At 64.3% G+C, this 55,064-nt stretch carries 62 protein-coding genes and 1 tRNA gene (2 of these 63 only partly in view); 13 read left to right on the forward strand and 50 right to left on the reverse strand.

From position 1 onward, the window contains the following. The 8 genes from ftsR to fdhD form a co-directional block, all read right to left on the reverse strand. Window positions 1-499: the 5' portion of a transcriptional regulator FtsR gene (gene ftsR, locus F562_RS0105125; protein WP_018155862.1), read on the reverse strand. Its footprint begins 143 nt before the window's first position; 499 of the gene's 642 nt are visible here — the first part of the coding sequence; the start codon lies at window positions 497-499; its stop codon lies off the left edge, out of view. A 41-nt stretch (window positions 500-540) separates the two neighbouring features. Then, on the reverse strand, window positions 541-990 hold the full coding sequence (locus tag F562_RS0105130) for an FHA domain-containing protein (protein ID WP_018155863.1): 450 nt from the start codon (window positions 988-990) through the stop codon (window positions 541-543). 83 nt (window positions 991-1,073) lie between these two features. Continuing rightward, a complete protein-coding gene (gene gcvH, locus F562_RS0105135; RefSeq protein ID WP_018155864.1) occupies window positions 1,074-1,463 on the reverse strand; it encodes a glycine cleavage system protein GcvH in 390 nt (129 codons plus the stop codon). 106 nt (window positions 1,464-1,569) lie between these two features. Then, a complete protein-coding gene (locus F562_RS18140) occupies window positions 1,570-2,307 on the reverse strand; it encodes a DUF881 domain-containing protein (RefSeq protein WP_018155865.1) in 738 nt (245 codons plus the stop codon). A 2-nt stretch (window positions 2,308-2,309) separates the two neighbouring features. Continuing rightward, window positions 2,310-2,642, reverse strand: a complete 333-nt coding sequence (locus F562_RS0105145) for a small basic family protein (protein WP_018155866.1) — start codon at window positions 2,640-2,642, stop codon at window positions 2,310-2,312. Then, complete coding sequence (locus F562_RS18145; RefSeq protein WP_018155867.1) at window positions 2,639-3,487, reverse strand: DUF881 domain-containing protein; 849 nt, start codon at window positions 3,485-3,487, stop codon at window positions 2,639-2,641. The genes F562_RS0105145 and F562_RS18145 overlap by 4 nt, the downstream gene beginning before the upstream one ends. Before the next feature lie 47 nt (window positions 3,488-3,534). Beyond that, a complete protein-coding gene (clsA, locus tag F562_RS0105155) occupies window positions 3,535-4,143 on the reverse strand; it encodes a cardiolipin synthase ClsA (RefSeq protein WP_040385464.1) in 609 nt (202 codons plus the stop codon). Between the two features lie 50 nt (window positions 4,144-4,193). Continuing rightward, window positions 4,194-5,030 carry a formate dehydrogenase accessory sulfurtransferase FdhD gene (gene fdhD, locus F562_RS0105160; RefSeq protein WP_018155869.1) on the reverse strand — a complete coding sequence of 279 codons (837 nt, stop codon included), beginning with the start codon at window positions 5,028-5,030 and terminating at the stop codon, window positions 4,194-4,196. A 49-nt stretch (window positions 5,031-5,079) separates the two neighbouring features. Here fdhD and F562_RS21020 point away from each other — a divergent pair, with 49 nt between their 5' ends. Beyond that, window positions 5,080-5,325, forward strand: a complete 246-nt coding sequence (locus tag F562_RS21020) for a DUF6457 domain-containing protein (protein ID WP_018155870.1) — start codon at window positions 5,080-5,082, stop codon at window positions 5,323-5,325. Here the strand turns inward: F562_RS21020 and mobA are convergent. Continuing rightward, the gene (mobA, locus tag F562_RS0105170) at window positions 5,311-5,895 is read right to left on the reverse strand and encodes a molybdenum cofactor guanylyltransferase (protein ID WP_018155871.1); all 585 of its coding nucleotides are present in this window, start codon (window positions 5,893-5,895) and stop codon (window positions 5,311-5,313) included. The two genes, F562_RS21020 and mobA, sit on opposite strands and share 15 nt — an antisense overlap. A 106-nt stretch (window positions 5,896-6,001) precedes the next feature. Between mobA and ald the strand changes: the two genes are divergently transcribed. Beyond that, window positions 6,002-7,120, forward strand: a complete 1,119-nt coding sequence (gene ald, locus F562_RS0105175) for an alanine dehydrogenase (RefSeq protein ID WP_018155872.1) — start codon at window positions 6,002-6,004, stop codon at window positions 7,118-7,120. On the opposite strand, the gene F562_RS0105180 is transcribed toward ald, so the two are convergent. Then, the gene (locus F562_RS0105180; RefSeq protein WP_018155873.1) at window positions 7,117-8,079 is read right to left on the reverse strand and encodes a helix-turn-helix transcriptional regulator; all 963 of its coding nucleotides are present in this window, start codon (window positions 8,077-8,079) and stop codon (window positions 7,117-7,119) included. The two genes, ald and F562_RS0105180, sit on opposite strands and share 4 nt — an antisense overlap. Window positions 8,080-8,168: 89 nt before the next feature. Between F562_RS0105180 and F562_RS0105185 the strand changes: the two genes are divergently transcribed. Then, the gene (locus F562_RS0105185; protein WP_018155874.1) at window positions 8,169-8,564 is read left to right on the forward strand and encodes a RidA family protein; all 396 of its coding nucleotides are present in this window, start codon (window positions 8,169-8,171) and stop codon (window positions 8,562-8,564) included. Window positions 8,565-8,602: 38 nt separating this feature from the next. Next, window positions 8,603-9,346 (forward strand): nucleotidyltransferase domain-containing protein, encoded by a 744-nt coding sequence (locus F562_RS0105190; protein ID WP_018155875.1) that lies wholly within the window; start codon window positions 8,603-8,605, stop codon window positions 9,344-9,346. 11 nt (window positions 9,347-9,357) lie between these two features. Here F562_RS0105190 and F562_RS0105195 read toward each other — a convergent pair whose 3' ends face one another. Next, entirely contained in the window at window positions 9,358-9,726 is a 369-nt protein-coding gene (locus tag F562_RS0105195) for a VOC family protein (RefSeq protein WP_018155876.1), read from the reverse strand. A gap of 59 nt (window positions 9,727-9,785) precedes the next feature. Here F562_RS0105195 and F562_RS0105200 point away from each other — a divergent pair, with 59 nt between their 5' ends. Beyond that, the gene (locus F562_RS0105200) at window positions 9,786-10,244 is read left to right on the forward strand and encodes a MarR family winged helix-turn-helix transcriptional regulator (RefSeq protein WP_018155877.1); all 459 of its coding nucleotides are present in this window, start codon (window positions 9,786-9,788) and stop codon (window positions 10,242-10,244) included. A gap of 28 nt (window positions 10,245-10,272) precedes the next feature. Here the strand turns inward: F562_RS0105200 and F562_RS0105205 are convergent, their stop codons facing one another. The 4 genes from F562_RS0105205 to der form a co-directional block, all read right to left on the reverse strand. Next, window positions 10,273-10,569 (reverse strand): putative quinol monooxygenase, encoded by a 297-nt coding sequence (locus F562_RS0105205; protein ID WP_018155878.1) that lies wholly within the window; start codon window positions 10,567-10,569, stop codon window positions 10,273-10,275. Window positions 10,570-10,717: 148 nt separating this feature from the next. Next, on the reverse strand, window positions 10,718-11,335 hold the full coding sequence (locus tag F562_RS0105210; protein ID WP_018155879.1) for a M23 family metallopeptidase: 618 nt from the start codon (window positions 11,333-11,335) through the stop codon (window positions 10,718-10,720). A 120-nt stretch (window positions 11,336-11,455) separates the two neighbouring features. Beyond that, window positions 11,456-11,529, reverse strand: a tRNA-Pro gene (locus F562_RS0105215). Window positions 11,530-11,605: 76 nt separating this feature from the next. Beyond that, window positions 11,606-13,084: a ribosome biogenesis GTPase Der gene (gene der, locus F562_RS0105220; protein ID WP_018155880.1), complete on the reverse strand. Its 1,479-nt coding sequence runs from the start codon at window positions 13,082-13,084 to the stop codon at window positions 11,606-11,608. 187 nt (window positions 13,085-13,271) lie between these two features. On the opposite strand from der, the gene F562_RS18150 reads away from it, so the two are divergent. Continuing rightward, entirely contained in the window at window positions 13,272-13,736 is a 465-nt protein-coding gene (locus tag F562_RS18150) for a hypothetical protein (protein ID WP_018155881.1), read from the forward strand. Window positions 13,737-13,945: 209 nt separating this feature from the next. Here the strand turns inward: F562_RS18150 and F562_RS0105230 are convergent, their stop codons facing one another. The 4 genes from F562_RS0105230 to F562_RS0105250 form a co-directional block, all read right to left on the reverse strand. Then, window positions 13,946-14,467 (reverse strand): AAA family ATPase, encoded by a 522-nt coding sequence (locus tag F562_RS0105230; protein WP_018155882.1) that lies wholly within the window; start codon window positions 14,465-14,467, stop codon window positions 13,946-13,948. 378 nt (window positions 14,468-14,845) lie between these two features. Beyond that, window positions 14,846-15,571 (reverse strand): class I SAM-dependent methyltransferase, encoded by a 726-nt coding sequence (locus tag F562_RS0105240; protein WP_018155884.1) that lies wholly within the window; start codon window positions 15,569-15,571, stop codon window positions 14,846-14,848. 144 nt (window positions 15,572-15,715) lie between these two features. Next, complete coding sequence (locus F562_RS0105245) at window positions 15,716-16,396, reverse strand: hypothetical protein (RefSeq protein WP_018155885.1); 681 nt, start codon at window positions 16,394-16,396, stop codon at window positions 15,716-15,718. 93 nt (window positions 16,397-16,489) lie between these two features. Next, complete coding sequence (locus tag F562_RS0105250; protein ID WP_040385249.1) at window positions 16,490-17,593, reverse strand: bifunctional NAD(P)H-dependent oxidoreductase/GNAT family N-acetyltransferase; 1,104 nt, start codon at window positions 17,591-17,593, stop codon at window positions 16,490-16,492. Window positions 17,594-17,652: 59 nt separating this feature from the next. On the opposite strand from F562_RS0105250, the gene F562_RS0105255 reads away from it, so the two are divergent. Continuing rightward, window positions 17,653-18,102 carry a MarR family winged helix-turn-helix transcriptional regulator gene (locus F562_RS0105255; protein ID WP_018155887.1) on the forward strand — a complete coding sequence of 150 codons (450 nt, stop codon included), beginning with the start codon at window positions 17,653-17,655 and terminating at the stop codon, window positions 18,100-18,102. A 107-nt stretch (window positions 18,103-18,209) separates the two neighbouring features. Here F562_RS0105255 and F562_RS0105260 read toward each other — a convergent pair whose 3' ends face one another. From F562_RS0105260 to F562_RS0105280, 5 genes are all read right to left on the reverse strand, one after another. Beyond that, complete coding sequence (locus F562_RS0105260) at window positions 18,210-18,785, reverse strand: Clp protease N-terminal domain-containing protein (RefSeq protein ID WP_026181022.1); 576 nt, start codon at window positions 18,783-18,785, stop codon at window positions 18,210-18,212. 19 nt (window positions 18,786-18,804) lie between these two features. Then, on the reverse strand, window positions 18,805-19,047 hold the full coding sequence (locus F562_RS0105265; RefSeq protein ID WP_018155889.1) for a hypothetical protein: 243 nt from the start codon (window positions 19,045-19,047) through the stop codon (window positions 18,805-18,807). 206 nt (window positions 19,048-19,253) lie between these two features. Further along, window positions 19,254-19,670 (reverse strand): DUF6262 family protein, encoded by a 417-nt coding sequence (locus tag F562_RS18160; RefSeq protein WP_018155890.1) that lies wholly within the window; start codon window positions 19,668-19,670, stop codon window positions 19,254-19,256. After that, a complete protein-coding gene (locus tag F562_RS18165; protein ID WP_051080150.1) occupies window positions 19,667-21,853 on the reverse strand; it encodes a tyrosine-type recombinase/integrase in 2,187 nt (728 codons plus the stop codon). The genes F562_RS18160 and F562_RS18165 overlap by 4 nt, the downstream gene beginning before the upstream one ends. Beyond that, window positions 21,846-23,018, reverse strand: coding sequence for a tyrosine-type recombinase/integrase (locus F562_RS0105280; protein WP_018155891.1), 1,173 nt, complete (start codon window positions 23,016-23,018; stop codon window positions 21,846-21,848). The genes F562_RS18165 and F562_RS0105280 overlap by 8 nt, the downstream gene beginning before the upstream one ends. Before the next feature lie 175 nt (window positions 23,019-23,193). On the opposite strand from F562_RS0105280, the gene F562_RS18170 reads away from it, so the two are divergent. Further along, window positions 23,194-23,463 (forward strand): GmrSD restriction endonuclease domain-containing protein, encoded by a 270-nt coding sequence (locus F562_RS18170; protein ID WP_018155892.1) that lies wholly within the window; start codon window positions 23,194-23,196, stop codon window positions 23,461-23,463. 26 nt (window positions 23,464-23,489) lie between these two features. Here F562_RS18170 and cmk read toward each other — a convergent pair whose 3' ends face one another. From cmk to F562_RS0105345, 12 genes are all read right to left on the reverse strand, one after another. Next, window positions 23,490-24,233 carry a (d)CMP kinase gene (gene cmk, locus F562_RS0105290; protein ID WP_018155893.1) on the reverse strand — a complete coding sequence of 248 codons (744 nt, stop codon included), beginning with the start codon at window positions 24,231-24,233 and terminating at the stop codon, window positions 23,490-23,492. Window positions 24,234-24,317: 84 nt separating this feature from the next. After that, entirely contained in the window at window positions 24,318-25,157 is an 840-nt protein-coding gene (locus F562_RS0105295; protein ID WP_018155894.1) for an ABC-2 transporter permease, read from the reverse strand. Further along, entirely contained in the window at window positions 25,154-26,065 is a 912-nt protein-coding gene (locus F562_RS0105300) for an ABC transporter ATP-binding protein (RefSeq protein WP_018155895.1), read from the reverse strand. The genes F562_RS0105295 and F562_RS0105300 overlap by 4 nt, the downstream gene beginning before the upstream one ends. A 64-nt stretch (window positions 26,066-26,129) precedes the next feature. After that, entirely contained in the window at window positions 26,130-27,326 is a 1,197-nt protein-coding gene (locus F562_RS0105305) for an ATP-binding protein (RefSeq protein ID WP_083915476.1), read from the reverse strand. Window positions 27,327-27,405: 79 nt separating this feature from the next. Then, the gene (locus F562_RS0105310; RefSeq protein WP_018155897.1) at window positions 27,406-28,491 is read right to left on the reverse strand and encodes a prephenate dehydrogenase; all 1,086 of its coding nucleotides are present in this window, start codon (window positions 28,489-28,491) and stop codon (window positions 27,406-27,408) included. Next, the gene (locus F562_RS0105315) at window positions 28,488-29,327 is read right to left on the reverse strand and encodes a pseudouridine synthase (RefSeq protein ID WP_018155898.1); all 840 of its coding nucleotides are present in this window, start codon (window positions 29,325-29,327) and stop codon (window positions 28,488-28,490) included. The genes F562_RS0105310 and F562_RS0105315 overlap by 4 nt, the downstream gene beginning before the upstream one ends. Window positions 29,328-29,376: 49 nt before the next feature. Continuing rightward, a complete protein-coding gene (scpB, locus tag F562_RS0105320; protein ID WP_018155899.1) occupies window positions 29,377-29,994 on the reverse strand; it encodes an SMC-Scp complex subunit ScpB in 618 nt (205 codons plus the stop codon). Beyond that, on the reverse strand, window positions 29,987-30,937 hold the full coding sequence (locus F562_RS0105325) for a segregation and condensation protein A (protein ID WP_018155900.1): 951 nt from the start codon (window positions 30,935-30,937) through the stop codon (window positions 29,987-29,989). The genes scpB and F562_RS0105325 overlap by 8 nt, the downstream gene beginning before the upstream one ends. Before the next feature lie 7 nt (window positions 30,938-30,944). Further along, complete coding sequence (locus F562_RS0105330) at window positions 30,945-31,781, reverse strand: ParA family protein (RefSeq protein ID WP_083915602.1); 837 nt, start codon at window positions 31,779-31,781, stop codon at window positions 30,945-30,947. A 138-nt stretch (window positions 31,782-31,919) separates the two neighbouring features. Next, window positions 31,920-32,846, reverse strand: coding sequence for a site-specific tyrosine recombinase XerD (gene xerD / locus F562_RS0105335; protein ID WP_018155902.1), 927 nt, complete (start codon window positions 32,844-32,846; stop codon window positions 31,920-31,922). Between the two features lie 12 nt (window positions 32,847-32,858). Then, a complete protein-coding gene (gene hisS / locus F562_RS0105340; RefSeq protein WP_018155903.1) occupies window positions 32,859-34,193 on the reverse strand; it encodes a histidine--tRNA ligase in 1,335 nt (444 codons plus the stop codon). A gap of 22 nt (window positions 34,194-34,215) precedes the next feature. Then, complete coding sequence (locus F562_RS0105345; RefSeq protein ID WP_018155904.1) at window positions 34,216-34,911, reverse strand: MBL fold metallo-hydrolase; 696 nt, start codon at window positions 34,909-34,911, stop codon at window positions 34,216-34,218. 131 nt (window positions 34,912-35,042) lie between these two features. On the opposite strand from F562_RS0105345, the gene F562_RS18175 reads away from it, so the two are divergent. The 4 genes from F562_RS18175 (at window position 35,043) to F562_RS0105365 (ending at window position 39,064) form a co-directional block, all read left to right on the forward strand. Beyond that, window positions 35,043-35,744 carry a peptidylprolyl isomerase gene (locus F562_RS18175; protein ID WP_018155905.1) on the forward strand — a complete coding sequence of 234 codons (702 nt, stop codon included), beginning with the start codon at window positions 35,043-35,045 and terminating at the stop codon, window positions 35,742-35,744. Window positions 35,745-35,881: 137 nt separating this feature from the next. Beyond that, complete coding sequence (locus F562_RS18180; protein WP_018155906.1) at window positions 35,882-37,150, forward strand: DUF349 domain-containing protein; 1,269 nt, start codon at window positions 35,882-35,884, stop codon at window positions 37,148-37,150. A 1-nt stretch (window position 37,151) separates the two neighbouring features. Next, window positions 37,152-38,492, forward strand: a complete 1,341-nt coding sequence (locus tag F562_RS0105360) for a M18 family aminopeptidase (RefSeq protein ID WP_018155907.1) — start codon at window positions 37,152-37,154, stop codon at window positions 38,490-38,492. Continuing rightward, on the forward strand, window positions 38,489-39,064 hold the full coding sequence (locus F562_RS0105365) for a peroxidase-related enzyme (protein ID WP_018155908.1): 576 nt from the start codon (window positions 38,489-38,491) through the stop codon (window positions 39,062-39,064). Before F562_RS0105360 ends, F562_RS0105365 begins: the two co-directional genes overlap by 4 nt. A 10-nt stretch (window positions 39,065-39,074) precedes the next feature. Here F562_RS0105365 and F562_RS0105370 read toward each other — a convergent pair whose 3' ends face one another. From F562_RS0105370 to eat, 5 genes are read right to left on the reverse strand one after another with little or no spacing between them, the layout of a single operon-like run. Beyond that, window positions 39,075-39,863, reverse strand: coding sequence for a 3-oxoacyl-ACP reductase (locus F562_RS0105370; protein WP_018155909.1), 789 nt, complete (start codon window positions 39,861-39,863; stop codon window positions 39,075-39,077). Between the two features lie 31 nt (window positions 39,864-39,894). Beyond that, window positions 39,895-41,253 carry an aldehyde dehydrogenase family protein gene (locus tag F562_RS0105375; protein WP_018155910.1) on the reverse strand — a complete coding sequence of 453 codons (1,359 nt, stop codon included), beginning with the start codon at window positions 41,251-41,253 and terminating at the stop codon, window positions 39,895-39,897. Continuing rightward, window positions 41,250-41,984 (reverse strand): gamma-glutamyl-gamma-aminobutyrate hydrolase family protein, encoded by a 735-nt coding sequence (locus F562_RS0105380; RefSeq protein WP_018155911.1) that lies wholly within the window; start codon window positions 41,982-41,984, stop codon window positions 41,250-41,252. Before F562_RS0105380 ends, F562_RS0105375 begins: the two co-directional genes overlap by 4 nt. Continuing rightward, entirely contained in the window at window positions 41,981-43,354 is a 1,374-nt protein-coding gene (locus F562_RS0105385; protein ID WP_018155912.1) for a glutamine synthetase family protein, read from the reverse strand. The genes F562_RS0105380 and F562_RS0105385 overlap by 4 nt, the downstream gene beginning before the upstream one ends. Continuing rightward, complete coding sequence (eat, locus tag F562_RS0105390; protein WP_026181024.1) at window positions 43,351-44,787, reverse strand: ethanolamine permease; 1,437 nt, start codon at window positions 44,785-44,787, stop codon at window positions 43,351-43,353. The genes F562_RS0105385 and eat overlap by 4 nt, the downstream gene beginning before the upstream one ends. Window positions 44,788-44,907: 120 nt before the next feature. On the opposite strand from eat, the gene F562_RS18185 reads away from it, so the two are divergent. Then, entirely contained in the window at window positions 44,908-45,657 is a 750-nt protein-coding gene (locus F562_RS18185) for a FadR/GntR family transcriptional regulator (RefSeq protein ID WP_245553614.1), read from the forward strand. A 19-nt stretch (window positions 45,658-45,676) separates the two neighbouring features. Here the strand turns inward: F562_RS18185 and F562_RS0105400 are convergent, their stop codons facing one another. The 9 genes from F562_RS0105400 to F562_RS0105440 all read right to left on the reverse strand — a co-directional run. Further along, entirely contained in the window at window positions 45,677-47,983 is a 2,307-nt protein-coding gene (locus tag F562_RS0105400; RefSeq protein ID WP_040385251.1) for a RelA/SpoT family protein, read from the reverse strand. A gap of 26 nt (window positions 47,984-48,009) precedes the next feature. Beyond that, the gene (locus F562_RS0105405; protein ID WP_018155917.1) at window positions 48,010-48,537 is read right to left on the reverse strand and encodes an adenine phosphoribosyltransferase; all 528 of its coding nucleotides are present in this window, start codon (window positions 48,535-48,537) and stop codon (window positions 48,010-48,012) included. Continuing rightward, on the reverse strand, window positions 48,537-49,691 hold the full coding sequence (gene secF / locus F562_RS0105410; protein ID WP_018155918.1) for a protein translocase subunit SecF: 1,155 nt from the start codon (window positions 49,689-49,691) through the stop codon (window positions 48,537-48,539). The genes F562_RS0105405 and secF overlap by 1 nt, the downstream gene beginning before the upstream one ends. Then, a complete protein-coding gene (gene secD, locus F562_RS0105415; protein WP_245553615.1) occupies window positions 49,691-51,562 on the reverse strand; it encodes a protein translocase subunit SecD in 1,872 nt (623 codons plus the stop codon). The genes secF and secD overlap by 1 nt, the downstream gene beginning before the upstream one ends. 12 nt (window positions 51,563-51,574) lie before the next feature. Continuing rightward, complete coding sequence (gene yajC / locus F562_RS20070; protein ID WP_018155920.1) at window positions 51,575-51,940, reverse strand: preprotein translocase subunit YajC; 366 nt, start codon at window positions 51,938-51,940, stop codon at window positions 51,575-51,577. Window positions 51,941-52,108: 168 nt separating this feature from the next. Next, window positions 52,109-53,218, reverse strand: coding sequence for a Holliday junction branch migration DNA helicase RuvB (gene ruvB / locus F562_RS0105425; protein ID WP_018155921.1), 1,110 nt, complete (start codon window positions 53,216-53,218; stop codon window positions 52,109-52,111). Next, window positions 53,215-53,811: a Holliday junction branch migration protein RuvA gene (gene ruvA / locus F562_RS0105430; protein ID WP_018155922.1), complete on the reverse strand. Its 597-nt coding sequence runs from the start codon at window positions 53,809-53,811 to the stop codon at window positions 53,215-53,217. Before ruvA ends, ruvB begins: the two co-directional genes overlap by 4 nt. After that, entirely contained in the window at window positions 53,808-54,344 is a 537-nt protein-coding gene (ruvC, locus tag F562_RS0105435) for a crossover junction endodeoxyribonuclease RuvC (protein ID WP_425386849.1), read from the reverse strand. The genes ruvA and ruvC overlap by 4 nt, the downstream gene beginning before the upstream one ends. A 119-nt stretch (window positions 54,345-54,463) precedes the next feature. Further along, a protein-coding gene (locus F562_RS0105440; protein ID WP_018155924.1) for a YebC/PmpR family DNA-binding transcriptional regulator crosses the window boundary here: on the reverse strand, window positions 54,464-55,064 show its 3' portion. Its footprint extends 170 nt past the window's final position; only the last 601 of its 771 coding nucleotides appear in the window; its start codon lies off the right edge, out of view; it ends in the stop codon at window positions 54,464-54,466.

Here is a 55,064-nt window from a genome sequence, read left to right on the forward strand (position 1 = left end):
GGTGGCGACCAGTGAGGCCATAATCCGCCAGGATCCGGGCACTACGGGCCACGGCAAGGGCTGCGCCGGAGTAATGACCGCCACCGTCCGGACTGATCAGGTGGAAGGTTTCCAATTCTGCGACGGCATCGTGATCAAGTCCGGCGCCCTCGGCCAGTTCCGCGCGAGTCAAGCGAACATCCGCGACCGGTTCGGTGAGTTGTGCCGGCGTCGGCAGAGACTCGTCGACTTCCGGCGTCGGCGGAGTCGGGCGGCCCACCGGGCTGATGTCAGGTTCGAGTCCACGGTCGAACTTGTCGAGCGCTTCACGGATGACTTTGAGGGGCCAGAAGCGGTCCCGTTGTGCGGTGAGTACGAACCGCAAACGTTCAACGTCACGATCGGTGTATTCCCGATAGCCCGACTCCCGGCGCTGCGGCGACACTAAACCTTGGGTATCCAGGAAGCGCACCTTGGACACCGTGAGATCAGGAAAGTCCTCACGGAGAATTTCCAACACAGCGCCGATGGTGCGCCCACGGCCCCCGGGGGACGTTGCTGTCACGACGCCTGAGCAGGGCCACCGTGATAGACCAGCCGGAACTTGCCGACCATGACCTCATCACCGGTGCTCAAGTCAGCGGAGTCCACGAGCTGCATGTTGACATAGGAGCCATTGAGCGACCCCACGTCCTGCACCTGGAAGCCACTCGGGGTGCGGCGGAAGATGGCGTGTCGGCGCGAGACCGTCACGTCATCGAGGAAGATGTCGCTGTCGGGGTGACGTCCGGTGCTGACCTCGTCGGCGTCGAGCAAGAACCGCGCCCCGGCATTAGGGCCGCGCAGCGCGATCAATAGTGCTGTGCCTGGACGGAGCGCATCAACGGTGGCCTGGTCGGCCGAACCCAGTCGGTCGGCCTCACGGCCTGGAGCGATCTCGGCCTCGTTGAACTTAGGCAGCCTTGCTGTTGTGGGGTCGTCCAAGTTGTCGCTGTCGTAGTTGGACATCATCCACCTCCCATCTTCCTCATCGGGTGGTTTGCCTGACTTTCAGTCTACGTGTCGGCCACTGGCCGAGCACGGCGGGAGAGCGTTCAGCCCAAGGACTCCTGGTAGGCAGCAGAGTCCATGAGCGCGCTCACACCTGCAGAATCGGCGACCTTCATCTCGAACATCCACCCTTCGCCATAGGGGTCGGTGTTGACCTGCTCTGGTCCCGCCTCAAGGCCGTCATTGACACCCGTGATCTCACCGTCGAGTGGGGCGTACAAATCACTCACGGACTTGGTGGACTCGACCTCACCACAACTCTCGCCGGCGGTCACGGTGTCCCCTACGGCCGGAAGGCTGACGAAGACCACGTCGCCAAGAGCATCTTGGGCGTATGCGGTCACTCCGACGCGGACGACACCATCGCCCTGCTCCGCGATCCATTCGTGGTCGCTGGTGTAACGCAGGTTCGCGGGATATTCCAGGTCGCTCATGCGGGATGCTCCTCGTCAGTGTCGTGCAACTAGGTGGTGTGGCTAGGTGTGACGGCTAGCGCCGTACGACTAGCGCGCGGGTCAACAGTATGGACGATATTGCGGACTAACCCTCACCGTTCGGTCGAGCGTAGTCAGGGGCTTTGGACGGCCGCAATGCGGTCACGTCGACCTTCTTCTCCGAGGTGACTTCGACGCGCGCTCCGGCTCGCTCCAGGCTCTCTTGCACTCCCCCAGGTATGGCCATCGCCGTCGCCATCGTGTGCGCATCACCGATCGCCCGGATCGTGTACGGCGCCCGCACCACCTTGCCATCGATCACGATCTGCTTTTCGGAGTCCGTGCCGAACCACGTGCTCGCGATGATCCGGGCATCGTTGACCTGTATCGCTTCGGCGCCGGCGTCACGCAACTCCTGAATGGCGTCGAGCAGGTCCGGCGCCTTGACCGTGCCGCCTGCGTCCTGCACGGAGATGGTGATGCCTTGGCCGGTGGCCGCGGTGGTGCCGGCCAGGATGCCCAGCGTTGCGGCACGTTGTGTGACGGCCTTCTCGGCGGCACCGCTGCTACCGCTTCTGAGTTGGTCGCGCGTGCGCGTCAGGTCCTGCACTTCCTTGCTGAGGCGCCCGGACTGATTGTTGACGCTGCCCAGTAGTGCCACCAAGTCGCTCTGCCGCAGGTTCTCCAAGCCGCTCGTGCGCGTTTCCCGCACCTGCGTCACCATGGCGAAGCCCAACATCATCGCGAGCACCCCGGCGATCACATTGGCGCGCGTCGCTCGCGGTGCGCCCATGCGGCGTAACCGGGACCAGGGCGTGGTGCGCGGGGACTCAGTGTCAGCCATGGTCAGGCTTTCAAGAGGTGGCGTCGGATCGCTGCCACGTTGCTAAAGATGCGCAGGCCCAGCACGACGATGACGCCCGTCGACAGCTGTGATCCGACGCCCAATTGATCGCCGAGGTAGACAATGAACGCCGCCACCAAGACGTTCGAGACGAACGACACGACGAACACCTTGTCGTCGAAAATGCCGTCGAGCACCGCGCGCACCGCACCAAACACGGCATCCAAAGCAGCCACCACCGCAATCGGGAGGTAGGGCTGTAGCCAGACCGGGACGTCCGGCTCAAACACCAGGCCGAGTACGAGTCCGATGGCGAGACCGATTGCTGGGATCACTCGGAGACCTCCTCGGTCCTCGTCGCGTCGGTGGTTGTTGTCACCGGGCGGGCATGACGTACGGCTGCGGAATCGGATGCTGGGACGTTGACGTCTTCGTCCTGATTCTTCACGCGCACATCCATATCTACGTGTCGCTTCAGGCCGTCTAGATACCGGCCACCCGAACCGTTCTTGAAGGTTTCCCACAGGTCGCGCGGGGCGCCAATTGCTGTGATGACGTACGGCCGAGCTATGGGCCGGAAGTCGACCAGGATGGCCTCGCCGGCGAATCGAATCGCGGACAGCGACGTCAGCCTGTGACCGTTGATGCTGATGGCCTCCGCCCCGGCCTGCCACAACCCGTTCACCAGGATCTGGAGGTCTGAAGACGTGAGTACTTCTCGCGTCGTGCCGGCGGCCCGTGGGTCCTGTCCATTGCGCTGTTCGGCGGCGTCGCTGTCGTCGAGGGTGATGATTGATCCCGGGCCGGTCAGGGCCACGGTCCCAGCGGCAATCTCCTGCGCGGTCAAAACGGCAGCCGGCGACCCCGGGGGCGCCGCGGCTCGGAGACCACCAATTTGCTTGCGCAGTGTGGAGATTCGCCGTTCATCTGCAGACGAGGATTTCTGCCTTGACTCAATCTGGCCCACCAATTGAGCACGATCACCGCGCGCGGTCTCTTCCGGAACTCGCAAGGTTTGTGCCGCCACCACCAAGAGCAATCCGAGAGCCGCGCAGGCCAGGACGAGCACAATGCTTCGGTGCCCTGCGGCACGTTCCTCGCCGCGCGCGAGTCGAGCCTGCGCACGATCGTGATAGGACCGATCGAGTGGATGCTCCATCAGGTCAGTCAGGAGTGCCATGCTCTGCCCGACCGGCGCTCGCGGCCGGGGAACCCTCGTTGCGGGGCTCACACCGCGCGCCCTCGGAGGCGATGCGCCCGCACCATCCCGCGAATCTGCATGAAGTAGAGGAATGCTGCCAGCCAGTACAAGGCTGTCCCCCACCAGGCGAACGCCCACCCGACGGCGAGAGCGATCTCGGAAAGAAGCCCCGTGCCATCGCCGAGCAGAAGCAAGGGGAAGGCATAGATCAGGTTGAAGGTGGCGGCCTTACCGACAAAGTGGACGGGAGGAATCGGCAACTTGTCACGTCGGACCACGGGTGCCAGTGAGAGTACGGCCACGTCCCGCAGCAGAAGCAGTCCGACGAACCACCACGGGATGATCTCGCGGATCCCCAGGCCGAGCAGGGTGGACAGAATGTAGAGACGATCGGCTAGCGGGTCCAGGATTTGACCGACCCGAGAGACCAAGCCGTACTGGCGCGCGATCCGGCCGTCCAGATAGTCCGTGATACCGCTAGCCATGAGCACAATCAGGGCTGCTGTGTCGTGCTCCGTCAGGATCAGCCAGAGGAACACGGGCACCCCAAGGAGGCGTACCAGTGACAGGGCGTTGGGAATCGTCCACACAGCGTCGGTGACGCGCGGCTGATCTGCGCGTTCGTCGCTGCTCATGGTCACCCCACGATGCTATGTCGTGAGTGGGGCTTCGGAGGTCATGACCCTCACGTGACGTTGATACCAGTGACGCGTTCGTGACCTGCGTAGATGTTCATCGAGGTTCCGCGCAGGAATCCGACCAGGGTGAGCCCGAATTCGTGAGCCAGGTCGACGGCAAGCGACGAGGGTGCAGACACACCCGCCAGGATCGGGATTCCGGCCATCAAGGCCTTTTGTGCGAGCTCGAATGAGGTTCGTCCGCTCACCATGAGGACGTGGTTGCGCAGCGGCAGGTGTCCGGCGCGTAGCGCCGACCCGACGATTTTGTCGACTGCGTTGTGCCGACCGACGTCTTCGCGGAGAGCGACGAGGTCTCCCTCAGCAGTGAACAGCGCAGCAGCATGGAGGCCGCCGGTCTTGTCAAAGACTTGCTGCGCAGCACGCATCTGGTCCGGGAACGCGGCCAATTGCTCGGTCGTCACACGCGCTGGGTCGTCAGCAATGCTCCACGCAGCGGTGGTGCGTAGTGCATCCAAACTGGCCTTGCCGCAGACGCCGCACGATGAGGTCGAATAGAAGTTACGGGCCAACGCGAGGTCTGGCACGTCCACGTCAGGGTCGAGGTCGATCTCCAGAACGTTGTAGGTGTTCACGCCATCTTCGGTTGCACCTGCGCAGTAGCGGGCACCTCGAATGTCGTTCTCACTCTTGATGATTCCCTCACTGACCAGGAACCCATGCGCGAGATCGATGTCGTCACCGGGAGTACGCATCGTGATCGTCAGTGGGCTTCGGCCGAGCCGGATCTCGAGTGGCTCTTCGACCGCGAGAGTGTCGGGACGTCGAGACGCGATGCCGTCGCGCACTCGTACCACCGGTCGCCGTGTCGTCACCCGGCCCATACTCACCTTCATTCAGCGATTGACGTTCCGCACTGCGATCCTAAGTGTTATGAACCCTCTTCATGCGTGGCTACAGCAGGTCCAGGATGAACTCGGGTGCGATCTGGACCTCGACGCCGACCTCATCCTCGACCTCACCCGGGATGTGGCACACGGCGTCGAGCGGGCTGCCGCACCCCTGACCGCATTCCTTGTGGGCTACGCGGCGGGCGAATCAGGTGGCGGCGCGGATGCCGTGCGTGTCGCGACGGAACGGGTGACGGCTTTGGTCGAGCAGGCCTCAGATCCAACCTGATTCGCCATCCTGGCGGAAGGCGGCCAGGTCCAGAGGGGTGTCGATGTCGCGCCCTTCTCGCCCCTGTGCGGGCACGAGCCGGAGGTCAAGAGGGCGTAGGAGTTCGCGCATCGACTGTCCCGACCAGTCCGAGCGTTGGGCCGCGACAGAGGTCAAGGCCTCGGTGTGGATGGCCATGGCTAACTGTTGGCGGCCAGTCGAGTCAGCAAGGACGGCGCCGTCCCCGGCGGAATCAGAGCCGCTCAGTAGTCGGGCGATGGTCGCCGTGGTCACCCACGGCATGTCGACGGCGAGGACAACGACCTGGGGGCAGGACGCGGCCAGGGCCCCGAGGCCGCACACGATTGCGGCGGCTGGTCCGGCGAAAGGCGGCGACTCCCGTACGAATCGCACCATCCGGGCAGTCTCCAGCCGATCACCGAGAACGACTATCTCGCGAGCCGCAGCGGTGGCAGACACAGCGCGATCGAGGGTTGTTCTCTCACCCAGGCGCAGCGCGGCTTTGTCTGCGCCGCCGAGGCGTCGACCTCGGCCGCCGGCGAGAATCAGTGCCGCAAAGTCGGCTGTCACCTAATGATCTTGGCATGGTCGTGGGGCACTTGCCGAGTCTCCGCCCGAGAAGGCCCTCAGTGCAGCAGACTGGCTGGACTACGCCCATCTGACGGAAGGCACTCTTATGAAGGTCGGCATCCCCGCGGAAGTCAAGAATCACGAATACCGCGTGGCGATCACTCCGATTGGCGTCCATGAGTTGGTTGACCGCGGGCACCAGGTTCACGTGCAGTCTGGTGCCGGTGTCGGGTCCCAAATCCCCGACGAGGAGTACGTCGCCGCAGGCGCCCGGATTCTCGATGACGCGGACGACGTGTGGGCCAGCGCCGACTTGGTCCTCAAGGTCAAGGAGCCAGTAGCCGAGGAGTATCACCGGTTGCGGCCGGGCCTGCAGTTGTTCACCTACCTCCACCTGGCGGCAGACAAGCCGCTAACTGAACAACTGGTGGCCCAACAGGTCACCGGGATCGCCTACGAAACAGTCCAACTTCCCTCGGGTGTGCTGCCGTTGCTCTACCCGATGTCCGAGGTTGCCGGGTGCCTGGCTCCGCAGGTCGGCGCGCACGCACTCATGCGCGCTCAGGGCGGCCGAGGTGTGCTCCTGGGCGGCGTCGGCGGTGTGGCACAGGCCAAGGTGGTGGTGATTGGCGCCGGTGTCGCCGGCCAGAACGCTGCCAACATTGCACTGGGCATGGGTGCTGACGTCACGCTGCTGGATACCGACCTGGACAAGCTTCGAATGTCTTTCTGGCGATACAACAACCGGATTCATGGCCTGGCGTCCTCGCGCCTAGCGATCGAGGAACAGGTAACTCAGGCTGATCTGGTGATCGGGTCCGTCCTGATTCCTGGCGCGGCCGCTCCCAAGCTCGTCACGAACGACACCGTGTCGCGCATGAAGGCTGGCTCCGTGCTGGTCGACATCGCCGTTGATCAGGGCGGCTGCTTCGAAGACACCCATGCCACGACCCATGCTGACCCCACCTTTGAGGTACACCAGTCGGTCTTCTACTGCGTTGCGAATATGCCTGGTGCTGTGCCGAATACGTCGACTTATGCACTGACTAATGCGACCCTCCCCTATGTCGTTGCACTAGCCGACAAGGGCTGGCAGCAGGCGTGCCGTGACGATGCAGCACTTGCTCTTGGACTGAATACGCACGCGGGTTCGCTGACCAACGGCCCGGTGGGTCAGGCCGTCGGCATCCAGGCGGTCTCCCTCGAGACGGCGTTGGAGAGCTAGGTGTAGCGAGCTAGGAGGATGGCCGCGCGCTGGTGAAGCGCCGCACGCACGGCTTCTGGCTTGATGACCTCAACCCCGGTCCCGAGTTGCCAGATCGCCCAGGTCGCGTGGCGCAGGTCCTCGAAGGTCACCACGAGCCGGACCCAGCCGTCCCCCTCGGGTTTTTCGCTGCGTACCGAACGCACGAGGTCCAGGAGTGCTTCTCGGTGTCCGGCGGCGACACGTACGTCGACCACGAGGTGGTCCTCGGCGAGGAATCGAGCGCTGCGCTCGGCCCAGAGTTGATCCAAGTCGACCTGCGGCGCGCGCTCGGCTCGCTCTGTCGTCACCAGTGCCGAGACCATACGCGACAGGCGATAGGTGCGGTCGGCTCCGTCCTTGGCAGCGAGTAGGTAGGTCTGCCCACGCACCGTCACCAGTCCGATGGGATCAACCGTGTGCGTACGAGCATCTCGCCCAGGCGCGACGTAGTCGAACTGCAGTTTGTGTCCTGAGTTCACGGCTCTGCGTACCTGCTTCATGACTCCGTCGGCGAGGCGCTCATCGGCCCGGCCCCGGGAGAGCAAGTCAACTTCGGGTTCCAGGAGGAAGCGCTGCGCCGAGGTGTCCAGCGCCGCGCGGTCCTGCTCGGGCAGCGCCTCGATCACCTTGCGCATTGCCGTTCCCAGGGCTGGACTCAGGCCAAAAGCTTGTCGGCTCCGGCTGGTCGCGACCGTCAGGAGGGCCAGCGCCTCGTCCTGGTTGAGCCCGGTGAGTTCGGTCCGGAAACCGGGCAGCAGAGCGAACCCGCCGTGTCTGCCTCGCTCGCTATAGACCGGGACTCCAGCGGTGGAGAGCGCGTCGATATCTCGCAGCACCGTGCGCGGAGAAACCTCCAGTTCGCCCGCCAGGTCGTCCGCAGTCATCCGACCACGTTGACGTAGCAGCAGCACCAGGGCGACCAGGCGATCGGCTCTCATGGCTCAATCAATACCAAGAATCCTGACACAAGGTGTCATGAATAGTTGGCAACGTGCCTTTCACGCACCCCACACGCGAAGGACAGCCAATGCAACGAACTGCAGTCAACCCCGTGACCTGGTCAACACCCATGGGCTTCAACCAAGGCGAGCTCGTCAGCGGCGCGACCCGAACGCTCTACATCTCGGGTCAGACGGCCATGAATCCAGGTGGGCATCCTGAGCACGACGGCGACATTGGCGCACAACTGGCGCTGGCTGTCGACAACCTAGAGGGCGTCTTGATCGCGGCTGGAATGACGTTGGCCAGTCTGGTGAGGCTGAATGTATATGCGACCGATCTAGACGCGCTACTCCCCCAGTACGGTCTCCTGGCGGCCCGTCTAGGCAGTGCCGGGGTCGCGCCCGCGACCACGATGCTCGAAGTCGCTCGTCTGGCCATCCCCGGGCAACTGGTGGAACTTGAGGGCACCGCCGTCGATTAGGTGACCGGGTCGCACACTGCCTACTGGAAGGAACCCCGATGCCGCGCAATCTCGCAATTCCCACCGAGACGCTCGTCAAACACGCCCGAGCGGCGTATCCGCAGCTACTCGCGGTTGTCCTTGTGGGAAGCGCCGCCCGCGGCAACGACCACGACCTATCGGACATCGACATCCTCTGCCTTGGTGAGAATCTCCCGGGGTACGAACTCGGCGTCCTTGAAGGGCGATTGATCGCGCTGCAGGGTAAGGCGGAGGAAGCCGTGCGTCGCGATTTCGCTAACCCAATACTCTGTGCGCAGGCAGTTCCTTCCTGGCGCGACAGCCGAATCCTGCACGACCCGGACTACCGGGCAACCGCATTGCACCAAGAGGCAATCGACTGGAATTGGAACGTCGTTGACGCCGAGTTGGCTTCGACCGTGACCCGGGAGGTCATCGGCTACGCGGAAGAGGCTCTCAAACTCATCGCTGCGGCCCGTAGCGGGCACCTGACGGCCGCGGCCGTACAAGCCAACCTCATCGCCATTCACCTGACGCCTGTGATTGCGGCGGCGACTCGACGGTTTGTCCCGAGTGAGAACGCGCTCTGGGACGGATCGGCGGGTGACCCGGAGTGGTTTGCTGGACTCGCCGAGATTCAGGACGCGGACCCACGCCAGGCGGCCTCCGCTGCGCTCACGCTCTATCTCAAGGCGCTCGATGTGGCATCACCCGGCATGACGACTTCCCAACAGGCTGTGGCCGATCTCGTCCAGCAGCACGCCAAGAAGTTGATCCGCTGACCACGATCGAATCAGGCGCGATCGTGAAGGGTGATGTGGTAACCATCGGGGTCGGCGAAGGTAAAAGTGCGGCCGAACGGACCGTCGACCGGAGCACTCACGATGGGGTACCCATCCGCGTTAAGTACATCGTGGATTGCTTGAACATCGCTGGCGTGCAACCAGATTGCAGCACCAACCCCTGGCTGGGCGACGGTACTGAGGTCAGTGCCAGGCACGACTTCACGGACAGCAAAAGCAATCGGCGTGGTCTCGAACACCACGGCGTGCGGCGGACCAGACGAGGATCGGACCAGGCCGAGGTACTGCTCGTAGAACGCTTGTGATGCGGCGAGGTCTCGTACTTGAAGTGAGATGAAATCGGGACCGGTAGCGGGCATGTCTCTCCTTGACTCATGTCAGTTATGTGACATGCGAGAATGTATGTCAGACTACTGACATGAGTCAAGGTGGCATCGAGCTGGAGACTTCAATGGGTTACTTGCTCAAGGAGGTGTCGAGCGCCCTGCGCGTGGCCATGGAGGACGTGCTGCGCCCGCTCGGTATGTCGATCACTCATTACTCATGCCTGGAGTTGCTGGCGCAACGACCCGGCCTGTCGAACTCCGAACTCGCGCGCGGCACTTTCGTGACGCGGCAGTCAATGAACGTCTTGCTTCAGACATTGGAACGGGACGGTGAAGTGACACGACCCGCTGAAGCACCGGTCGGGAAGGCGCTCCCCACGCGACTCACGCCTCGCGGCCGCCGAAATCTCACAAGGGCCTCGGCCGCCGTGCGAGCAGTCGAACTCAGAATGTTGGCCAGCCTGACTGAAGCCGAGCAGTCGGAAGCATCTCGGGCGCTGCGCGCCATGGCGCGCTCACTGCGTGAGGCTCCCGCCGAGACAGGTCGATGAAGGGTGCAGAAGTAGTCGAGTGACCGTTTTAGTCGACGTTAAGCGGCGTGAGCGGGTGGATGGCCGGAGGAGCAGCCAGTTCCGACCCGAGCACCGCGAGGGCATTCTGGATGTGCGGGGTCTCCAGGTGCTTATCCAGATCAGCGGGGTCGCTCCACACCTCAACCGTGACGAACGTGCCAGCGCTGGCAGCAGACTCCGACAGGTCGTACGAGATGCACCCTTCCTCAGAACGTGTCGGCTCAACGAGACCTTTCATCGCTTCGCGGACAACATCCTCCGAACCGGGCTTTGCAGTGATCACGGCGACGACGTTGATGCTCATGCCGCCACTTTAGCCGCGCTGTGGCTGCCCCTCCCGCTACTGAGGTGTCCTGGTGGTTAGTGGTGGTCCAAACGCGGCCTATCGAACCCGCTTAGACCACCAGAAACCGAGCGACTTCCCAAGCCTGTGCTGCCATGCTGCTGGCGCGCTACCCGGTGACATCAATGACCTCCCCGTTGCGAGGCAGCGATCCCTTAAATGTCAGCGGTACGCCCTCGGCACGCTCAATGTCACGGGTGGAGATCGCCTGGACATGAACGTGCGGCTCGGTGCTGTTGCCAGAATTCCCGCAACGTGCGATCGCCTCGCCTACTCGCACATGCTGTCCGGTCTGAACCTCCAGACTCCCTCGCCGAAGGTGGCAGAGCGCGACCACTACTCCCCTGGCTTCGATCAGCACGTGATTTCCGGCAAGTGCCACCCACCCTGAGTTTGCTCGGCGTTGCTGGGTGAGGGCGTACCTGATTGAGGGGAGGCCGCGAAATGCGGCGTGGTCGGTTTCGGTCCCGTGCGCGGCGACGACAATCCCATCGACCGGTGCCGACAGGGCGCGTCCGAAGCCTGGGAACCTCTCCGGCGGCTCAGGACGCGCCAAGGAGCCGAGCGTGACGGGCGCGGTACGCCCAGCCGCGTCAACCGGAACGAAGTCGATGGCGTAAGACGAGGCGAGCAAAGCCGTGCCGTGACTAGGCACCCGGTTGGCCGGGCTGTTCTGCGCACGCCACCTGCCCGTGAAGGGGTAGTCCAGATCGATCGAGGTAGCCACGCGGCGCCTTTCAATCGGTTGGGCCCTTAGGTGTGACGTTCAGACGGCTCCCCCTAACAGCAACACCCGGACCTGCATTCGCAGGTCCGGGTGTTGTAGATCTCTTGCGAGATCACACGGTCGGGCTGACAGGATTTGAACCTGCGACCCCTTGACCCCCAGTCAAGTGCGCTACCAAGCTGCGCCACAGCCCGCCGCTTCGGTGGCCCGTGAAGACCTTCGAAGCGACCTGAACACTAGCGCAGGCCACCCCGTCTCACCCAATCGGGGTCAGCGTCGGCGACGCTTCTCGCGAACCCGGACCGACACCTCGATCGGTGAGCCCTCAAAGCCGAACTCTTCACGCAAGCGACGCTCCAAGAATCGGCGGTATCCGGCCTCGATGAATCCCGAGGCGAAGATGACGAACGTCGGCGGCCTGGTGGCAGCCTGAGTCGCGAACAGGATGCGTGGCTGCTTGCCGCCGCGTACCGGATGTGGTTGTCCCGCAACGATTTCGCCAAGGAAGGCATTCAGGCGTCCGGTGGGTACGCGGGTGTCCCACGAGTCCAATGCCAGCTCAAGTGCCGGGACAAGTTTGTCGACGTGGCGGCCGGTCTGGGCCGAAATGTTGACCCGCGGAGCCCATGCGACCTGAGCAAGTTCCCGCTCGATCTCACGCTCCAGATAGTGCCGCCGTTCGAGGTCGAGCAGGTCCCATTTGTTGAATGCCAACACGAGCGCTCGGCCTGCTTCAACCACTTGGCGTACGACGCGGACGTCCTGCTCCGCGATCGACTCCTCGGCGTCGATCAGAACGACGGCGACCTCAGCCTTCTCCAGCGCGGCTTGGGTGCGCAGCGAGGCATAGAAGTCCGCGCCTCGCGTCTGATGCACGCGGCGGCGAATTCCGGCCGTATCAACAAAGGTCCAGGTCTTGCCGCCCAGCTCGATGAGTTCATCGACCGGGTCTCGCGTGGTGCCCGCAACGTTGTCGACGACCGCTCGGTCTTCGTGGGCGAGCTTGTTCAAGAGCGAGGACTTGCCGACGTTGGGCCGGCCCAGCAGCGCGACGCGCGGCGGGCCCCCAGCGCGCGGGTCCACGACCTGAGTCTCCTTCGGCAGGACCGCCAGCAAGGCGTCGAGGGCGTCGCCGCTCCCCCGCCCATGCAGCGCGGACACTGGATAAGGCTCGCCAAGGCCCAGCGACCACAACATCGCCGCATCTGCCTCAACGCGTTGGTCATCCACCTTGTTCGCGATCAGGATGACGGGCTTCTTCGAGCGCCGCAGCAGGCGTACGACAGCCTCGTCGGTGTCCGTGGCACCCACTGTGGCGTCGACGACGAACATCACTGCATCGGCGAGTTCAATCGCGACTTCAGCCTGCTCAGCCACTCGCAAGTGAATGCCCTTGGCATCGACTTCCCAGCCGCCAGTATCGACCAGAGAGATCGCTCGTCCCGACCACTCAGCGTCATAAGTGACGCGGTCACGGGTCACGCCTGGAACATCCTGGACAACGGCCTCACGGCGTCCCAGGATGCGGTTGACGAATGTTGACTTCCCCACGTTGGGCCGGCCCACGACCGCCACAACAGGGCGAGATTGCGCCATCACGGGTGCCGAGGGTCCAGATTCTCCGGGCGCAAGGAGAGCCTGATCCTCCGGGCTCAGCTCAAAGTCATCGAGGCCGACGCGCAGCGCATGCTCGACGCCCTCGTGGTCATCCCCGGATTGCGAGGACGAATTGGGGTCTTGCTGGCTCACGACAACCTCACGACATGTGGTGGAACAGAAATAGGTAAGCCCCCATTGTCGCGCACGGATACGTGTGCTCGCGACATCCGCCGGGATACCGCGGGCTTGCCCAATCTTTGCCCTTCGTTAGCCCATCAGCGGGCGAGGATCAGATTGTCTGGAGGGACATCCGTTTTCGCGATCGAGGAGTTCGACCATGCACCTCACCATTCGCCGCACCACCATGGGCGCCACACTCGTCAGCGCCGCCATGCTGGTGAGCATCCAGCCAGTCAGCGCTGCTGAGATCGGCACCGTCCCGGCATCTGAAGCGGCCGCACAACTCCGTCTGGGAATGAGTTCGGACATGACACCCGCCGCCGCCGAGGACGCCTTGGGGTCCCTCACCGTGAAGACCGGCTCTAGCGACGGATATGACCGCGAACTCTTTCCGCACTGGCGCGATGCCAGCAGCCACGGCTGGCCCGAAGAGCCAAATAACTCCTGCGATGCCCGTGGCGCCGCGCTCTATCGCGATGGTGAGAACGTCACATCATCGAGCTCGTGCACGAACCTCAAAGGCACCTGGGTTGACCCCTACTCAGCCAAAAAGTACGACGCCGCAAGCGACATCGACATCGACCACGCGGTATCTGTAGCGGTCACAGTAAGTGCCATCTGATCGCGCAGGTCAACTCGTCAGCGACATGCCGGTCACAGAGAGGCGATCTGCTGGCCCGCATGGGGATCCATCAGGTGGTCGCGCAGTGGGGGCCTCGGGTGACGTCGACAGCCATCGGAGGACACGCGTCTTGCGGGGCGACCCGGGTCTAGCGTGGAGCGTTCGTGCGCGTCATGAGTCGGCCGCCTGGCCAGTTGCCCGTGCAGTCTTCAAGGGTTGACGGCATCTGCGACCTGCAGTGCGGCCTGGGCGGGCGTGAGGTCTGTGGTGTCGACGACCTCAGCCTCGTCGTGCAGCCAGGTGCGAGCCGCCTCAGCGTAGGAATCGAGGTATCTGAGACGGAATGGTGAGGGACCAAGAAGTGTGTCTCCCTCGATGCGCTCGCGGAGGGTCTCGCGGTCAGCGTGGAGGACGAAGTGCCGCACCGGGATGGCATGGTGGGCGAAGCCCGCACTGATCTCGCGCCAGTACTGCTTGACCAAGACGGTCATGGGCACCAACAGAGTGCCGCCGGTGTAGTCGAGTACGCAGCGAGCGGTCTCGACCACGAGCGTCCGCCACGGCGGCCAGTGCTGGAAGTTGTCCGTCTCTGGTAGCCCCGGCGTGATGTCCATGAGTGTCTCGCCAACCTTCTCGGCGTCGAACACCCGTGAGTTCGGGATTAACTCTCGCGCGAGTGCACTGGTCGTCGTCTTGCCTGCGCCGTGGGTGCCGTTGAGCCATACGATCACGGCCCGATGCTAGCGGTGTTCGGCCGATGCGCCGCGCGGCCAGCCTGCAGGAGGATCCCCAGCTGGAACAGAGCGGGAAGGCTGGAGGTCCTCAAGTAAGTCCAGCGAGAAACGTGCGCGCCTGCTCGACAAGAGAGACGAGGAAACGGGCAGAACCAACCGCGTCCCCTGTGAGCTGGAGGCCGTGGTTCCCCCCGGGAAGTTCCAAGACCACGTGCCCGGTCTTGTGCGCTAGGTCTGAGTCCCACGATTCGTCAACGCTCCCGCCCACGAGGAGCGCCGGGCCGGCCTCGCGCAGGACACTGGCTCGAACCTCGTCGCGGTGAAGAAGCGGGGTGAGCCACACGCCGGGCAGCTCTCAGTGGGCAGTCCAGTCGATCAGTGGCCGCGTTCGGCGATGAAGACGAATTCCGCGCCGGGTCGATCTGGTGCCTGTCGGACCTCGAGGGTGGTGTAGCCGGCCTGCATGAGACCGTCGTCGACCTCGGCCCTGTCGCGGAACCGCAGCGTGGAGTCCGAGGACATCGTGGTGTGGTCGGGGAACGTGTACGTGTGCCGGAAGGAGACCAACGGCAGGTCGACGCGGGTCACCACTCGTCGGTGCTCGACGCGCCCCACCGCGGGCACATGCCTGATGACCTCGGCCGGATCGCGTCGCCAGCCCTCCCAGGCACGGGACTCGGGTCGTCGCGTCTCGAAGACGAGGTAGCCACCCGGGCGCAGCGCGCCTCGGATACCGGCGAGAGCGGCCGACCATGCCGCGTCGGTAAGGAAGACCTGCGCGACATTGCCGGTCATCACGGCAAGGTCGACCTGCATGTCGGGCAAGCAGGTCGCATCGCCGTGCAGCCACTCGACTTGGTCAGCTCCCGGCTTGCCGCGCGCCACATCCAACGAGGCGGACGCGGGATCGACGCCGGTAACGCTAACGCCGCGTGCGGCCGCCAGCAAGGCCAAGGACCCGGTGCCGCACCCGATATCCAGCACACGGGTCGCATCGAACTCGGTGACGATGTCCAGGTAGTGGTCGAGGTCGTCGCGCGGCCCATCGAATACGTCATAAAGCGCCGCCAGGCGTGGGTCGCTGAAGATGGCGTCGATCACGACTGCCCACCGTAGTCCAGCCCTTCAGCTGGCGCCGATAGCCGATCCCGTAGCGGGGATGGCTCGGCGTCCCTGTGTGTCGTCCGAGGGTAGTCGTACGCTGTTGGTTCGCGGGAAGCCAAACGAAGGCAACGGCAGGCCGGTTCACTGAGCCGGAGAGCGGAGCCAGACTCGCAGTGGGCCCAGGTCCGAGAAGCCGGCGGCGAGGGCAGCATCGAGGTCGGGGCCGTGCTCATAGCCCACGACAGGCTTGCCAGGAAAGAATCGGGCGACAACCGACGCAACCTCGCCCCAGCCAGCCCGCCTGTCGCCACCGACCTGGAATACGTTCGAGATTCCGACGACCCGGTCGCTGCTGTTGGCGACTGCTCCAGCCACGAGGCGTCCCTCCCGATACGCGCCAAGGATCCTGACGGACGGGTCCCGCAGCAGGCCGATTGGCAAGACCTCAGGTAGCTCTGCGGCAGCGCACCAGGACTCAAGCTCGGCCGTCTCGGTGAGGTGCGACCAGCCCGTCGGGTCGGCGTTTTTCGGTCCGTTGGTCTGCCCGATCCATCGGGCGGTGAACAGCTCGCTGAACCCGTAGGGCTCAAGGTCAACGTCGGCATAGCTGTCCTTGACCGAGCAAGCCTTTCGACCCGAGAGCACCTGACTCAGCTGCCGGGCGGACACGCCACTTTTGAGCGTCACGGCATCGGGGAACAACGGGGCAGGGCTGCCGGTGACCAACCATATGCCATTGGTGTTGTCAGTTATCCCGCCACGCCGACAGACCAGGGCACACCAGTCCACGTTGTTCGTCACGGCGGAAGACAGCAGATCCATGCACCCATTCTGCCGCAGAAGCGAATGTACGATGTCACCTGAAAGGTGGGCCTGTGCCGGTAACCGATCCCATCCGGATGCTTCTGTCAGTCGCTATCGGCTTGGCGCAGCCTGTAGGGACGACTCTGGTGCGGGCTCCGGTCGGTCCTTGGTGAGAAGGACGATCGTGTTTGCCTCCGTAGACGGTGAGGTGATGCGATACCCGGTCCGCTGGTAGAGGTCGATGTTGCGGCTGCTGCACGACCCGGTGACCAAGGCAAATGAGGTGGTGCCTCGGGGTGCTTGGCTCTCGGCGTAGGCCAGCAGCCAACGGCCGATTCCCTGGCCGGCGAGGTCCGGGGCAACCATGAGCCGGCCGATTTCCCACACTCCGCCGGCGGCGCGTGCCCGGACGGCGGCGACGAGCCGGCCGTGCAGCCGGACGGTCCACACCTGCCAGCTCACCGCCCAAGCACGCAGGTCGTCGAAGGTCTCGTGCAGCGCGGGGATGTCGAGCGTGTCGTTGACGATCGCTTCCTGCACCCAGCAGCAGCGCTGTAACACCAGCAGCTCGGCCAGGTCGTCGGTTGCGGCGGGAGCGAGGCTCAGCTCTGCGACGGGCGCGTCGGTGGCGACCGGTGCTCGCAGCGGCCGCAGCGCGGCCGCGACGTGCAGCAGCTCGGTGAGGACCGCGGTCGCGGCGCCGGCGGGTGCGGCGTCGGCTCGGACCTGCCCGTCGTGGACGGTGTCGGTGATGCGCAGGGCGACGGTGGCGCCGATCGGCACCATGCGCAGCGTCGTCACGACCTGCTTGGCCATCTGCACCGATCGGGTGCCGGCGGAGGTGTTGCCGTAGCTGACGAACCCGACGGGCTTCCACGCCCACTCGGCGTAGAGATAGTCCAGGGCGTTCTTCAACACCGCCGGCATGCCGTAGTTGTACTCAGGGGTCACGACGATGAAGGCGTCCGCAGCGGCCACCCGTTCGCTCCAGCGGCGGGTGTGCTCGTGCCGGTAGACACCACCTGCCGGGTGCTCAGGCTCGTCGAGCATCGGCAGGCCGATCTCGGCGAGGTCAGCGAGGTCGATGCTGCCGGCCACGTCCTCCGCCGCCGAGGCGGTCACGAACCAGCGGGCCACCGCCGGGCCCAGCCGTCCAGGGCGGCTGCTGGCAACCAGGACCATCACGCGGGGACGCGTTCCCGTATCTGATGACATGTCAACGACACTGCCACAACGGTTGGTGACGTGTCAAAGAAGTGGCTAGTCTGAGAGCCGTGGAACCCCGCTGGCTGACCGAGGAGGAGGACCGCGCCTGGCGCGCCTTCCGGCGACTGCTCACCGCCGTCCCTGCCCGCACCGCACGAGACCTCGCCGCCGACTCGGGGCTGTCCGCCGCCGACTACGAGGTATTGAGCACCCTGTCGGAGAAGACCGGCCATCGGTGGTCGCTGAAGGACCTCGCGGCCAAGATGGAGTGGTCACGCAGCCGCCTGTCCCATCACACCGCGCGGATGCAACAACGCGGCCTGGTCGAGCGTGAACCCGACCCCGCAGACGCCCGCGGCTGCATCCTGCACCTCACCACCGGCGGCCTGCGCGTACTGAAAGCCGCCGTCCCCGCTCACGTCGCCTCGGTCCGCGCCCGCGTCCTGGACCACCTGACCCCCGACGAACTCGCCACACTCGAACGCATCTCCACCCGCGTCGCCGACCTACCCGGATAGCCATCGGCTTACGGAACGTCAGCCGATCCCGCTACGGAGGGCTTGTATTGATGCTCCGTGACGGGCCGCGCCGACGACACTCAGGCCGGTTGCGGGTGCTCGTTCGTTCACGCGCTTGTGCTCTTACGGTTAAATATCCAGTGCAGGAGTCGAGTGATGGGGCCGGAACGCATCTCTGTCGGCCAGTGGGGTGCCGGAGTTTCAGGGGCGGCCAGCGCGCTGAGCACTGCCCCGCGGAGTCGATCGGGGTCGCTGCCCATGGCACGTAACAGTTTCGATGCTCTTGCCGTGGGCTCCAAGACGGCAAGCCATAGAACTGCACTGTCCACTTTGCGCTCTCGGGGCAGCTGCCCTGTCTTGCGCAGGTGTCCCAACTTGGCGGACCCGGAGTTCAACGAGGTCTGCAGTTCGGGCGTGTGACGGTTACGGGGCATCCGCACAGGTTTGGTGGCATCGGCCGCCGCTTGCGTGTCGACCGCCGACATACCCAGCCGTTGTAGGTGGGGTGCGTCGTCGACGGCGTTCTCGATGGCCTGACGTACCGCATCCAAGCTCACGTCGCGGTCCGCGTTCGAGACCTGCTCGGCAAGCGGTCCGCCCTCGCTCAGCAGGCCCAACAGTATGTGCTCCGAGCCGTACACGTCGGCGCCGAGGGCGGCAGCTTCTCGTTGGCTTGCCGCCATGACAGTAGTAAACGAATCGTTATAGATCAGCATCAGTGTCCAATCGTCGGGGGCCGCGCGTGCGGCCGTGTTTCTTGTGGACCGTCTGGCGGGTCACTTCCAGGTGGGCTGCAATTTCCGCCCATGACATGCTGGCCGCGCGAGCCCTCCTGACGTGCAGGTCTTCGAGCCGGGAAGCTAACCGACGCAACGCCACCACTGTCCGCAGGCCTTCGACGGGCTCTACGGACGCGGCCGCGGTCTCCATAGCGTTGACGTCCATAGTGTCAGACTAGGCTGACACTATGGACGTGTCAACCTGATCTGACATTCAGGCGCGGCAGCAGGTTGGACCTGTCAAAGAATGCCGTCCCGTAAGGCGAACCCCTTGCGGTGATAGTGCAGGTCAGCGCACGAACGCATGTTCGGGTGTCCCGTAAGACCCGTCCTGGACGATGCCCGGTGATGGGGAGCTATCCGGGACGCCGATCAGCGATCTTCGGGGTCGGGGTGTTCGTCGTCGAGGTACGCGAGTCGACGGCGGAGTTTGAGGTTCTCTCCGTGCGCGGCGGCGAGGGCGCGCTGGAGTGCCTCGAGTTCGTGGCGGTGGCGCCGGCGTTGTTCCTTGAGTTGGGTCGACAGGGCGCGGATCGCGCTCGTGCTTGAGGTGCCGTCGTCTTGGGGCGGGGCCGAGGTCGGTGCGAGGCGCCCACCTCTCAACGCGACGATCTTCGACCGCAGGTCCGGGGTGTTGTAGAGGAAGTCGGTAGAGACGCCGGCTCGGCGGGCGACCGCGACGAACGTGATTGCCTCGCCGGCTTTGGTCATGTCTTGAAGGGCCTTGGTGGCGCGTTTCATCACGTCGTCGTGCCGGGCCTGGGCGGCTCGGGCCAGGTGCTCGCTCATCCAGCGTCCTCTCCCGCGGCGTCGTTGCGTTGGGTTCTGTCATTGGCGCCGGCGCCTCGTACGGCCTGTGATGTGTCGCTGACGTCCTCGATGGCGAGGAGGATCTGGCGCAGGGAGGCGGTTTCGGCGGTGCGGCCTTGTACCCAGACGTTGTCCTCGTCCATCGGGGTGCCGTACTTGGCCAGAAATGCCGACTGACGCTGTTCGACGAGCCGCTGGGTGTCGGTGAGCTGGCGCCGCAACTCCGGAGCATGGCTGGCGTCAGTGACGAACTTGTCGCAGGACAGGCAGGCGTTGCCACGATTGCACACCTGCTTGGGTGGCAGCATGCACCAACCGTTGGGCAGCACTCGGTCGGCCCGCTTGTCGAGCTGGAGGACGTCGTAGAGGTCCTCGGAGTCAAGGGGCAGTGGACGGCCGTCGGTGGTGACCTTCTTGAAGCGCAGGAACTCGCGTTCGGCGGTCTGGGCGAGGGTGATCGCGTAGTGCATGGTCATCTCCGGGGAGGCGTGGCCGAAGTAGCGCATGACAACGTGCAGTGGGACACCGGCATTGAGCAGGTTTGTTGCGGCGGTGTGCCGGAACCGGTGGGTCTTGCTGATCGCCACGATCCGTCCCTGGCTGTCGGTGATGCCGAGCCTGTCGGTGAGCTTGCCGAGGATGCTGTGGAGGGTGGCGTCGGAGTAGGGGTGCGCGCCGTTGCGGTTTTCCCGTGGTCGTGGGAAGAGGTAGCGGGGCTCCCGGTCCGTCCAGCCCATGCTGGACATGTGTCGGCGGGCCTCGATCTGCTGGGTGCGGATGATGGCGACCACCTCGGCGTCGACGGGGATCGAGTTCGGTTGGCCTGTTTGGACCTTGGTCTGCTGGTAGCGCATCCGGGCGACCAGCCCGGACTCGTCGACGTCGTTGGAGCCGACCAGCGGCAGCAGGGGGTCGAAGTCCATCATCAGTACCTCGTTGACCCGGCGACCGGTTCGGATCAGCAGCATCAACGCGTGGAATGCCGCAAGATCACCGAGCCCTCCCTCGGCTTTGGGGAGCGCCAACAGCTCAGCTCCTTCGGCGATACGGGCCACGACATCGTCCTCGAGCACCATGTCCTCGCTGTGCCTGTTTGTCAGCCGTGGCTTGTCGCCGGCGCGGAACAGCACGCTGTGAGCCGGACCCAGTGCCAACCACCGCGGCTCGCGCAAGGTGGTCGCTGCATCGGTCCGGTTGTCATACATCCAGGCGTAGAACTGCTCGATCGTTGTCAGGATCGCTCGCCGCGGGTTCGCCGCCAAAGGTTGGCCCGTTCGAGGCCCTGACGTCACCCTGTGGCTGCGCACGCCGGCCAAGAAGCCACGGACGAAGGGACGGAGTTCATCGGGGTCGACGACCAGCGGTGGGCCGGCGTCGCCGGCCTCGTCGAGGTAGCGCTGCAGCCACTTCAGCCCGTCCAGCCGCGTCTTCATCGTGCTCCAGGAGTAGCGCTCCGTCTCCAGGCAGGTGGACAGCCACCACTTCGCGGCTTCCCGGAGCCAGTCGCTGGTCAGGTGGCTGAAATTGGCGCTGCTGCGCCCGAGGGGCTCGTGATCGCGCTGCGGGACGCGTGGATCGAGCTGAGGGTTCCAGACGTTCAGCTGCCACCAGTCTCCGCGGTGGTACGGGTAGACCAGGACGTCTTGGAGGCGGCGGATCGTGTGCAGCGCGTGGTAGTCGTTGCTGCGTCCCAGTTGGGTACCGCGCAGTCGAGCGCCGTGGGCCTGGTGTAGCCACTCCTCGGGCGTCAGTTGGAGCAAGGACTGGGCAGTCCGGGCGGTGGCGCCGCCGCGGCTGGTGGCGGCGCGCAGCAGCCGGGTCGTCGCGTTGAAGGCGAGAGGGTAGACGCGCCGTCCGAGTTCGATCTCACGGTGGAGCAACCAGGCCAACTCCCCAGTCATCGGCTCAGGGAGGCCACGCATGCTGAGGGCGATCGTGGTCCACGAGCCCCCGGCGCTTGTCTCCGCCACGGCTGCTCGGTACCGCTCGGGCATGGTGGTCTTGTCGAAGTGGTCGCGCCGGCAGTCCTCGGGCAGAGACTCCCAGAGAGTGGCGGCCACGTCGGCATCGAACATCTCGGAGACCGGTAGCCGCGGGTCTCGTCGGTCCAGTCGTTTCCCGGCGTGCCCGTTGCGCTGGGCCTGGCCTGGTTGCTCAGTCATCTGCAGTTGACTCCCATCCGTGCACGACGTGGCGCCAGTTGGCCAATGCGGCCAGCTCGGCGTCGTCGGTGACGTGTCCGTACGTGTTGGTGGTGGTCTGCACGTCTCGGTGACCCAGACGGCGGCTGACCACGTGCAGTGGAGTGCCCGCCAGCAGCAGCGCTGTGGCGTGGGTGTGGCGGAACCAATGCGGAGTCATCCCCGACGGCAGTCCAGGGATCTGGCGCTTCCGCCGGTTCAGGTGCGCGTAGACGCTCTCCGTTCGCAGCGGGGCGAACATCGGTTCCCGGAAGGCGTTGCAGAAGATGTAGGCCGCGTCCCAGTCCTCGATGACGGCGTCCGCGCCACGATCGCACAGCCACCACACGTAGTCGCCGTAGAGACGGTCAAGTCGGCTGCCCACGAACACGCGTCTTGCCCCGCTCTTGAGTTGCAGACCATGCGGGTGCGGTCGAGGAACGATGTGGACCGAGGCAGTGTCCCCTCGACCCGTGGCCCAGTCTCGGTGCTGCAGTGAGAGGGCCTCGCCGATCCGCATCCCGGTCTCCGCCAGCAGCGTCCACAACAACCGGTAACGCAGGTCGCCCGACCATTCCCCGCTGGAAGTGTCGAAGTCGGCCTCGGCCGTGATCAGTTCATCGACGCTCGCGGGCTCCAGTACGGGCACCTCCCGGGGCCGGACCCGCACCTTGACGGTCGATTGGCTCCGGGTCCCACGACGGGCCACATGCTCCAGAAAGGGCAGGTAGCGGCCGGGGCGACGGCTCACCTGTTCGTACAGGAACGGGGCCGCCGGCACTCCCATCGCTGCGTGGAACCGGTAGAAGCTCATCACCGGACGGACCCGGGCCGCGACGGTCGCGTCGGAGACAACCCGGGTCGATCTCAACGCGGTCGTACTGGAACCGACTTCACCGGCACGAAGCGCCTGCAGGAACGAGCCGAAGTCGGTCAACTGCACTGCATCCCACGCACGGCCGCGACCCGCCAAGTGCGTCGACCACAGCGCCAGACTCTTCGCATACGAGCGCACCGTGTTCGGTGAGTAGTCAGACTGCCGGACAAAGTCCAGGTACGACTCGACATGCTCGATCACGTGGGCCTCGTCGTCGACGACTGTCCACGTCACCCCACCCGGAATCGCCACTCGCTGGGTCGATGCCATCACGGCACCTCCTTCTCGGTCGCGTATCAAGGTAGACGCGAGCACCGACAGGGCGAACGTCCTCAACAGCGAGGATGCTGTACCTGATAACAACGCCGCCGACACTCCACCGTCTGGCCCGTACTGTCGTCGGCGACGTCACCGCCAGCCGGTATGGCGTACCGGATAACACATCGTGCCGCTCGCCAATGCCTGGCGGTCTGGCGCGGACTCCTGGAGCACTGACGAACGGGAAACGTACGCCAACGACCCGCTCGTTCTCGTGTCTTCCGACGACTCGCTCAACCAGGCCAAGGGCGATGACGGCCCAGAAGACTGGCAGCCGCCGCTGGAGGAGTCACACTGCAACTATGCGGTGCGGTGGACGCTGACCAAGGACAAATACGAACTCAACGTCACCAGCACTGAGAAGACGGCGCTGACGAGCATGCTCAAGACCTGCTGACCCCACGACTGCTGGGGACTCGCGGACTACGACTCCCCAGCCGCACTCTGGGCGTGCTCGATCACCTGAAGCACCGCGGCGACTGACTGCTCGAAGTCCAGGTCGGAGGTATCTACGGTGACGACACCATCTGACGCCACCGAAAACTGCGACACAGTGGAGTCCCGGGCATCGCGCGCGACGATCTGCTCGCGAGTGCGCTCCACGGAATTTGCGTCAGCATCGCCGTGAAGTTCCTTGGAACGCCGGGCCAGACGCGCCTCTTCGGAAGCCGTGACGAGTGCTCGGACGGTCGCATCGGGAGCGACCACCGTGGTGATGTCGCGCCCTTCGGCGACAACGCCACCGGTCTCGGCGGCGATCGAGGCCATCAGCGCACGCTGTAGGTCTCGCATGACCGGCCGTACGGCCAAGTTCGTCGCCACCGCTGATACCGACTCGGAGATGCGCGTCTCGCGGATCGCAGCATCAACGGCGACACCGCCCACGAGGACGGAGGGAGCGGCCGGGTCAGTGCCCATCGTCAACGGCAAAGTCAGCGAAGCGTTGGCCACGGCGTCCTGGTCACTGAGATCCAGCCCCTGGTCAAGACACCACCAGGTGAGCGCTCGATACATCGCTCCGGTGTCGAGGTACCCAATCCCTAGCCGGGAGGCAACTGCCTTGGACACCGATGACTTCCCCGAGCCGGATGGCCCGTCGATCGCGATGACCAGCCCGCTGAGCTGATCGTGGTCTGCGCTATGAGTCTGCTGGGTCACGGCGGACATGCTAACCAGCCCAGGTGTCGGCCTTGCCAACAGCAAAGTCGGTGGCCCTCCCCCGAGGAAGACCACCGACCGTTGCGATTCAGGTCATTTCACTTCGCTGCGCACTGCCAGACGAACACCGATGAACAGCGGGATCACCAGCCAGAAGAAGCCCGTGAAGGCCAGGTAACCCCAGTCGTTTGCCTCCATCGCGCCGTCATAGAGCTGCACCTGGTTGGCCTGGAAATCGACCCACCGAGAGATGTCCCTGAACCACGCCTGAGTGCCATACAAGATTCCGGTGATCGTGGGGAGCACAAAGGCGACGGCGAAATAGCCGACGAGCGCACCCGCCGAGTTGCGGATGATGGTGGCGATGACAAACCCCATCAACATGCCCAGGACATTCGCGAGGATGATCTTGCCGACTGCAGCGATGCTCAGGCCCCAGGTGAGGTCGACGCCACGAATTGTCGCGCCCAGGAGATTGCCCGCTGCCCCCAGACCGACGGCCAGCAGCATCGAGGTCACACCAACCAGCACGGTTGCCGCGAGCTTGGCGGCAATGATGCGCCCCCTCCTGGGCACCATGGTGAACGTCGTCAGCCCCGAACGTTGCGACCATTCGCTCGTCACGCCGAGCACGGCGACGACGGGCAGCAGAATGGACATCGGCACACCGATGGCCGTGGCAAAACTCTCGAAGGTCAGGCTCTCGTCACTCGCAAAGATCAAGACGGCAACGGTGGCGATCAGCGACAGGATGCCGATGCTCATCATCAGCCAGAAACCCGAGCGGGTGTCGAACATCTTGCGCAGCTCGATCCGGATCAGGCGACCGAATCCGATGCCAGGCCGCTCGATCATTCCTGAGGAGTCCCCGCGGCCTGCGGTGCTGACGTCCTGCAGCGCCACGCTCGGCGTCGCGGTGGGTGCGGTACTCATGCCGCGTCTCCTTCAATGGTCTGCTCGCGCTGGGTGTCAGCGGTGAGTTCGAGGAACATTTCTTCAAGGCCAGCGCCCTCTGCTGGCCGGAGTTCAACCAAAGCGATGCCGCTGGTCAACGCGATACGGCCCACGACGTCCGGATCGGCTTCGACCCGCAGTCCGTCCCGACCAGAGTCGTGAGCGATAAGGCCCGCGCTGACGAGCGCACTCCGCAGCGCACCGACCTGCGGGGTGCGTACGGAGGTTCCCGCCGTCGCGAGCAGGTCCTGTTTGGTTCCCTGCGCCACGATCTTGCCCCGCCCGATGACGATCAGATCGTCGGCGATGACCTCAATTTCGTGCAGCAGGTGCGAGCTCAGCAGGACGGTGCCGCCCATGTCGGCGTACTGCCGAAGCAGGTCTCGCATCCACCGAATCCCTGCTGGGTCAAGGCCATTCGCCGGTTCGTCGAGGATGAGAACGTGCGGGTCGCCGACAAGTGCGGTCGCAATGCCGAGACGCTGACGCATACCCAGGGAGTAGTCGCGGACACGACGTTTGGACTCTTTGGGAGTCAGGCTGACCAGGTCGAGGATCTGGTCGACGCGGCTGGTCGGCATGCCCAGGGTCTGGGCTGCCAGCGTCAACGTCTCTCGACCGGTACGCCCGGCGTGCTGTGCTGAGGCATCCAAGAGAACGCCGATGTCCCGGCCGGGGTTGGGCAGGTCTGCGTAGTGGTGCCCTTCGATCGTGGCCGAACCGGCGGTGGGCCGGGTGAGGCCGACCATGATGCGCATAGTGGTGGATTTGCCCGCGCCGTTAGGACCGAGGAATCCGGTCACTCGCCCAGGCTGAGCGGTGAACGTGACATTCTCGAGGACACGGGTAGAGCCGTACGTCTTAGTGACGGAATCGACGTGAATCATAAGTCTGAGTGTGCGCTACCCGGACCTCTCGCGCGATGGGGTTTGACCCCAGGCCGACCCTGAGCTACCCCTGAGTGCCCTCGGGATAGTTGTCTCGCAGCCACGCGCCCATCCCTGGGGTCACGAAGCGAAGCCCTCCGCTGGACTCATCCGGATAGAGGGTGCCTTTGTGCACCAGTCGTTCTTGGAGGTAGCTCGTCTGGTTGGGGCGCTTGCCCAATCGCTTGGCGACATCAGCGTTTCGTGCGGCTGAATCGTCAAGAGCAGCAAGGGTGCTCAGGTATCGGCGCTCCTCGGGCGCGGCGCCGTCCCAGCGGGACTGGAAGAGGCTGGTCTCTAGGTCGCGGCGGATCCGGGACTCGGCCTGATGGGCATGAGCCGCGGTCACACTCGCAGCATCACCTGCTGCCCGCCAGGCGTACTTTCCGGCGACCTGCAGCGCGAACGGATAGCCACCGGCCAACTCCGCCAGCACGTCAGTGGCCCCGGAGGTCAGCGGCCGTCCTGCTTCGCGTGCGGGACGCTCGAGCGCGTCTCGCGCGTCGGCGGCGGGCAAATGTCCCAAGTGGTGCCACTCAGCCCGTTCGAGATAGGTCGGCGGTTTCGGTCCTCGAGCACGGTCCTGGAGGAGCCGTCGAACTCCAGGAAGGGCCGCGACCACCACGACCAGGGGCGCGTTCTGGTGAGTCATTCGCTGCAATGCTGCGCCCAGGATGCCCAGCTCGCCGCGGTCGGCGTTTTGTAGCTCATCGATGGTCAACACCAAGCCCGCGTCTCGTTCATCTGCCGCGGACATGACGTCGTGAAGGGCCGCGTCAAAACGTGCCGCAATGTGCTCGTGCTGGCCCTGCCCAGCCGACTCGCGCGCCCACTCAACTTCGCCCGATATCCCCATGGCACCGGCCGCGACCTTCCCGCCCGTGATCCGACCGCGCGAGGCGCGAGGTGGTTGCTGCCTCAAGAGACCAGCCATTTCCTCCAGCCGGCCGCTCAACGGCTCCAGCATGGGACTGCCGGAGACTGCCTCACCATGCACGCTGGGCCAAGAGAATCGCTCGAGCGCAACATCGGCCACTCGCCGAATGGTGACGGTCTTCCCGAGCCCCCGTGGGCCGACCAGGATCAGCGGCCTCGGGGTGACGAAATCCAGCGCCGCCGATTCCAGTGCCTCGGCGGCGGCCTCCAAGACCTCGGCCCGGCCCGCAAGATAGGCCGGTTCCATGCCGAAGCCGGGCCGATAGGGATTTGGCCTGCGACTCATACTTCCTCGCCTTCAGCGTGGTATAGCACCTATAGCACGGTATAGCAGCCCGAGGTGACAGTGCGCTCAGGTCGCAGCGCTAGATGTGCACGCTCCACCCATTTGCCGACAGGGCCTCCTGCAGGCGCTCGAGTGCGCTGGGCAGCACCCATACCTCGGCAAGGCCGACCGGCCGACCCTCGGCATGCTCGATACGAACGTCCTCGAGGTTGACGTCGGCTTTGCCCATCTCGGTGAACAGACGTCCCAACTCCCCCGGCTCATCCGGAACGACCACCACGAGCGAGGCAAAAGTCGCCGCCGCAGCTCCATGCTTGCCTGGGAGACGCGCCTGGCCCTGCTGCCCCTGAGCGATGGCCTGCGCCAGCACGCCACGGGCTCCAGGCTCTGAACCGTTGGGCTGGAGCGCCTCCAACGCCTGCTGGATGTTGGCCAGATCCTGGCTCAGTGCGCCCAGGAGCGGGGTGATGGCCACGGCGTTTCCCGAAAGGATCTGGGTCCAGAGCAACGGATCGGAGGCGGCAATGCGAGTCACATCGCGTACGCCCGGCCCGGCCAGCGCCACCGCGCCGTCCGGCAGGTCACGGAGCCTCGCTGCCACCAAACTCGCAGCGACCTGCGGTAGGTGGGAAACGGCCGCCACGGCCAGATCGTGTTCAGCCGCAGGCATTTCCACCACCGAAGCCCCCGTGGCCATACCCAGTTCTCGAACTAACGCGGTTGCCGCCGGCAGCGTCGACTCGTGCGGCACTAACACCCACGTACGGCCTTCGAACAAGTCGTCTTGTGCCCCGACTGCGCCGGATCGCTCCCGGCCCGCCATCGGGTGCGACCCGACATAGCGCGTCAGGCTGGCCGCATCGGCGGCCAGGCGCAGTTGGTCCAGCACACTCTGCTTGACGGAGGCGACATCGGTGACAATCGCCTCTGGCCATGACTGCAACTCGCGCGCCACCACCTGCGCCGTCACATCGGGTGGCGTCGCGACCACCACAAGGTGCGGTTGTTCGCTGTCACGGTGGATCTCGCCCGCGCCCAGATCCCGTGCCAAGGCAAGCGTCGTCGGCGAGGTGTCCTCCAGGAGAACCCGATGACCTCGTCGCGACAACGCCATACCGATGGAAGTGCCGAGCAGCCCGGTGCCGACCACACGAATCGTGGTCACAGGCCCGCAGCCTTGTAGAGCCCAGCGACCTCCTGGCTAGATAGCGGGCGCATCTTCCCCGGGCGCAACTCACCCAGGCTGACCGGACCCACATTTGTGCGCACCAGTGACTCGACCGGACGCCCCATGGCCTCCAGCAGTCGGCGGACAATGTGCTTGCGGCCTTCGTGCAGGACCAACTCGACCATCGCCTGGCCCGGCCTGGAATCGACGAGGCGGAACGAATCAACGCGCACCGGACCGTCCTCCAGTTCCACACCTTCGCGTAGCTTCTGGCCAAGATCGCGCGGCACAGGGCCAGGGACGACGGCGACATACGTTTTGGACACCCCGTAGGACGGGTGCTGTAGCCGGTTAGCCAGGTCGCCATCGTTGGTGAGCAACAGCAGACCCTCGGTGTCCACGTCGAGCCGTCCGACGTGAAACAGCCGATCCTTGCGGTGTTCCAAGTAGTCGCCAACCGAAATCCGGTCCATCTCGTCGTGCATGGTCGACACCACGCCGAGTGGCTTGTTAAACGCGAGGTAGAGCTTGGATTCATCGAGTTGAACGCGCTCGCCGTCGACGTGCACAACCTGGGTGTCTGGATCAATCCGCACGCCCAGTTCGACCACGATCTGGCCGTCGACCTCGACGCGTCCATTCGCAATGAGTTGCTCGCAAGCCCGCCGTGAGCCCACGCCAGCCCCCGCAAGGAGTTTCTGCAGACGTACGCCCTCGGCGCGGTGGACGTCGATTGCCTCATCGCGCGGAGTGCGTTTGCGAGGCGGCCGCTGGGGACGCTGCGGGCGCTTCTGGGAGGAGTTGTTGCCTTTGCGGTGCTGTTTGCCGCTCATCGGTGTTCCTTCATCTCGTGAGCTCGGGTCCCGATCATGCGTGGCGCGGTCATGCCTGGCCCTGCTCTGCCAGTGCGTCGAGGGCGTCCGCGTCGGGGAGATACGGCGCCAGCGGTGGGAGTTCGTCTAGCGAGCCCACGCCGATCCGTTGCAAGAACAACGGGGTGGTGCCGTAGAGCATCGCGCCGCCCTCGGGGTCGTGTCCAAATTCTTGGATGAGGCCACGGGTCTGGAGGGTGCGAATGACACCGTCCACGTTGACGCCGCGTACGGCACTGACCCGCGAACGCGACACCGGTTGCCGATAGGCAATCACCGCAAGGGTTTCGAGCGCGGCCTTGGTCAATTTGGCCTGCTGCCCGTCAAGCAGGAACTTTTCCACAACCGGCGCAAAGTCAGCGCGGCTGTAGACCCGCCAGGCGTCATTGATCCGCCGGATGGTGAATCCGCGCTGCTGCTCGTCGTATTCGCGCTCCAGTCCACGCAATTCCTCATCGACGTCGGCCATGGGGCGCTCCAGCGCGCTGGCCAACTCCTCGGCGGTCACGGGCTGATCAACAACCATGAGGACCGCCTCGACTGCACTCCGCAGCCCGCCAGGAAATTCGTCGACGTCGAACGCCAACTGCTCAGTGCTCTCGACTTCGGGAGTCGTCTCGTCAGTCATGCGCCTGTCCGTCTCTCGTGTCGGGCGACTCGTTGTGTGAATCGGCTTGTGGTGGTTGCGCATTCGCTGCTTGCGCGTCGTGGTTCTGCTCGTCGAGAGGCACATCAAACTCGTCCCCCACCTCAACGCTGCCGGCATCATCACCGGTCCAGCGCACCGTCAGGCTTCCGAGCGCTTCGGGCTGATCGAAGGCAATGACCGCCTCTTTGAAAAGTTCCAGCAGCGCCAAAAACCGCGCCACGATCACCAGGGTCGAGTCAGCGTCCGCAACCAGGTCCCGGAAGGACGCCTCGCGCTGCACCCGCAATCGATCCACGACGAGCGCGGCCTGCTCTCGTACCGACACCTGCGCCGCATGCAAGTGAGCGAGGCCAACGGTGGGCTCGGGTTTCGGCGTCATCGCCTCGGCCGCAACTTTCGCCAACTGCTCTGGCGTCACCGTGATGATGAGTTCGGGAAGGAGACCAGCAAAGCGCTCGTCCAAGCCAGCCTGGCGTGCGGTCATTCGGCCGTACGTACCCATCCGGTCATCGATAAAACCAGCAACCTCTTTGAAGGCGCGGTATTGCAATAGTCGCGCAAACAACAAGTCCCGCGCCTCGATCAGCGCCAGGTCGTCCTCGTCCTCGGGCCCGGAGGAGGGCAACAATCGCCGGGCTTTCAACTCCAGCAGCGTCGCGGCCACCAGCAAGAACTCCGATGCCTGCCCGAGGTCCCATTCGCGCTGCTCGCTCTGGGCCAGCCGAGTGTGGGCGATGAACTCGTCGGTGACCTTGGCCAGCGCGATCTCAGTGACATCGAGTTTGTGCTTGGCGATGAGTCCCAACAGCAGATCGAAGGGCCCCGAGTAGACGTCCAGGTGCACCTCGAACGGCGCATCTGCCACCCGGCGGGTGATGACGCCGCCGGGAGTCGCGGCAGCGTCCGCTGGCGCGGAGGTCATGGATTCATCAGGCGGCGTCGCCCCGGGCGATCAACTCTCGCGCCAGTTGGCGATAGGCCTCGGCCGCCCCGTGGGTGGAGGCATACGTCGTGATCGGCTCCGCGGCAAGCGTCGCGTCAGGGAATTTGACCGTGCGCGTGATCACCGTGTGGAACACGTCGTCACCGAAGTGATCCACCACGCTGCGCACTACGTCTTTGCTGTGCAAGGTTCGGGCGTCATACATCGTCGCCAGAATGCCGTCGAGTTGCAGCCGCGGGTTGAGCCGGTCGGTCACCTTTTCGATGGTTTCGACCAGCAGCGCTACACCGCGCATCGCGAAGAACTCGCACTCCAACGGCACGATCACCCCGTGGGAGGCGGTCAGTGCGTTCACGGTCAGCAAGCCAAGCGACGGCTGGCAGTCGATGAGGATGACGTCGTAGTCATCAAGCACCGGACGGAGCACCCGGCCAAGAACCATCTCGCGAGCGACCTCACCGACGAGTTGCACCTCGGCGGCAGACAGGTCGATGTTGGCGGGGAGGACGTCCAGGCCCTGGGTGTTTGTCGGCTGGATGACATCGCGCACGTCATGTCCGCGCTCGACCAGCAGGTTGTAGACCGTGACGTCAAGATCGTGCGCTGGCACGCCTAAACCAACCGACAGGGCTCCTTGCGGGTCGAAGTCGACAAGCAGTACTTTGCGGCCGTACTCGGCGAGCGCGGCACCCAGGTTGATCGTGCTGGTCGTCTTGCCGACGCCACCCTTTTGGTTGCACATCGATATGACCCTGGCCGGCCCGTGCGCCTCAAGCGGCTTGGGCGCGGGAAATGCCGGTAGAACCCGGCCCGTCGGTCCCATTTGGCCTTTGGCTGCGAACTCGGTGCCTGGCAGTCGCTCATGCGATCCGCCGGCAGATGGTTGCCTTGCCACGCGTTCACTCCCAGATGTCAGACTCGTTCGGCCTCTCGCCGATCGTGTCCCAACCTAACGCACTTCTCACCGGGCGCGTGGATGCGCCTGAGCGAAGACCTCTCTCAGCTGCTGTGCGGACACCATCGTGTAGATCTGTGTGGTCGTCACTGAAGCGTGTCCTAAGAGTTCCTGGACCACGCGCACATCGGCGCCACCGTCAAGCAGGTGCGTGGCATACGAGTGGCGCAGCGTGTGCGGGCTCAGGTGCCCGGTGAGGTCCGCGCGTTCGGCCGCGCGTTGGATGATGGTCCAGGCGCTCTGCCGCGATAGACGGCCTCCGCGCTGGTTGACGAAGAGCGCGCCGCCCGGTGCCGCTTTAGCTTTCTCCACGAGAGCTGGACGTCCTCGGACGAGGTATGCCGACACTGACTCGATCGCGAATCTTCCGACGGGGAGCACCCGTTCCTTATCGCCCTTACCCAGCACTCGAACCGACGCATGGTCCAGGTCGAGGTCGTCCACATCGAGGCCGACCGCCTCGCTGACTCGGGCACCGATGCCGTACAGCACCTCGAGCAGCGCCCGATCACGTAGCGACGCTGGGGTGTCCCCCACACTGGCTGCCGACAGCAGCCGCTCCACTTGCTCTAGCGCAATGGCCTTCGGTAGGCGCATGGGCGGGCTTGGTGGTTGTACGGCCGAGGCCACGTCGTGCTCGGTGTCCCCCTCCAGCGCCAGAAACCGGTGAAAGCCCCGCACGGCGACCAGCGTTCGCGCCGCGGAGGTCGCAGCCAGCGGCCGATGATCGTCATCGCCCTCACGCAACCAGGCGAGGAACCCAGCCACATGGGTCTCGGCCACCTCGCGCACCTCGGCGATGCCCTGGGTCGCCAGATAGTCGACATAGCGGCGCAGGTCGCGCTCGTAGGCGGCGAGGGTGTGCACCGAAGACCCGCGCTCGACCCGCAAGTGATTAAGCCACCCTTGAACGGCGCGCTCCAGCGGTGACATCACCGTCGTGGCCTAGTCGTCCTGCGGGTTCGTCAGCGCCGGCACCCGGTCGGCCTCGGGAAGCTCCCACGTCTCCCTGTCGACTGTTTCCTGCTCACCGCTGCGGATGTCTTTCACCTGGTCTCCGTCCGCGCCGGTAAACCACACATAGGGAATGCCGCGACGGTCAGCGAACTGGATTTGCTTCCCGAAGCGAGCAGCCTTGGGAGACACCAGAGTCGGTATGCCCCGAGACCGCAGCGACGCGGCGATGCGCATCGACTCTGAGCGTGATTCCTCGTCATTCACGGCAACAAGAACGGCGGTCGGCGTTTCACGAGAAGCGGTCAGCCCTTGCTCACCGATGAGGAGACCCAGCAGCCGAGACACGCCGACCGAGATCCCGACACCGGGAAAAGTGCGCTTTCCATCTGAGGCGAGCGCGTCATACCGACCGCCGGAGCAGATGGAGCCATAACTCTCCTGCCCGACCAACACCGTCTCGTAGACCGTGCCGGTGTAGTAATCGAGGCCACGGGCAATCTTCAGTTCCGCGGAAAGCACGCCCGGTGCGTGTTCGACGGCGGCATCCATCACGGCGGCCAGCTCGGCCAGCCCCTCGTCCAGGATCTCGTGCTCGACGCCGAGTGCGCGTACTTGCTCTACGAAGGAACTGTCTGGAGTTGAGATAGCGGCCAGCGCCAGACATTGCTTGGCCTGGTCCTGGGTGAGTCCACGCTCGACCAACGTCGAGGCCACCTTCTCTGGGCCGATCTTGTCGAGCTTGTCGACCGTCCGAAGCGTCCCGACGACGTCTTCGATGCCAAGGCCACGGTAGAAACCTTCACAGATTTTTCGGTTGTTGACCTGAATGATGAACGGTGGCACCGGAAGTCGCGAGAACGCATCCGCGATGACCAAGGGCAACTCGACCTCATAGTGCGACGGCAGTTCACCCGTGTCGATGATGTCGATGTCGGCCTGGGTGAACTCGCGGTAGCGCCCGCGCTGCGGCCGCTCTCCTCGCCAGCACGACTGAATTTGGTAGCGCCGGAAGGGGAACGTGAGATGCCCGGCGTTCTCCAGGACATACCGCGAAAAGGGCACCGTGAGGTCGAAATGTAGGCCCAGGCGAGCCTCACGCGCGTCGGTTGGCGCCGCAAGGCGCGACACCGCATAGATCTCCTTGTCCGCGTCCTCGCCTTGCCCGCCGAGTCGGTCGATGGTTTCGACAGCGCGGGTTTGCACGGAGGCGAAGCCGTGGAGTTCAAAGACCTCGCGCAGGGTGTCGACGAATCGTTGCTCGGCGATGCGCTGAGCAGGCAACCACTCCAGATAACCGCTGAGTGGCGTGACCTTGGTAGCCAACGTGATGTCCTTCGATCGAGTCTTAGAGGTTGTTGAGGAACGGATTGGTGGCCCGCTCGCGCTGCATGGTCGTGCCGGGTCCATGCCCAGGCAGCACCAACGTGCTGTCTTTAAGTGGCAGAACGACCTCGCGCAGTGAGCGCCTCATCGCGGCGTCGTCTCCGCCGGGAAGATCGGTGCGACCGATCGAGCCAGCGAACAGCACATCGCCCGAAAGCAGGGTGGCATCGACGTCGACCTCGTCGGGCAAGCCAGCCGGAATGTCGTTGAGCGAGAACAAGACTGAGCCTTCGGTGTGCCCCGGTGCGTGGAGTACGTCAAAGGTCAGGCCAGCAAGTTCGAGTGACTCGGCATCGGTGATGTCGCGGACGTTGCTGGGCTCATCCCATGTCGTGGCCTGCCCGAACTCCTGCTCGAACATCGCTAACAGGCCGGGATCAAGGCCTGCGAGCGGGTTCTCGAGGCGATAGCGGTCGTCCTGATGGATGTATGCCGCCACGTCGCCGCCGCATACCGCAGCCACCGAGTGGACGTGGTCGACATGCCCATGGGTGAGCAGCACTGCGGCGGGACGCAGGCTCAACTCACGAAGGACCTCGCGCACTTGTTCTTCGATCCCGATTCCGGGATCGACAATGACGCACTCCTCGCCGCGCCCCGTCGCCAGCACATAACAATTGGTGGCAAAGGCAGCTGCGGGGAACGACACGGCGAGCACGTGCGAGACCCTACCGGAGCGGGTCCGCCCCCATTCCCGGCCAGGGCGGCGCACACCACCTAGACTGGTTCACCTACCGATATTCCGATCTCAGGAGTCTTTGCGTGCTGCGCCGTCGTCGTTCTTCTGTCATGACATCCGCTGCACTCCTGCTGGCGCTTGGGATGTCCGGGTGCGCCACGGGCGAGGCCCCATCGGGGGCTGCGGACTCCCCGGCGTCACCGTCGAGCGCCCCACCGGACAAATCCGGTCCGGACTGCACTGAACCACCCAAGACCCCCGGTGCGGGTAAGTCTTATGACAAGGCTCCCAGCGCCGCGACTGCCAAGGGCAAGACGTTCACCGCCACGATCAAGACCAATTGCGGCGACATCGTGCTCGAGTTGGACGGCAAGAAGGCACCTCAAACCGTCGCGTCCTTCGTGAAGTTGGCCGACGACGACTACTGGAAGAACAGTCCGTGCCACCGCCTGACCGGCGGCAGTTCGCTCTCCGTGCTGCAGTGCGGTGACCCGACCGGCGAGGGCAACGGCGACCCGGGCTATGGCTACGGCATCGAAAACGCTCCGGAGGACGGCAGCTATCCCAAGGGCACGGTGGCGATGGCACGCACCCAGGACCCCAATTCCAACGGCGGCCAGTTCTTCTTGGTCTACGCCGACAGTCAACTACCCACCGACGGCGGCGGTTATTCCATCTTCGCCAAGGTCGTGGGCGGCTCCGACGTCTTGCAGAGCATCGCGACGGCCGGGGTGGAAGGCGGCGGCGGCGATGGGCCGCCACAACAGCCGATCAGCATCCTGTCGGTCAACGTCACTGAGAAGAAGGCCTGAGCACTATGTCAGACCAACACCCAGACACCACCACCTCGGCACCGCGCCCCAACCCGCCGAAACCGGGTCCGGCACCAAGCCCCGCAACCATTCATCCGGCACCTCGACCCGCTGCGGCCCCGGCACCGGAGACACCGGTGAGCACCAGCAACGCGGCGACCTTTGGTCGGGTGGCTGACGACGGCATCGTCTATGTTCGTACGCCAGATGGTGAGCGTGAGGTCGGGTCCTATCCGGGCCAGCCGCCCGAAGAAGCCTTGGCATATTTCGCCCGCAAGTATGACGAACTCATGGCCAGTGCCTCGCTGCTTCTGCAGCGCGTCACGCAAACGGACCTGAGCACCCAGGACGGCTACGAGTCGCTCAAGGCGTTGCGCCAGCAGGTTTCCGAGGCACGAGTCGTGGGCGATCTTGCAAGTCTGGATTCAACCGTCGAGAACATCGCGACCGCGTTGAAGGCCAAGTCGCAGGTCGAGGGCGAGCGTCGAGCAGAAGCCAAGAAGGAGGCGATTGCCCAGCGCGAGAAGTTGGTCGCAGAAGCCGAGGGCATCGCGGCCCAGCCGGTCGAAAAGGTGCAGTGGAAGCAGAGCACCGCGCGCATGCGTGAACTCTTGGATGAGTGGAAGACCCTTCAGCGCGGAAAGACGCGGCTCGACAAGCCCGTGGAGAACGAGCTCTGGCAGCGATTCGCTTCTGCTCGCAATGGGTTCGACAAGGCTCGCCGGTCCCACTTCGCACAGTTGGACGAGCAGCACGCTTCCGCAAAGCAGGAGAAGCAACGACTGGTCGTCGAAGCCGAGAAACTCGCAACCAGCAAGGATTGGGGACCTACTGCCTCGGCGTTCAAGCGCCTCATGGGCGAGTGGCGCCAGGCCGGACGTGCCTCCCGAAGTGACGATGACGCGCTGTGGAAGCGTTTCAAGACCGCGCAGGACTCTTTCTTCGCGGCCAAGGATGAGGTCGTCGCCGCGGAGAATGTCGAGTTCGAGGCCAACTTGAAGGTCAAGGAGGGCCTGTTGACCGAGGCCCAAGCCCTCCTCCCGATCAAAGATGTGGCCGAGGCGAAGTCTCGGTTGCGCACGATCCAGGACAAGTGGGATGCCGCTGGGAAGGTGCCCCGCAAGGACATTCAGCGCATCGAACGCTCGATGAAGAAGGTCGAGGACTCAATCCGCGACGCCGACGAGGCCCGCTGGAAGAAGACCGACCCTGAGTTGTCGGCGCGGGCGAACTCGATGGTGACGCAGTTGGAGTCGGCAGTCGAAAGCCTCAAGGCTGACCTTGCCAAGGCCCAGGCGTCCGGTGACGAGAAGAAGATCACCGCAGCACAAGAAGCTCTCGACGCGCGCCAGGTCTGGCTTGACCAGGCCCGCAAGGCGGCGACGGACGCTGAAGGCGGCCGCTGAGGTGACGGATCGGTCGGCGTTGCAGTTCGAGGCCCCCGGGTTCACGGTCGATGAGTGCGCGGACGGACTGTGTGCGTACGTCGACGCCAGCCCCTCCCCCTTCCATGCCGTGGCGACCAGCGCTCGGATGCTGGACGAGGCGGGTTTCCATCGGTTGGAGGAAGCCGAGGAGTGGGCTGCCGAACGCGGCAGGTTCTACACGGTTCGCGGTGGCTCACTCGTGGCCTGGTCGACCGAGCATGCCGCCGGTCCGGAAAGCCCGATGCGCGTCGTCGGAGCACATACCGACTCCCCGAACCTGCGCATCAAACCGCGACCTGACCTGGCGCGCGCCGGGTGGCAGCTCCTGGGTGTCGAGGTCTACGGCGGCGCGTTGATCAATACCTGGCTCGATCGCGACCTCGGCCTTTCTGGCCGCGTCACCCTGCGGGACGGCGACCGGCTGGCCACTCGCTTGGTACGCATTGATGACCCGCTCTTGCGGGTATCTCATCTGGCGATTCACCTCGACCGCTCGATCCACGACGACGGTGTGAAACTCAACCCGCAGCAGCACCTGGCCCCGCATTGGGGGTTGGGCGATGAGCCGGGCGACTTCGTGGGATACATCGCTGATCAGGTGGCGGCCCGTCCCGAGGACATCCTCGGATGGGACTTGATGACGCACGATCTCAATCCGGCGCGGCGGGTAGGTCGTGACCGCGACCTGGTCGCAGCACCCCGCTTGGACAACCTGGCGACCAGTTTTGCCGGGACCCGAGCGTTGATCGCTGCCGTCGACGTCCCCCCAGTCCAACCCACGACGCAGGTCATCGTGCTCTTCGATCATGAGGAAGTCGGCAGCACCTCCGAGCGCGGCGCGGGATCACAGTATTTCCCCGCCATGGTCGAGCGCATCACCGCGCAACTCGGTGGTGACCGCCAAGACATGCTGCGCTCGCTTGCCTCGACCGTGATCGCGAGTGGTGACATGGCGCATGCCACGCACCCCAATTACGCAGAGCGCCACGAACCGCAGCACACCATCGCCATGAACGGCGGGCCAGTGTTGAAGGTCAACAACAAGTTGCGTTATGCCACCGACTCCGTGGGCGCTGCAAGTTTCCGTGCGGCCGGGCAACAAGCCGGTGTCCCCGTCCAGAGTTTCGTTGTCCGGTCTGACCTCCCATGCGGCTCGACAGTCGGACCCATGACCGCAGCCTCGACAGGTGCCATCACCGTCGATTTCGGCGCGCCAACCCTGTCGATGCACTCCATTCGGGAGTTGGCCGGTTCCACCGATCAAGCCATGTATGCCGCCTGCCTGGCAGCCTTCCTCTCCCCTGAGGTGACCGTCGGATGAGTCAGATCAGCCGGTTTCCGGTCCCCGAGATCGCCGACCTTCCAGCAGACCTGGGTGAACGGATCCTCCAGGTCCAGGAGAAGAGCGGCTTCGTCCCGAACGTGTTCCTCGCGCTGGCCCATCGGCCGGCTCAACTACGGCTGTTCATGGACTACCACGACGAGTTGATGGACGCCGACGAGCCGCTCACCAAGGCCGAGCGAGAAATGATTGTGGTCGCAACCTCCGCCCAACGCGACTGCCTCTACTGCGTTGTCGCTCATGGGGCGATCCTGCGGATCCGTGCCAAAGACCCGCTGATCGCCGACTACGTTGCGACCAATTACCGACAGGCTGACATCACGCCAGCTCAATTGGCGATGCTGGATTACTGCGTGCGACTTTCCGTCACTCCAGAAGAGATCGCCGGGCCAGACCAGCAGGTTCTGAGAGACGCTGGCTGGGACGACGACGCCATCTGGGACATGAGCGCGATCACGGCGTTTTTCTCCATGTCCAACCGCCTCGTCCACGCCATCGGCATCCCGCCCAACGAGGAGTTTCACCTCATGGGGCGGGTGCCGCGGGGATAGCGCGGAATCGTCAGTCCACTGGCGTGACGTACGCCGAGCTGATTCCGCCATCGACGACGAACTCGTTTGCGGTCATGAACGAACTGTCATCACTGGCCAAGAAGGCCACGGCAGCAGCCATCTCCTCGGGCTCGCCGAACCGTCCCATGGGTACGTGCACCAGGCGGCGCTGCGCCTTCTCTGGGTCGGCAGCGAACAACTCTTTCAGGAGCGGCGTATTGACCGGTCCTGGGCATAGAGCGTTCACTCGAACTCCCTTGCGTGCGAACTGAACTCCCAACTCGCGGGTCATCGAAAGCACACCACCCTTAGACGCCGAGTAGGAGATCTGCGAGGTCGCCGCACCCATGATCGCCACGAAGGATGCTGTGTTGATGATCGAGCCGCGTCCCTGTTCCAGCATGTAGGGCAGCACGTGCTTGCAGCAGAGGTAGACGCTCGTCAGGTTCACCTCCTGCACCCGGCGCCACGCGGCCAGGTCGGTGTCCAGGATGGAATCGTCTTCGGGCGGGGAAATGCCGGCGTTATTGAAGGCGATGTCGATGGAGCCGTAGGCCGCCTTCACCGAGGCGAACATCGCCTCCACGGCGTCCGAGTCAGTCACGTCGGTCTTCACGAACATCCCGCCCAACTCCTCGGCCAGGGGCTCTCCGATCGATTCTTCGCAGACGTCGACAACCGCGACCTTGGCCCCTTCGGCTGCCATTCGGCGGGCGGTGGCCAGGCCTATACCGCTGGCTCCCCCGGTGACAACGGCGACGCGGCCAACAAGGCGCCTCGGGATGGTCTGCTCGGTCATTCTGTGTTCCTCCTGCTGTGAAGTCGAGTGGTCAGTTGTCTGCGATGAAGACTGTTTTGGTCTCGGTGAACGCATCAAGCGCGTCCGGTCCCAGTTCGCGCCCAATACCCGATTGCTTGAAGCCGCCGAACGGCGTGCTGTAGCGAACCGAGGAGTGGCTGTTGACGGAGAGGTTGCCCGCTTCCACGCCGCGAGCCACCCGCAGCGCTCGACCTATATCTCGGGTCCAGATAGACCCGGACAAGCCGTAGGCGGTCTCGTTAGCGAGGCGAATGGCGTCTTCTTCGTCCCGAAACGGCAGGACGGCAGTGACTGGGCCGAAAATCTCCTCGGTGAAGACGAGATCGGATGCGGCGCGGGCGCGTACGACAGTGGGAGCCATCCAGAATCCGGGCCCGTCGGGTCGCGACCCCGTCATCAGAATGTCGGCATCCTGCAGGTAGCCCTCAACTCGGGATCTCTGCTGTGCGGAGATCAACGGCCCCATATCTGTGTCTTCGCTGGCCGGGTCCCCCACCGCGACGGCTCGCACAGCGGGTTCCATCCGAGCGAGGAAGTCATCAAAGACGCTGTCCTGCACCAGAATTCGCGACCTGGCACAGCAGTCTTGCCCCGAGTTGTCGAAGGCACCCATGGGTGCTGCGGCGGCCGCGGCGTCCAGATCTGAGTCGGCGAAAACGACATTGGCGTTCTTGCCGCCCAGTTCCAGGGTCACCGGCTTGATCTGTTCTGCGCAGCCGGACATTACGGACCGGCCGACTGCGGTCGAGCCAGTGAAGACGACCTTGCGAACGTCCGGATGGGTCACGAAGCGCTGACCGACCACGTTGCCTGCTCCGGGAAGGACCTGAAGCACGTCGGTCGGCAAGCCAGCCTCAAGCGCTAGCTCTCCCAGGCGCATCGCGGTCAACGGGGTGAGTTCGGCCGGCTTGAGAACCACCGTGTTCCCGGCCGCGAGGGCCGGCGCGAAGGCCCAACCCGCGATGGGCATCGGGAAGTTCCACGGGACAATCACGCCCACCACGCCGATGGGCTCGGGAAAGGTCATGGCCGTTCCGCCCGCAACGGGAATCGTGCGGCCCGTGTGACGTTCCGGCGCACCCGAGTAGTACTGCAAGACGTCACGGACGTTTCCGGCCTCCCAGCGCGCATTCCCGACCGGATGGCCAGCATTACGCACCTCAAGCTGTGCGAGCTCTTCTTGGTGATCGGCCACAACGTCGGAGAACCGTCGCAAGAGCGCCGCCCGGTCCGCGGCGCTGACGGACCGCCACGACTGGCCTGCCCGCACCGAGCGAGCAATGGCCGCATCGGTCGCTTCGACATCGAAGAGTTCGACGTGTGTCAGCACCTCTTCGGTGGCTGGGTTCAGGACGTCGTGCGCAGTCATAGGGTCGCCTCCTCGCGGCGGGTTTGATAGGTCCGTGCTGCCTCAACGAGGGCGTCGAAAAGACGCGTGTCGTCTGGGTTTTCTTCCGGATGAAACTGGACGCCGAGCGCCCACCCGGCGTTCGCTACGTCCGGCTCAAGTGCCTGGACAACACCATCTTCAGAGCGGGCCGTCACCCGCAAACCGTCGCCCACGTGGTCCACTGCCTGATGGTGATAGCAGGGCGCCCAGCCGCTACTCCCTAGCACCTGAGCGGCGGTGCTGTCCGGTTCGGTGGTGAACTCCACTCGACCAAAGACGCCGGGTTCCGGCCGGTAACTCTCGTGTCCGAGCACCTCGGGCAGGTGCTGAACCAGGGTGCCGCCGCTGGCGACATTCAGCACCTGCATTCCTCGACAGATCGCCAATAACGGCAGGCCTCTGGCCAATGCTCCACGGACCAGCGCGATTTCGTGCGCGTCCCGGCCACGCTCTGTCTGGGTCAGCGGGTGCGCGACGTGGCCATAACTCTCGGCTTCCATGTCGGCGCCGCCGATCACGATCAGGCCGTCGAGACCATCCAGGACCAGCTCGTCGGTTCCGATGGGCGGCAGCAAGAGCGGAGTGCCGCCTGCAGACACGACACCGTGCAGGTAGGTCATGGGGACCAGCGCGGCAGGCTTACGCCAGTCCCCCCAGGCGGCTTCGCGGCAGTAGGTAGTCAGCCCGATGCGGACCAGCCCATCCTTCACAGTCGCTCGAATCCTCGCCGTAGTTCCCAGTCGGTCACGGCAGCATCAAAGTCGCGGATCTCGATGTCGGCGAAATTGACATAGTGATCAACCACTTTCTGGCCGAACGCCTCCCGGGCGATGTCCGAGGCGGCAAACAGGTCGCGTGCTTCCCGCAGTGTCACTGGCACGTGTTGGGCATCGGTGTCGTACGCGCTTCCGACGGTCATGGGTTCGAGCTCGAGCTTGTGCTCGATGCCGTACAGCCCTCCCGCCAGCATGGCCGCGACCGCGAGGTAGGGATTGGTGTCCCCGCCAGGGAGTCGGTTCTCCAGGCGAGCACCCGCGCCTTCACCCACCAAACGCACCGAACAGGTGCGGTTGTCTATGCCCCATGCGACGGCAGTCGGCGCGAAGGAGCCCACGGCAAAACGCTTGTACGAGTTGATGTTTGGCGCGTAGAACAGGGTGAACTCGCGCATTGTCGCCAGCACACCGGCAATGAACTGGTCATAGATTGCTGTGCGCTGCCCATCGGCCCAGAAAACCGTCGAGTCATCCAACCCACGAAGCGAAAGATGGATGTGACATGAGTTTCCTTCTCGCTCATTGGGTTTGGCCATGAACGTCAGAGATTGCCCGAGGCTGGAAGCGATCATCTTGGCGCCTGTCTTGTAGACGCTGTGGTTGTCAGCAGTCGACAGGACATCGTCAAAGAGGAAGCCGATCTCGTGCTGGCCAAAGTTGCACTCCCCCTTGGCCGATTCCACCACCATGCCTGCGGCGTACATGTCGGTACGGATGCGCTGGAGAAGTGGCTCTACGCGGCCGGACCCGACGATGGAGTAGTCGACGTTGTACTGGTTTGCGGGCGTCAGATCGCGGTAGCCGCGTTCCCATGCCTGCTCGTAGGTATCCCGATAGACCACGAACTCCAACTCAGTCCCAGCGACGGCCTTCCAACCATGGTCAGCGGCGCGTTCAATCTGCTGACGCAGCATGGACCGCGGTGACATCGGTACGTGTTCGCCGGTGGCGAGCAACAGATCGCACTGCACCATGATGGTGCGCTCTAGCCACGGGACCCATCGGAAGGTCTCATCGTCGAGAGCGAACTGCATGTCGCCATAACCCGATTCCCAAGATGAAATGGCATAGCCATCAACGGTATTCATGTCGGTATCGACGGCCAAGAGGTAGTTACATCCCTCGACGCCGTGACCAAGTGCGTGGTCCACGAAGTACTGCGCGTGAAGGTACTTGCCCTGCAGCCGCCCTTGCATATCGGTGAAGGCCACGATGACGGTGTCGACCTCTCCAGAGCTGATGAGCTCACGGACCTGCTCAACACTCAGCATGCGGGGGTTGCGCGGATGGTGAGTGGTGCTCATCGAAGCTCCTCGGAGGCGTTAGCAATCTGGGCAAACTCTTCTTCCGGGGCTCCAGCGACCAAGTGGTGGCGACTGTAGAACCAGAAGTAGGCCAGTGCGAGCAGCAGCACCAGGGCGGTGACGCCTGCGGCCATCACGTCGACAAAGAACGTCGCGACGACGGCGGCGATCGACAGCACCAGACCGATGCCGGTCGTCACCACACCACCAGGAGTGCGATAGCCACGTTCCAGGTCTGGTTCGCGACGCCGCAACATGATGTGGCTGAGATTGAGAAGCACGTACGACACCGCCGCACCAAACACCGCGATATTGATCAGCAGGTCCCCGTCTTTAGTGATCGCGGCGAGCAGGAACCCGATGCCGCCAGGCACCAGTAGCGCCATGTACGGCGTACGCCGGCTGCTGGTCAGGGACAACACTCGTGGGAGGTAGCCCGAACGAGACAGCGCGAACAGTTGCCGTGAGTAGGCGTAAATGATGGAGAAGAAACTCGCGATCAAGCCCGCCAATCCGGCGTAGTTCACAAAGCTGGCGATGGTCGAGTTGCTGCCGTAGGCAGCCCTCAGCGCCTCGGGAAGTGGGTTGTCGGACATACCCATCGCGTCGGCGCCAGCAGTGCCGGGCACCAAGATCAGCATCAACGCAGCAAAGACCAGCAGAATCGACATCGCCACGATGATGCCGCGAGGTAGGTCGCGCTTGGGGTTCGAAGTTTCCTCAGCCGCCAGCGGAACGCCTTCGACCGCAAGAAAGAACCAGATGCCGTAAACCAGTGCGGCGGTGGCGCCCGCGAAGCCGAACGGCAGGAAATCACTCGCCCCAGCGACGTCGGCCTGTGGCGCGATATCGAACAACTTGCTGGCATCGAACTGCGGAATCAGCGCGAAAACCGTGACGACGAGCGCCACGACCGCGATGGCCGTGATGCCGAACATCACCTTCAGGGCCTCTCCCACACCCCAGAGATGTACGCCGACGAAGACAATGTAGGCGGCCAGATAGATCGGCCAGGAGTTGGTGATTCCGCCGATATCCAGCGCCTCGATGTAGCCGCCGATGAAGGTCGCGATGGCCGCGGGAGCGACGGCGTACTCGATGAGGACTGCCATCCCTGTGGCGAAACCACCCAGGGGTCCCAGCGCGCGGCGCGCGAACCCGTAGCCTGCGCCGGCCGCTGGCAGCATCGAGGACATCTCGGCCAGCCCAAGCACCATGCACGAATACATCACGCCCATCAGCACGGTGGCGATCAGCAGGCCACCCCAACCACCCTCCGCGATGCCGAAGTTCCATCCGGCGAAATCTCCGGAGATGACATAACTGACGCCGAGTCCGGCAAGAAGCACCCACCCGGCGGCTCCGCGTTTGAGCTGTCGGCGAGCCATGTAGTCATCGGAAACGCTCTGATAGTCGACATGCTGTTGGGGCATTGAGACCGCCTGGTCTTGAACTGATGGCACCACTGTTTCGTATGGATCAATAGTGGACCATTGTGCGAGGTCCTATTTCAGCGTGGATCAGACCCCCAGTCAAGGGATTACGGTGCACTGGTGAGTCCCGAACGCGACCGACCGTCATCGCCGCCCCAGCCACCAGCCGCGTCGGGGGTGGCGCCGGTCCGTTTCGGGAACGTGTTCGAGGAGACCATGGCGCATCTGCTCCAACAGATTCGTCTCGGCCAATACCCACCGGGCGGCAAGCTCCCGCCCGAGCGTGAGCTTGCCGCATCCCTTCGAGTGTCGCGAACCTCATTGCGAGAAGCGTTGTCCCACTTGCAAACTGCTGGTTTTGTCAGCATCCGCCGCGGCCGGTATGGCGGAACCTATGTGAGCGACCCGCCACCCGCTATTGACTCAAGGGTGACGGCCCTTCCTGATCGGGCAGAGGTCGAAGACGTCCTGACAATCCGCGGGATCGTCGAGCCCGCAGCGGCGAGGTTGGCCGCTGAGCAGCAACCAACGGGCGAATCCGCCGACCATCTGTGGGCGGCTCATCTCGCGTTGCGGGACGTCAGCGTGGAGCAATACCGCCCGCTTGACTCACGGTTACATCTGATGATTGCGGACCTCAGCGGAGCGCCCAGTGTTGCCAAGGTCGTCGCCGACGTGCGATCGAGAGTCAACACCTTGCTCGACTGCATCCCCCTGCTCCAGCCCAATTTGGTGCACTCGTGCGATCAGCACGAGGCGATCGTACGAGCCATCCTGAATGGTGAGGCGCAGCAAGCACACGACCTCATGGTCGACCACCTCGACGGCAGCGCTGCCCTGCTCAGAGGGTTCTTGGGTTCTTCGACATAAGACCCTCACCCCGCGACGCTCAGTCGTCGCTGGCCACGACCTTGTGGTCAGCGCCAGTCATTCGGTGAGCGTCAAAGACCCCATCCACCTGGCGTACGGCACGGATAACGTGGTCGAGATGGCTGGTGTCACCCATCTCAAAAGTGAAGCGGGACACCGCAACCCGGTCCCGACTGGTCGTCAGGTTGGCAGACAAAATGTTCACGTGCTGCTCTGACAGCACTTTGGTGATGTCCGTGAGAAGGCCGTTGCGGTCGAGCGCATCCACCTGCAACTGCACCAGGAAGACGCTATCGGCCGAAGGCGCCCACGCGACGTCGAGTAGTCGCTCAGGTTGCCTGAGTAGCTGTTCGGCATTGGTGCAATCTCGCCGGTGGACCGATACCCCATTGCCGGTCGTCACAAACCCGATGATCTCGTCGCCCGGCACGGGAGTACAACATCGAGCGAGTTTGACCCAGACATCATCGGCGCCCACCACGGTGACTCCGGGGTCGCCTGCACGAGCACGACGGCGGGGCGTTACGCCCAGAGGTGATTCCTCGAATTCGTCAGTGTCCGCAGCAGGTTCGCCCTGCGCCGCGGCCAATTGCTTGACGACGTGCTCGGCGGATACGTGCCGGTCGCCGATCGCGGCGTACAACCCCTCGATGTCGTGATAATTGAGGCGAGTGGCGACCTCGGTCAGGCTCTCGTGGGACATCAACCGCTGAATACCCAAGCCCTTCTTGCGAATCGCACGCGCCAAGGCGTCCTTGCCCGACTCGATGGCCTCCTCACGCCGTTCCTTGGAGAACCACTGCTTGATCTTGTTGCGAGCACGCGGGCTCTTCACGAAGGTCAGCCAGTCGCGGCTAGGCCCGGCCCCGTCGGCCTTTGAGGTGAGGACCTCCACCACGTCCCCGTTGTCGAGCACACTCTCCAACGGCACCAGTCGGCCATTGATGCGAGCACCAATGCAGTGGTGCCCCACCTCGGTGTGCACCGCGTAGGCAAAATCGATCGGGGTCGCACCCGCGGGAAGCGGCATCACTTCGCCCTTGGGTGTGAAGACATAGACCTCCCGCGCCCCGACGTCGAAGCGCAAGGATTCGAGGAACTCCCCTGGATCGGATGTCTCCCGCTGCCATTCCAGCAGCTGGCGCAGCCAGGTCATGTCGTTGATCGGACCGGTGTCGACGGAAGCCGATTTGCCTACCTCAGCTCCGCCTTGGGTGTCCTTGTATTTCCAGTGAGCCGCGACACCGTACTCGGCTCGGCGGTGCATCTGATGGGTACGGATTTGAATCTCGACCGGCTTGCCCTCCGGCCCAATGACGGTCGTGTGCAAGGACTGATACATGTTGAACTTCGGCATAGCGATGTAGTCCTTGAACCGCCCAGGGATCGGGCTCCATCGCGCGTGAATCGTGCCGAGCACGGCATAGCAGTCCCGAACCGACTCCACCAGGACGCGGATCGCGACAAGGTCATAGATGTCTTCGAAGTCGCGGCCACGAACGATCATCTTTTGATAAACGCTGTAGTAATGCTTCGGTCGTCCGGTGACCTCACCCTTGATCTTGGCGGCACGCAGGTCGGCATCAACCTGATCTCGGACGAGCCCCAAGTACTCCTCGCGCGCCGGAGCCCGATCTGCCACCAGCCGCACGATCTCATCGGACACCTTGGGATAGAGCGTCGCGAAGGACAGATCCTCCAACTCCCACTTGATGGTGTTCATGCCCAAGCGGTGCGCCAACGGTGCATAGATTTCCAGCGTCTCGGTCGCTTTGCGCTGCGCCGAAGCCGCGGACACGTATCGCCACGTTCGCGCGTTATGCAGGCGGTCCGCCAGCTTGATCACCAAGACGCGGATGTCCTTGGCCATCGCGATGACCATTTTGCGGACCGTCTCCGACTGCGCGGCCTCGCCGTATTTGACCTTGTCGAGTTTGGTTACGCCATCGACCAACATGGCGATCTCGTCACCGAACTCGGACCGCAACTGAGTCAACGAATACTCGGTGTCTTCCACCGTGTCGTGCAGCAAGGCGGCCGCCAAAGTCGGTGGTGTCATACCGAGTTCGGCCAGAATCGTGGCGACCGCTAGGGGGTGGGTGATGTAGGGGTCGCCGGACTTACGCATCTGTCCGGCGTGACATCGTTCGGCCACGTCGTAGGCGCGTTGGATGACGTCGACATCAACACGCGGGTGGGTCGCGCGGACCGTACGCAGCAAGGGTTCGAGCACACGATGCCCTGTCGGGCGGGGGGCGCCGAAGCGGACTAAGCGTGCGCGTACGCGCGACGCTGCATGCCCGACCGGCCGTGTCTCCTCCGCCATGGCGAGAGTCTAGGGGCGAAGGTCAGTCAGACAGTCGCGAGGGCATGCGTCGGCACGTCCTCGAGAGCAGAACGCCCGGCCAGGAAAGACAACTCGAGCAGCGCCTCAAACGCTCGCACGCGCGCACCCGCTTGCCGCAGCAGGCTGACGGCGGCTGAGGCCGTGCCACCGGTGGCCAGAACGTCGTCGAGCAGGAGCACGCGTGCTCCCGGCTGTATAGCGCCGGTCTGAATCTCGATGGTCGCGGTGCCATATTCCAAGGCATAGGTCTCGCTCAGGACTTCGCCGGGCAACTTGCCAGCCTTGCGCACTGGCACGAAGCCGACGTCAAGGGCAAGCGCGACCGGCGCGCCCACGACAAATCCTCGAGCCTCGATGCCACACACCAGATCTACCTCGCCGCGATGCCGCTGGACGATGTCGTCCACGACCGCTCGCATCGCCGCGGGCGAGGCGAACAACGGCGACAGATCCTTGAACTGAACACCCGGAGAGGGAAAGTCCGCGACGTCCCTGGTCTGCTCTAGGACGATCTGTTCAATCGATGAGGCCATCACGAATCATCGCGGTCGAGTCGGGCCAGCGGATGCGTCGTCCGCTTGCTAGCCCGCTCCCGGTGCACTTCCGCGGCCTTCGCTGCGCGTTCCGGCTCGACGACACCGGAGACGCCTTCACCCGGCGTTGCCCGACTACCCGAGGCCGCCATCGCCACCTTTTGCGATGACTGGTGGGCTGCGGCCCGCTTCGCCAACTCGCGCATCTGTGGTTCGCGACGGCGAAGATCACACAGCAACGGTGTCGCGATGAAGATCGAGGAGAACGTTCCGACCGCGATACCGATGAAGAGCGACAAGGCCAGGTCAAGAAGGGTTCCCGGACCCAGGAAGACGAAGCCGACGAAGACCACGACGGCGACGGGCAGCAGCGCGATCACCGAGGTGTTGATGGAGCGCACCACGGTCTGGTTGACGGCGTAATTGGCGGCCTGGTCGAAGTTCCTCGTGCCGGTCGACATGGCTTCGTGGGTGTTTTCCCGGACCTTGTCGAAGACGACGACGGTGTCATAGATCGAATACCCGAGAATTGTCAGGAAGCCGATCATCGTCGCTGGACTGATCTCAAACCCGGTGAGTGAATAGATGCCCACCGTGAAGAACACATCGTGAGCCAGGGCGACCAGCGCTGCGACCGCCATCGTCCACGTGCGGAAGTAGAGCGCCAGGACGATGCTCAGCAACGCTAGGAACCACAGCAGCGCCAAGATGGCCTGCTTGGTGACGGTGTCGCCCCAGGACGGACCGATGAACGTCGAGGTGACGTCAGCACGCTGAACGTCGAACTCCTTCGCCAGCTCGGAGCGCACCTTGGCGGTGTCAGCTGGCGTACCCGTCCCCAGCTGTTCGGTCTGGATTCGGACCTGGTTGTCACCGATCTGCGTGACGCTTAGTTGGCTTTCGCCGCCGACAGCCTTGGTGATGGCGTCCTCGGTGCGTTGCTCGTAGTCATCCATGTTGGAGACGCCAGGCACGCGCAACTCTGATCCACCGGTGAACTCCAGCGACAGGTTGAGGCCCTTGATAAAGATGCCGCCCGCCGCGATGAGCATCAGGATGATGCTGGCTATATACCAAGTGCGGCGCTTGCCCACGAAGTCAAACTGCCGCCGGCCGGTATAGAGGTCATTGCCCAACTGGGCGAAGCTAGCCATCAGGCTGTCCCTTCTTGGGCGGCGGCGGCTTGGCGATCAGCGATCGTGACCCGGCCGCGGCCTGCGTAGGTCGCGGTTTTGGCGCCCAGTCGTTCGGGGTCCAGCCCAGACCATGGGTGACCACCGCCGAAGAACTTGGTACGCGCCAACAGCGTCAGCGCCGGGTGGGTAAACAACATCACCACAAGGATGTCGATTAGCGTACTGAGGCCGAGGGTAAAGGCGAAGGCCTTCACGTTGGACTCCGACAGCAGATACAGCACTGCGGCGGCGATGAAGTTCACCACGTCAGAAATGATGATGGTGCGCCGCGCGCGACCCCACCCAGTCTCGACTGCCGCGCGCAAAGCGCGGCCTGATCTGACCTCGTCTCTCACGCGTTCGAAGTAGACGATGAAACTGTCCGCCGTGACGCCAATGGCGACAATCAGACCAGTCACACCGGCCATGGTGAGCCGGAAGTTGGCGAGGTGGCCAAGGATGGTCACTGTGCCGTAGGTCAGGAGACCGGCAATGCCAAGAGAAGCCACCGTCACCAGACCGAGCGCGCGGTACTGGAACAGCGAGTAGATGATGACCAGGACGAGGCCGATCACCCCGGCGATCAAACCCATCCGCAGTTGATCCTGCCCGAGCTGCGGGCTGATCTGGTCGTTGGTCTGTTCCTCGAAGGAGAACGGCAGCGCACCGAACTTCAGCTGTTCAGCGAGAACTTTGCCGCTCTTCGGTGTGAACGATCCGGTGATCTGCGCTTTGCCATTGGTGATCGCATCGTTGGTGCCCAACGCGCTGAGGACCTGGCCGTCGATAATGATCGCCGACTTGTTTTGCGGCTGTGTTTCCGGGAACTTCGACAAGCGCGTCGTCATGTCGCCGAAGGCCTTTTTGCCCTGGTCGTCGAACTCCAGGTTGATCTGCGTTCCACCGGTCTGCTGGCCCTGCTGGTTGGTCTCCGGTCCAGAACTGGCGTCCTCGACCATCGATCCGTTGACCTCGACCGGGCCTACGATGTACTTCGCCTGGGCCTGTTGGTCGCACATCACCGTCGGCGCCTTGGGCGACGCCGCGGCGGAGAGTTGCTGGTGCTCGGTGTCAGCGCAGTTGTATGCCCCCACTAGCTCCTGGTACGTCGCGCCCTTCTCGACGACTCCGGCCTTGACCCACAGGGACTCGACTGGTTCCTGAGCCCATTTCTCATCACTGGGATTAGCGGGCTTGTCGGCCGCGGGCTTCGTGGTGGACTTCGCCGGCGCTTTGCTCGATGACGACTTAGTGGGTTTCGGTGATGGCGACTCCGCGGCGGGATACGCCTCGGGGTAGGTGCCGCGGGCACCAGACGATGTCGCCGACGACTTCGCGGTAGCCGACGGCTTGGCGGTGGCCTTCGACCCACTGCTGCTGGGCTTGGCCGAAGCCTTCGGCGGCTCGGGTGGCTGCGGCAGGGTGATTTCAACAGGCTGATTCTGCTGCTCGACAATCACCGGCCGGAAGGTCAACTGTGAGGACGCCGACAGCGAGTCCAGCATGTCCTCGCTGGGTTCGCCGGGAATCGCCACGACGATGTTGCTGGCGCCAAGTGTGGTGACCTCAGCTTCGGCGACGCCGCTGCCATCGACCCGGCGGCGAATAATGCTGACGGCCTGTTCGACCTGCTGAGAGTTGATCTCTTGGTCCTCACCGACCTGGGGCTCCAGCACGATCTGCCGACCCCCCTCGAGGTCGAGACCAAGCTTCGGAGTCCACTGACCCGCGGGCGACTGCATTGTCGTCAAGGCGATGCCGCCGAACAGAACCCCGACAATCAGCAAGAGGGCAACAATGGTGGTCTTCGGCCGGGCCTTCTTGCGCCCAGGCTTACTCGACGGACTCATGAGGCTCATAGATCAGGAACCCTGTCGTGGTTCGTCCGACTCACGGTCGCTGGCGTCATCATCGGCCTCTTCAGCATCCGGCGCTGGGTCCGCAGTTGGGCTGGGGAGTACCGCCCGACGGTCGAAGGTCAAGGTCACTCCGGGAGCAGCTTCAATTTCAGCGGTGGGGCCATCCAGCGCGACGAGCGTGCCGATCAGCCCAGAGGTGGTGCTGACCTGCTGGCCTGGCACGAGTTGGTCCTGTGCCCGCTGAACTTGCTTCTGCCGCCTGCGCTGTTGCCAGAACAGCAGCCCGATGAGCACCAGCGGGAGGAGCAGGATCAGCATCCCGGTGGCGTTGCTTCCCTGCTGCTGACTGGCGGTGGCCAGGAACGGCATTCGATGTCCTCTATCGGTCGGTGGTCGGGCTCAGGAGTCGAGCCCGCGATCAGTTCGAAGCCAATGCTCGAGCCAACCGCAAAGTCTAGGTGAGTCAGCACGCCTCGATCACACGGGGCACGGACCAAATGTGGGAATGCCCACATTGCGGCCGTGCGGTCCCTACGGTCAGCCGGAAAACCGGCCCTCTCCCTCGAACGGGAGCGGACGGTCAGTGGTTCCCGATGCCCCAGCACCCGCAGGCGGCGGAGTGAGATTGAGGTGCTCCCAGGCCAAGGTGGAAGCGGCCCGGCCGCGGGGCGTACGCACGAGGTAACCCTCGCGGACGAGATAGGGCTCGGCCACGGTCTCCACAGTGTCCGGCTCTTCCCCCACCGCAACTGCCAGCGTGGACAATCCCACCGGGCCTCCTGCAAACCGACGGCACAACGCCTCGAGCACCGCGCGGTCAAGCCGGTCCAGGCCCTGCTGGTCGACGTCGAACAGGTCGAGTGCGGCCTGGGCCGACGGGAGATCCACGACCGCGGCACCGTGAACCTGCGCATAGTCGCGTACGCGCCGCAAAAGACGGTTGGCAACCCGGGGCGTCCCGCGTGAGCGGCCGGCGATCTCGGCGATGCCTTGGCGAGTCCCTTCGACGTCGAGCAGTTGCGCGCTGCGCGTGAGGATGGTGGTGAGGTCATCGGCGGTGTAGTAGTCGAGGTGACCGGTGAAACCGAAGCGATCTCGCAGCGGCGCGGGAAGCAGCCCTGAGCGGGTGGTGGCGCCCACCACGGTGAAGGGCGGCAACTCCAACGGAATGGCCGTGGCACCGGGTCCCTTACCCACGATGACATCGACGCGGAAATCCTCCATCGCGAGATAGAGCATTTCTTCTGCCGCACGGGCCATGCGGTGGATCTCGTCGATGAAGAGCACCTCACCTTCAGCCAACGAGGACAAAATCGCCGCCAGGTCGCCGGCGTGCTGGATGGCAGGCCCGCTCGTGATCCTGATCGGCTGCTCGAGTTCGGCCGCAATGATCATTGCCAGGGACGTCTTGCCCAGACCGGGCGGCCCTGACATCAGGACGTGGTCGGGCGGCCGTCCGCGCCGACGCGCTGCCTCCAGGACCAAGCCCAGTTGGTCGCTGACGCGCGGCTGACCGGGAAAGTCGGCGAGTCGCCGAGGCCGCAGCGCCGCCTCGATGCGGCGCTCATCATCCTGGCCACCCGGGTCAACGATGCGCGCACCGTCGTACGACGCGTCGTAGGACTGGTCGTCGTATTCAGTGCTCACCGGCCCAACTCCCGCAAAGCCAACCGCAACAACTGGGCCACTTCGGTGACCTCAGGAGCGGCATCGGTGACCTTGGCAACGGCGTCGTCAGCCTGCTTGACGCTCCACCCAAGGCCTACGAGTGCCTCGCTCACTTGGACATCGCCTCGTGGGGCCGAGGTCGCCGTCACCGAGGCTCCACCGGTGCCGTCGGGAACGCCGACCTTGTCGCGTAACTCCAGCACGATGCGCTCGGCGCTCTTCTTACCGATACCCGGAATCTTGGTCAGAGCCACAAGATCCCCTGAGCCGATCGCGCCTTGCAAGGCATTCGGGTCGTGCACGGCCAACATGGCCAGCGCCAGTCGTGGGCCGACACCACTGACCGTCTGAACCTGCTCGAAAAGATCACGCTCTGCGGGCGTGCTGAAGCCGTACAACGTCAGGGAGTCCTCACGAACGACCAGTGAGGTCGCAAGTTGTGCTTCCTGTCCCGTTCGGACACTGGTCGCAACGGCAGGGGTGGTGTGGGTCAACATCCCCACGCCGCCGACCTCAACCACGACATGATCAAGACCAACGGTCAGCACGCGTCCGCGCACGCTGGAAATCATCGAGCAACTCTCCTTTTCTGCGCGGCAACCGCGGCCGCAAGACGATCCTGTGCCCCGCCTCGCCAGATATGACAAATCGCGAGGGCCAGGGCATCTGCCGCGTCCGCTGGGCGCGGCGCCACGTCCAAGCGCAGGATGCGCGTGACCATCGCGGTCACTTGAGCTTTGTCGGCCCGGCCGTTGCCTGTCACGGCCGCCTTGACCTCAGACGGGGTGTGCAGCGCCAGGGGAAGTCCACGTCGTGCTGCGGCGAGCATGGGGACAGCCGACGCCTGCGCGGTGCCCATGATGCCTTTGATGTTGGCCTTGGCGAACACTCGCTCGACGGCAACTGCATCGGGCTGATGACGTTCCATCCACTCGTCGATCTCGGTTTGGAGGGAGAGCAACCGCTCGGCCGGATCGTCCTGGGCCGGGGTCCGCACCACCCCGACGGCCACCATTCGCAGGGGCTGGCCTAGGCCACCGTCGACGATTCCTAAGCCGCATCTCGTCAGGCCAGGGTCGACGCCGAGCACTCGCACCGGTTGCACCTCGTCAGTCGCGTTCGCCGAACAGGTGTTCGGTTGTGACCGACCCTAGCCCGAGCGCACCACTGAGCACAGCAGGTCAGGGCGGCGCGTCGCCCCAGCCTCGCCACGACGAGACGGCATCAGTCCTCGTCGAGCTGGGCCAGAACCTCGTCAGACACGTCACCGTTGGCAAACACGTTCTGGACGTCGTCGCTGTCCTCTAGGGCTTCGATGACTCGGAACATCTTCTTGGCGCCGTCGGCATCCAATGGCACCTCGACGGTCGGCACGAAGGACGCTTCCGCGGAGTCGTAGTCAATGCCCGCGGCCTGCAGAGCTTCCCGGACGGCAACGAAGTCGGTGGCTTCAGACACGATCTCGAAAGACTCCCCCAGGTCGTTCACGTCCTCGGCGCCAGCGTCGAGCACCACTTCGAGAAGGTCGTCCTCGGTGGCGTCGGCCTTACCCTCCTGCGCCTTGGGGACGATAACCACGCCCTTGCGGTTGAACAGGTAAGCCACCGAGCCAGACTCAGCCATACTGCCGCCGTTGCGCGTCAGGGCCGTACGCACCTCGGCGACCGCGCGGTTCTTGTTGTCGGTCAGGCACTCGATGAGAACGGCGATACCGCCGGGCGCATAGCCCTCGTAGGTCAGCGCGAGGTAGTCGGCTCCCCCGGCCTCGGCCCCGGAGCCGCGCTTGACCGCACGATCGATGTTGTCATTCGGCACCGACGACTTC

The organism is Demetria terragena DSM 11295 (assembly GCF_000376825.1).
Classification (GTDB): domain Bacteria; phylum Actinomycetota; class Actinomycetes; order Actinomycetales; family Dermatophilaceae; genus Demetria; species Demetria terragena.

What these genes read in the sequence shown, in the direction of transcription:
- F562_RS0105260 (WP_026181022.1), bottom strand. Translation starts at nt 18,785, where the DNA reads ATGGCGGCAAGCCAACGAGAAGCTGCCGCCCTCGGCGCCGACGTGTAC.
- F562_RS0105245 (WP_018155885.1), bottom strand. Translation starts at nt 16,396, where the DNA reads ATGGATCTGCTGTCTTCCGCCGTGACGAACAACGTGGACTGGTGTGCC.
- F562_RS0105375 (WP_018155910.1), bottom strand. Translation starts at nt 41,253, where the DNA reads ATGACTGCGCACGACGTCCTGAACCCAGCCACCGAAGAGGTGCTGACA.
- ald (WP_018155872.1), top strand. Translation starts at nt 6,002, where the DNA reads ATGAAGGTCGGCATCCCCGCGGAAGTCAAGAATCACGAATACCGCGTG.
- F562_RS0105385 (WP_018155912.1), bottom strand. Translation starts at nt 43,354, where the DNA reads ATGAGCACCACTCACCATCCGCGCAACCCCCGCATGCTGAGTGTTGAG.
- F562_RS0105300 (WP_018155895.1), bottom strand. Translation starts at nt 26,065, where the DNA reads ATGATTCACGTCGATTCCGTCACTAAGACGTACGGCTCTACCCGTGTC.
- F562_RS0105195 (WP_018155876.1), bottom strand. Translation starts at nt 9,726, where the DNA reads ATGCCCGCTACCGGTCCCGATTTCATCTCACTTCAAGTACGAGACCTC.
- F562_RS0105205 (WP_018155878.1), bottom strand. Translation starts at nt 10,569, where the DNA reads ATGAGCATCAACGTCGTCGCCGTGATCACTGCAAAGCCCGGTTCGGAG.
- F562_RS18145 (WP_018155867.1), bottom strand. Translation starts at nt 3,487, where the DNA reads ATGGCACTCCTGACTGACCTGATGGAGCATCCACTCGATCGGTCCTAT.
- F562_RS0105130 (WP_018155863.1), bottom strand. Translation starts at nt 990, where the DNA reads ATGATGTCCAACTACGACAGCGACAACTTGGACGACCCCACAACAGCA.
- F562_RS18165 (WP_051080150.1), bottom strand. Translation starts at nt 21,853, where the DNA reads ATGACTGAGCAACCAGGCCAGGCCCAGCGCAACGGGCACGCCGGGAAA.
- clsA (WP_040385464.1), bottom strand. Translation starts at nt 4,143, where the DNA reads ATGAGCAGCGACGAACGCGCAGATCAGCCGCGCGTCACCGACGCTGTG.
- F562_RS18175 (WP_018155905.1), top strand. Translation starts at nt 35,043, where the DNA reads ATGACATCCGCTGCACTCCTGCTGGCGCTTGGGATGTCCGGGTGCGCC.
- F562_RS0105325 (WP_018155900.1), bottom strand. Translation starts at nt 30,937, where the DNA reads ATGACCTCCGCGCCAGCGGACGCTGCCGCGACTCCCGGCGGCGTCATC.
- F562_RS0105295 (WP_018155894.1), bottom strand. Translation starts at nt 25,157, where the DNA reads ATGAGTACCGCACCCACCGCGACGCCGAGCGTGGCGCTGCAGGACGTC.
- yajC (WP_018155920.1), bottom strand. Translation starts at nt 51,940, where the DNA reads ATGCCGTTCCTGGCCACCGCCAGTCAGCAGCAGGGAAGCAACGCCACC.
- F562_RS0105305 (WP_083915476.1), bottom strand. Translation starts at nt 27,326, where the DNA reads ATGAGTCGCAGGCCAAATCCCTATCGGCCCGGCTTCGGCATGGAACCG.
- F562_RS0105370 (WP_018155909.1), bottom strand. Translation starts at nt 39,863, where the DNA reads ATGACCGAGCAGACCATCCCGAGGCGCCTTGTTGGCCGCGTCGCCGTT.
- eat (WP_026181024.1), bottom strand. Translation starts at nt 44,787, where the DNA reads ATGCCCCAACAGCATGTCGACTATCAGAGCGTTTCCGATGACTACATG.
- F562_RS0105365 (WP_018155908.1), top strand. Translation starts at nt 38,489, where the DNA reads ATGAGTCAGATCAGCCGGTTTCCGGTCCCCGAGATCGCCGACCTTCCA.
- F562_RS0105190 (WP_018155875.1), top strand. Translation starts at nt 8,603, where the DNA reads ATGCCGCGCAATCTCGCAATTCCCACCGAGACGCTCGTCAAACACGCC.
- gcvH (WP_018155864.1), bottom strand. Translation starts at nt 1,463, where the DNA reads ATGAGCGACCTGGAATATCCCGCGAACCTGCGTTACACCAGCGACCAC.
- scpB (WP_018155899.1), bottom strand. Translation starts at nt 29,994, where the DNA reads ATGACTGACGAGACGACTCCCGAAGTCGAGAGCACTGAGCAGTTGGCG.
- F562_RS0105405 (WP_018155917.1), bottom strand. Translation starts at nt 48,537, where the DNA reads ATGGCCTCATCGATTGAACAGATCGTCCTAGAGCAGACCAGGGACGTC.
- F562_RS0105330 (WP_083915602.1), bottom strand. Translation starts at nt 31,781, where the DNA reads ATGGGACCGACGGGCCGGGTTCTACCGGCATTTCCCGCGCCCAAGCCG.
- cmk (WP_018155893.1), bottom strand. Translation starts at nt 24,233, where the DNA reads ATGTCCGCCGTGACCCAGCAGACTCATAGCGCAGACCACGATCAGCTC.
- F562_RS18140 (WP_018155865.1), bottom strand. Translation starts at nt 2,307, where the DNA reads ATGGCTGACACTGAGTCCCCGCGCACCACGCCCTGGTCCCGGTTACGC.
- F562_RS0105400 (WP_040385251.1), bottom strand. Translation starts at nt 47,983, where the DNA reads ATGGCGGAGGAGACACGGCCGGTCGGGCATGCAGCGTCGCGCGTACGC.
- F562_RS0105200 (WP_018155877.1), top strand. Translation starts at nt 9,786, where the DNA reads ATGAGTCAAGGTGGCATCGAGCTGGAGACTTCAATGGGTTACTTGCTC.
- F562_RS0105280 (WP_018155891.1), bottom strand. Translation starts at nt 23,018, where the DNA reads ATGGCATCGACCCAGCGAGTGGCGATTCCGGGTGGGGTGACGTGGACA.
- F562_RS0105265 (WP_018155889.1), bottom strand. Translation starts at nt 19,047, where the DNA reads ATGGACGTCAACGCTATGGAGACCGCGGCCGCGTCCGTAGAGCCCGTC.
- ruvA (WP_018155922.1), bottom strand. Translation starts at nt 53,811, where the DNA reads ATGATTTCCAGCGTGCGCGGACGCGTGCTGACCGTTGGTCTTGATCAT.
- xerD (WP_018155902.1), bottom strand. Translation starts at nt 32,846, where the DNA reads ATGTCACCGCTGGAGCGCGCCGTTCAAGGGTGGCTTAATCACTTGCGG.
- F562_RS18160 (WP_018155890.1), bottom strand. Translation starts at nt 19,670, where the DNA reads ATGAGCGAGCACCTGGCCCGAGCCGCCCAGGCCCGGCACGACGACGTG.
- fdhD (WP_018155869.1), bottom strand. Translation starts at nt 5,030, where the DNA reads ATGGGCCGGGTGACGACACGGCGACCGGTGGTACGAGTGCGCGACGGC.
- secD (WP_245553615.1), bottom strand. Translation starts at nt 51,562, where the DNA reads ATGAGTCCGTCGAGTAAGCCTGGGCGCAAGAAGGCCCGGCCGAAGACC.
- F562_RS0105185 (WP_018155874.1), top strand. Translation starts at nt 8,169, where the DNA reads ATGCAACGAACTGCAGTCAACCCCGTGACCTGGTCAACACCCATGGGC.
- F562_RS21020 (WP_018155870.1), top strand. Translation starts at nt 5,080, where the DNA reads ATGAACCCTCTTCATGCGTGGCTACAGCAGGTCCAGGATGAACTCGGG.
- secF (WP_018155918.1), bottom strand. Translation starts at nt 49,691, where the DNA reads ATGGCTAGCTTCGCCCAGTTGGGCAATGACCTCTATACCGGCCGGCGG.
- F562_RS0105180 (WP_018155873.1), bottom strand. Translation starts at nt 8,079, where the DNA reads ATGAGAGCCGATCGCCTGGTCGCCCTGGTGCTGCTGCTACGTCAACGT.
- F562_RS18150 (WP_018155881.1), top strand. Translation starts at nt 13,272, where the DNA reads ATGCACCTCACCATTCGCCGCACCACCATGGGCGCCACACTCGTCAGC.
- F562_RS0105315 (WP_018155898.1), bottom strand. Translation starts at nt 29,327, where the DNA reads ATGAGCGGCAAACAGCACCGCAAAGGCAACAACTCCTCCCAGAAGCGC.
- F562_RS0105250 (WP_040385249.1), bottom strand. Translation starts at nt 17,593, where the DNA reads ATGTCATCAGATACGGGAACGCGTCCCCGCGTGATGGTCCTGGTTGCC.